We start from the raw sequence: 57,671 nt of genomic DNA, 5'->3' as shown, positions 1-57,671 counted from the left end.
GGACTTGAAAGATGGTGCGACAACTATAGGAGTGAAAGGGGCATATGAATCACTGACGGAATCGACTAATCCGTCAGGTTTCCTTTCTACTACCCAGCATATTAATGATGATCTCGGTGTTACTTTTGCCGTTGTAGCATCACAGGACAACTACCGTCGCGATACCACATTGGTAACTCGATATTCCCAGCTCAATGATGAGAGTGGCAATCCGGTTACAATGGCTGACGGCGGAAACGTTTATTATCCAGGTCAAGCTCGTCAAATCGTATCTAGTTATGACGGTAACAATCTTGGAGTTTCAACGGCCCTTCAATATAAATTGTCCGATAAAGTAGAAACTCAGCTTTCAATTTTGTATTCGAGCAGAGATATGGATCGTCCTTTTGACATATGGGTTGTATCAGATCAGGGAAGCACGACAAACGTAGAAGCGCTAAGCGATCCTGTTTTCGCTGGAAATAACGCAAGCGGAGATCCCGAGTATGTGGTAACTGATGTCCGCCTGACAAATGTTGATACAACGCAGGGCCCACGCCCTGGTTCGATGAAAGACGAAGTTTTGAACATCAACTGGGCTTGGAACTGGATGCTGGACAATTGGAATATTGATGCAGCCATTGCGCACTCCAGGGGGAAAAATGAAACCCGGACTATTCAATATGATTACCGTTATGGCGGCGAAAATGGACTTGTTGCAGATCTCTTTACAGGCGGCGCCGACTGGAAAGGGTTTTCCATGGATGTTACAGATGAAGCGGGAGTTGGCTTCGCAGATGTAGGGGATCTCGGTAATGTTCTAGGGGATTACGTTGCTTCACCTCCGCATGTACTGGAAGCACCTGCAGCTATTGGCGGATACAATCGAATTATCATTGCCGACACCGACAGTGATATAGAAACAGACATGAATGTACTTAGCGTGAATGCCAAACGTTACTTGGATTTCGGTGCGGTGAATGGACTGGAGATTGGCGCTTTATACACCGATGGAACAGAAGAAAGTATGCGTCAGCGACATACTGTTCTGGGCATAGATAACCTGTCGTCAGACTTTATCAATAACGATTTCGTCAATGATGTTCATTATCTTGGTGGCGCTTCTTTCATGGGAGGAGAACTCTCTACTCTGAATAACTGGACATCAATTGATCCGTCTGTCTTAGAAAGCCGCTTGCAACCGGTGACTGTGCCAGAAGGGTATGCGTTAGGCACCGCTGGCTGGGTTATAAATCCGTTCGATGGGGCTGTACTCAATGGCAACTATGAAGCGAAAACAAAATCCACAGATGTTTACGCTAAGTTATTATTCGATGGTGTATTTTCTGGCTTTGAATACCGAGGCAATATCGGCGCTCGTTATGTTGATTACACCACTGATCTACAGTCCTTGCGGAATAACAATGGTGTCATTGAGCAAATTTCGACTACCAATGATTACGATGACCTTCTGCCCTCGGCTAATGTTGCAATAAACCTAAATGAAGACCTTATTCTTCGTCTTGCCTATAGCAACACTATTGTGAGACCGCTGAACCGCGATAACTCGCCAGCTCAGACTGTTTCGGTATCAACAGACACGACAAATCCAAATCCAATTAGTGCTACTCTGGGTAACTCAAACCTTGAACCCTATAGCGCAAACTCCTACGACATGTCATTGGAATGGTACAACCGACCTGGCGGCGCGATTACCGTGGCGCTGTTCAAAAAAGAAATTGACGGCTTTATTACATCGGTGAATTTATGTCCAACAGATGGTGGTGGCCTTCCGTTCAGTTCTCTTACGGGCACAGGCGTATTAGATAGTGAGGGTGTATTCGACTGTTACACGCCAGATGGCACAGGCATTATTGTTTCACAACAGCAAAATACGGCTGACACTATTGATGTCACTGGTGCCGAGCTATCAATACAGCAGAATTTAGATTTCCTGGACGGATTTTGGAGTGGTTTCGGAGGTCTATTCAACTTTACTTTCATTGATGTTAATGGGCAAATCAACGGAACGGATGCCGTATTAGCAGGCGTATCTGAAAGAAACTACAACGCTGTTGTGTTTTACGAGGCTGATAGTTACGCCATTCGTTTTGCTTACAATTGGCGAGATGAGTACCAGATGGCTGCTGGCGGCACATTCTCGGGAGCTGCACGTTCTGTTGATGCCAGAGGACAGCTAGACGCCTCAGCATCCTATAACCTTACAGAAAATGCAGTGCTTACTTTTGAAGCATTTAATTTAACTGAAGAGCCGCTGGTAGAATTCGAGGGAAATATGAATCGCCCCAGAAGAACTGATTTTGACGGCAGAACATTTATCGTCGGGGCTCGATATGCGTTCTAAACAGCAAATTGATAATGGGCGACGCCACGTAATTAAAGCTGGATTAGCTATCGGTGGCGGTGCGCTGGTGTTACATCAAGTCGGCTGTGCGTCTAATTCTACTGCTAGTTCTATCGCTGAGCGTCCTGGCAAGCTGATGTTGGCACTAAGAGATGAAGCTCTCGGTGTCGACTCTGAGACTTTGCGCTTTAGTTGGCTTTTACCAGAATCACAAGCTATCCAGATAGCTAGCCAGGTGCAGATAGCTTCATCAGAAGAAGCGCTAGAGCTTGGTAACACGTTATGGGATAGCGGTAAAAGTATCTCGGCGCAATCATCCTCAGTCGAGTTTAGCCAAGATATCCTGTTGCAGCCTGATGCTGTCTATTTTTGGCGTGTACGTACATGGGATGAGGGAAATGTATCTCAGTGGTCGGCACCACATAAAATTATTACTGCCCCCCAAACTGGACAGTGGCCAGCAAAACCAATTTGGCTGCCAGCGACACATAAGCAAAATGACTGGGCATTCTTTCGTAAAACGTTCGCTATCTCCGATAGCGGCATAGCGCATGCCTGGCTAAAGTTGTCAGGAGGCAGTACTAAGCCCTCCAGGCAATACGTTTACAAATGCTGGCTCAATGGCGAAATTGTCGGGGTTGGACCTGTCCGACCAATGTCATCGGAACATCGATTCCATACCTATGATGTCACGGGTTTAATTGCAGAAGGCGACAATACGCTCGCTGCGCAGTGTTTCAGTATTGATGAGCAATTTTTCACTGCAGAGCTCATTGTTCAGTTCAAAAATGGTTTTCGCCTGCAAGTCTTATCTGATGAAAGCTGGATGGTGATGGGGGCTGAAAGATGGATGCCGGATGCTGGCACCTTTACAGATATGTATTACCACGGCCCTAATGAATTTATCGACGCACGATACGAACCAAAGAATTGGAAAAGTGCGGGCAAGCAAAGTGGAGAGTGGGATTCAGCGGCTATTACTGACGTTGCATTGTCAGATATGCGTCCGGCCAAGGTAGATTCTGCTCAGCTTACAAAGCGGCTACCAGCTTCTATCGAGAAGGTGGGAAAACACCACTGGATCCTTGATTTTGGTAAGGAGGTTGTTGGTGGAATAGCATTCTCAGGGCATGGAATAGCAGGACAACATGTTGAAATTCGTTTAGGTGAAGAGCTAAACCCTGACGGTACTGTCCGCTATAAGTTGCGGGCTTTCCCGATTTATCGAGATGTGTGGACTCTTCGAGATGGACAACAGTCACTCTCTCATTGGGGATACCGGGCCTTTCGTTGGGTAGAAGTTATCACAAACGCACCATTAGATATTTCATCATCAATCACCGCTGAAGTTCTAGAGATGCCTTGGGACGAAACGCAGTCGTCGTTCATTAGCAACCTGGCATCGCTGAATAAAGTCTGGGATCTCTGTCACTACTCAATAAAAGCCACTCGACAAGATTTATATCAGGATACACCAACCCGAGAACGCGGCCCTTATGAGGGTGATGCAATTATTAACCAGCTATCCGAATACTATACTCAGCGTTCATTTGGGTTGGCTAAATACTCCGTCTCTTATCTGATTCGTAATCCTACCTGGCCAACGGAATACCGTTTATTGACATCAACGCTAGCGTGGCAAGACTATCTTCATTCTGGTGATGGGCATCAACTCGCCGAAGATTATCCGTTGATGTTAGAGAATCAGTTATTAGAGAACATCAATCCAGTTGGACTCGTGCAAAAGCCGCCTGGGGAATCCAGCAAGGTTAATGGCGACCTGGTGGATTGGCCAGTGTCGAATCGTGACAACTTTGATTTTAAAGAAGTGAACACTGTTGTTAATTGTTGGCAGTATGCGTCTCTTATCGCAATTGCGAACATTGCTGGCGTGCTCGGTAAGACAGAAGATCAACGTCGGTTTAATCAGATTGCAGAGAGAATGCGACAGGCAATTAATCAATATCTATTCGATAACGCTGCCAGCCGATATCTTGACGGGCACTTATCTACACACGCTTCACAGCATGCCACTATCTTTGCGCTCGCGTTAGGTATCGCTGAAAAATCAAAACTACCTGCCATTGGCGAAGCGCTAACTAGAGATATTAAAAAGCGCGGCGTTCAAGTGAGTGCCTATGCAGCGCAGTTTCTTCTGGAGGGGCTGTATCTGACGGGGCAATATGAAACGGCTCTTAGCGTAATGACCAGCGATGCCACATTCAGTTGGCTAAATATGATCAATAAACACGATGCGACTATTGTCATGGAGGCCTGGGACCCGGACATTAAACCGAACACGACCTTCTCACATGCGTGGGGCTCGGCACCGGCCAATATCATACCCAGATTCCTTGCTGGTATTCGAGTGTTGTCCGCGGGAGCTGCCAGGATATCTGTATCTCCGGCACCAGCTTCTGTTTCCTCGTTTGACATAACAGTGCCGACGATTAGAGGGGTCGTCGAAATGAGTTACAACTCCGCCCGTGTTGCCTCGCCACTTATGTTTTCAGTTCCACCCAATGTCGTGGCAGAAGTTGATTTGAGTAAGTTGGGCTGGGCTAGCACAGCGACGATATCTATAGCCGAATCGAGCAAGGGGACTATTTTACCGAATCAGAAGGCTTCTGAAATTTTTGTGCTTAGCGGTGGTAAGTACGTAGTTTCGCCTCGCTAGCAACACAATGCTTATTAAAGGATGTAATCATGGAAAAAAGGCAATATAAAATTATGATGCGCTGGATTGTTATGGGAATAGCTGTTTTCAGCAGCACAAAAATACTGGCAGATGTAATTCCTGATCTTTACCTGCATGACAAACAAAGTCTGAACGGGAAATGGAAATATCATGTCGATCCTTACGAACTGGGGTTTTATGACTATCGCTGGCAGCAGCGAGATCAAAAAGAGAACCCTACTCGAGATGCATTCTTCCTGGATTCAAAGCCGCAAAATAAATCTGACCTTATAGAGTATAGTTTCGACAAAGCAGAAGAAATTACCGTTCCCAGTGACTGGAACACGCAAAGTGAGAAACTCTATTACTATGAAGGTACGCTGTGGTATCGCAAAATTTTCACCGCAGAAACGAATAGTGACCGCACTTTCCTCCGCTTTGGAGCGGCCAATTATCGTGCTGATGTTTATCTGAACGGGAAAAAACTAGGCATGCATGAAGGTGGCTTTACACCTTTTGCTTTTGAAGCTACAGAGCATCTTCGAAACGGCGAGAACTCCCTCATTGTGAGGGTTGATAATAAACGCTACAAAGAAGCAATTCCTACCCTGAACACAGATTGGTGGAATTACGGTGGTTTGACTCGTGATGTCGATCTCGTTTCTGTGCCTGATACTTTTATTTCAGGCCATCAGATAAAGCTAACAGATCATAAATCAGGCAGCATAAAGGGTGAGGTCCAGCTGTCAGGTAAGAAATTAAAGCAGGCTATTACGGTCTCTATTCCTGAGTTGAACAAGTCGGTTCAAGTGAAAACTAACAAGCAGGGTTTAGCTTCGTTTAGTATTTCGGCACCACAGCTTTCACTGTGGTCTCCTGAATCACCTAAGATTTATGAAGTTGAAATAATGAGTGAAACCGACAGTATCACCGACAAAATGGGTTTTAGATCCATTGAGACAAAAGGTAAGCAGATTTTACTTAATGGTGAGCCGGTGTTTCTAAAAGGAATAAGCCTGCACGAGGAGTTCGCTAAGAATGGCGGGGGACGAGTAAGCTCTCACGAGGACAGAAAAACGCAGCTAGATTGGGCAAAATCTTTGGGAGTGAACTTCATTCGGTTAGCTCACTATCCTCATAGCGAAGATATGGTGCGTTTGGCTGAAGAGCGCGGCATCATGGTGTGGTCTGAAATTCCGGTTTACTGGACAATAGCGTGGACTAACAAAGAGACGTATGAAAATGCGGAGACTCAACTGTCTGACATGATTATTCGCGACCGCAATCGCGCCAATGTTATCATCTGGTCTATTGCTAACGAGACGCCGGTTAAAGCTGAACGGACTAAATTCCTTACCGATTTGATTGATACCGCTCGTGAACTCGATGGTACTCGCCTGATTTCTGCAGCTATGGAGAACCATTGGGACAGTAAAGTTGAAAACCTGACAGTGGTTGAAGATCCGCTGGCGGAAGCAGTCGATATTGTTAGTTTCAATCAATATATTGGTTGGTATGGTGGTACACCTGAATTACTTACGAAAGTGTCGTGGCGTATTCCTTATGACAAACCCGTGTTTGTAAGCGAATTTGGTGCTGGCGCGAAATATGGTCTACATGGAGAGAAAGACGAGCGATGGACAGAAGAATATCAAGCAGATCTTTACGATAAAACTGTCACCATGTTGGATAAAATTGATGGGTTAAGTGGTATGTCCCCTTGGATTTTGACCGATTTTCGCTCTCCTCGTCGATTGCTTCCCGAAATACAAAACGACTTTAATCGCAAAGGCCTCATGTCTGAAAAAGGCGAGAAAAAACAGGCTTTCGACGTGCTTAAGCGATACTACGAGAAGAAGTAGGCGGACTCCTTTAATATTTCATGATATCAGAGCTGACTGCATCAATGAGATGACGAAAACTAAAAATAACAAAGGCAGCCGAAGCTGCCTTTTTCATTAGCGCTTAAACATCAGGATTAGAACGTCAGTCCTTCACGGCGCTTATACAGCGGGTTTTTGCTGTCGTCAGCGTAACCGGGCTTCTGTGCTTCTACGGCTTCATCAGAAGAAGGCAGTTCCAGCGGCAGGGTGCCGGTGGGTGATACCTTGCCAGTAAGCACATCAATCACGGCATCGTCTGCACTACCGAAGTTAGCCAGAATAGCGCCTGCGGTATTGTTCAGTTCACCCATGATCATGGGGCGTTCCAGGAAGACGGATAAGATAGTTGGCACTTGCTGGCTAACGGCCAACATTTGCTGATATTTCTCATCGTCTTCGCGGAATGACACGCGGCCTTCATTCTGGCGGCTGCCGAAGAAGTGATTCGGATGCAGCTTTTCACTTGGCGTCGAGAAGCGGAAAATCGCAAAGTCGGCTTGGGCCGGGTCGGTCACAACTTCAAAACCACGAGCGGTCAGTGCCTCTGCATTTAAGCCATCAACGAACACTTTCTTCATTGAGTCTGCCAGTGGCAGCAGCTTATCTGCATTTTTCAGTAGCACTTGGGATTTTGCCTGAACCTCACGAGCCAGTGCCCGCCATTCCGGTTTACCCACATTCGATGCTGCAGTCGCTTCATCCACGTAGGGGTTGTCGAATAAACCAAGCTCAAACTTCAGTGTAAGAATACGGGTGGCCGACTCATCGATACGCGCTTCTGTCAGTTTGCCTTCATGTACCGCGTTAACGATGATCTCAGGCTGGTCTTCACCACCGAACTGGTCAATACCTGCGGTAATACCTTTTACGAAACGTTCAGGAATAGACAGGTCTTCCACACCCCACGGCGTCGCAATTTCCCGCACGCCCTGTGGTTTAGTTGGTGCCTTACATTCTTCACTACAGTCCCGGGTTACCGCCCAGTCTGAAACTACAACGCCTTTAAAGCCGGCATCGCCGCGCAGCAGGTTTTGCAGTATTTGTTTGTTGAAGCCTGGGCTTACTGCTTCTACTGGTTCACCGTCTACAGTGATGCCGTGTAAGATAGGATAGGCAGGCATAATGCCGGTGGTTTTTGCTTCGAATGCACCGTCAAATGCGCGGATATGATCTTCAAAGCTGGTATCGTCCAGTTGTGCATTGCGGCCGTAGTAGTTATGGCCATCAAAACCTTCTACCGCTGCACCGTAACCCACCCAGTGTTTGGTCACGGTTGATACGCCTTCCGGCGTGATGCCACTAGAACTGCCTTGGAAACCACGAATGTACGCGCCCACCTGCTGACTCACTTCACCAGCATCGCTACCAAAGGTGGCAATGATACGAGGCCAGCGAGGCTCGGTGGCTAAATCAGCCTGCGGTGATAACGCCATGGTAAAACCGGTTGCGCGGTATTCCTGACGGGTAATGTCACCAAACTGTTCGGTCACTTCAGGATCGTTCAGCGCACCAAAACCAAGAGGTTCAGGCCACTGCGTGAAACCATCGGTAGACTCAGCAGCCCCTAACACGTATTGGAAGTGGTTGCGCGGATCGGTACTGATGATCGCCGGGATGCCTAGTCGGGTTGTTTCTGCCAGCGCCTGGACTTTATTGTTTTCAACGGCCAGATCTGCCGGCGACATATTCAGACGGCTGATGTAACTGCCGATGTGTTTGTCTTTGAACAGGGAAGTAGCGACATCGATGTCATAGCCGTCCTGAGAAAAACCAGCAAAGCCATTTTTACCCGGCAAGGTGCCATGTACCATTTCACCAGCTTTTTCTTCCAGCGTCATGCGGGCAACCAAGTCGGCCACACGTTCTTCAACGGGTAAACGCCAGTCTTCATACGGGGTAAGTTTGCCATCGGCATTCAAATCTCGGAACATTTGGCCGTCCTGTTCGATAACCGCTTTGCTGGTGGTTTTAACCGCCACCTGGCTTACAGGGGAGGCATCTTTCTTCGGTTGCTCAACCTGGGCGGGCGAGGGTTTCTCGCCACAACCAGTAAGCATAGCGGTAGTGATTAGGCAGGCACTACCCAATGTTGCTGTATGCTTTTTCATTAATCGTGTCCTTGACCGGATAATTATTCGTTAACGGCGCCTGTGATTTGGTAAGTACCAGAGCCGAGTGAAAAGGTGTTCATTTCATCGGTACGGGAAACGTTAGTTACGAACTTACTGGCATTCACATTCTCGCCGTCAATCTTCAATGCTTGCTGCGCACCGGGTAACGAAATTGTTGCTGTAGTGTTAGCAGGAATGGTTACCCGGTAGTCAAACTTACCATCTTTTACTTGCCAGTGGCTCGAAATTTTTCCGTAAGGTGAATCATATTCTGCTTTTACCCAGTCAATTTCGTTCTGCGGATCAAACTCTGGCTTCAACGCAAAGGTTTTAAAACCGGGGCTCAGTCGTTGAATACCGCCTGAGTGACTGATTAACCACTCACCAATAGCACCGAACGAATAGTGGTTAAAGGAGTTCATGCTGTTATTGCCACCGAATCCGTCTTCAACAGTGTAACCGTTCAGGCGTTCCCAAATTGTTGTTGCACCCTGGTCGATAGGATACAACCACGACGGATACTGGTCGTTGAGCAATAAGCGGTATGCATCATCGGTATAGCCATTCTCAGACAGCGCTTTGCTGATCCAGGCCGTGCCGATAAAGCCGGTCATCAAGGAGTAAGCAGGGCGGGTTTTCCCTGCATCGTCAACGTTTTGTGACGATACCGAGTGGGTAAGCTTCTCTGCCATCGCCGCTGCGTTGTCTTCGTTGAATGCGTTCATTGCCAGACCAACTGCAAACGAGGTTTGGGTGTCTGCAACTGCCCATTCTGCCGGTGGAGCCACCGGATTAAACATACTAGGGCCACCCACCAGACCAACGGTTTGCATTTCATCATTCACAAACTTATCGTTGAAGAAGGCTTTTCGCTCGTCATATTGCTCGCGGTATTCACGGGCCATGGCGTCATCATCAAGAATAATGGCAACCTGTTTCATAATATCCAGCGCATAAATGTGATAAGCCGTAGCCAGATAATCTGCGCCCAGTTGATTATTCTGCGGCCCTAACCAGTCGCCCAATCCTGAGTCTGTGCTTAATCCGGTTTCGCTGTCGATGGAGTCATGTAGGAATGTCATGTATTCATTCATTGACGAATAATGTTCTGCCAACAAGCCTTTATCACCATATTGCCAGTACGTTTCCCACGGTACGGTAATACCGGCTACGCCCCAAAGCACGCCACCGAAGCCGCCGCCAACCGGGGCGACATCAGCATAGCGACCGCTCTCAGCCTGGGTATCGCGCATGGCCTGTAAGTGCCGGCGCATAAACTGGGAGGCATCGCTAACATAGGTTGCGGTAGGCGCAAATACGTTGATGTCGCCAGACCAGCCCATACGTTCGTTACGCTGCGGGCAATCTGTAGGAACAGATAAGAAGTTGTCTACATTCGACCAGGTAAGGTTAGACCACAGCTGGTTTACCTTCTGATCAGAACTTTCGTAGCGCGCAGTAAGCGCCTGTACTGAACTGACAACCACACCGTTAACGGCTTCTAACGGTAATGGCTTGTCTACACCCGTTATCTCAATGTATTGGAATCCGTGCGAGGTGAAATGAGGCTCAAAGGTTTGCTCGCCGTCAGTCATGATGTAGATATCCTGGCTGAGGGCGGCACGATAATTTTCGGTCATGATCATGCCCACGTTCGGGCCTGATTCTGGTAAGTCCGGATAGAGCATTTCGGCAAACCGTACGGTAACGGCTTCACCGGCTTTACCATTCGCAAAATGTAGTCGAGGTACGCCAACGATGTTCTGTCCAAGGTCGTAGACAAATACACCAGGACGTACCTCTTCCACACTTTTTGCCTGAACAGTGGTAAATTCGCGGGCGGGTTCACCAATTTGCCCTACAAGCCTCATGTTGTCGTAAGACAGCGTTTGCGCCGGGCGCATCATGTTTGGTTGTACATTCTGCGCTTTGGTTGCCTCTAGTGAAATTTCTGCAGCCGGTTCCCATTCGCGCTCGAACGATGTGCTGGCCCAGCCTGCCTGTTCTTCAGCAATGCGGGCATCGTACACTTCGCCCATCGATAAGCTACCGTACACCACTGGTGAGGTGTCGCTGAACTGCCAGTTGCCTGGTTCAGTGATCACAACACTTTCCGAGCCGTCTTCGTAAGTAATGATTAGCTGCGCGAGCAACGACTGGCGATCACCAAACCCATTCCAGGTGTTACCGAAGCCGAGCATGCCGCTCCACCAACCTTCGCCTAGTTGGGCGCCCATGGCGTTTTCACCGTTCTGAACGGCATCAGTGACATCGTAAGACTGGTACAAGTGGGTTAAGTTGTATTGCGTTAAGCCAGGGTTGTAGTAATCGTTACTCACCTTTTCGCCGTTCACGTAGTATTCGTAAATGCCCCGGGCGGTAACGTACAAGCGCGCTTTGCTAACCACTTTGTCCGCGACATCGAATTCTGTACGCAGTTGGGGCATACCGTTACTTTGGGTATCAACAACCACGAGCTGACTGTCTTTAGAACCGGTGAATCTAATACCGGCCTTGGTATCGCTTACCTGGCTGGATTTCTCGGCAAATGCAGCGCCATGCTCAGCGCCACTAAACAGCACACTGTGCGGCGTATGCATGTTGCTCACTGTCAGGTTGCTTACCGTGACGGTTGAACCCGCATCCGCGGCTACACCGACATCGTTGAGCATGCCATAGGTGACGTAGTCGTGGTTGTGACCCAGAGGGTTGAGCTGAACCGTGGCCCCTTCAACCAGTGGCGGGAACATTAACTGAAAACCAGATTTCTCTTCCGATTCAGCACCGACCCAAAAAGCCGAATTACCATCTAACTGAACGGTAACATTGCCGAATTCATTGTTGATAAGCAGGTTGTGAGGCTTGTGGCGGTTATAAGCGTTTAGCAAAGACGGCTTAATAGCAAAGGATTTAACCGGCGTATCCGGGGTGTCGTTTTGCGTATAGCCTGCACGGTAAAAATTCAGCGTTGCCGGTTTACCGTCTTCAACACCCGCTACATCCAGTTCAATTTTAAAATAGCTCTCGTCTTCGCCGCTTTCTACCTGATAGATGTTTTTGAACTTGTCCATCATACGCGGATCATTCGCAGCAAATACAATACCGCCAGCCGTGCTTCCTTCTTCAATGGTTACGTCTGCGCTAATGCGGAACAGTGGCAAATAATCACCGTAAAGGGGAAGGGCATCATCATCGCCGCCTATCCAAGTTGCGCCGTTCCAGGCGTTCAAAGAGGGATCCAGTAAGCCGGTTTCAAAAGTGGACATGGCCTGACTTTCATCGCCATCGTTGTCCCACACTGTGAGGTGCCAAGTGTATTGGGTACGCGGGCGCAAAGGTGTGCCTTGATAGGTAATGTGAAGCGCTTGTGCGGAGTTTTGCTTGCCGGAATCCCATACCAGCGCGCCGTTTTCGTCGGTCACACGGATTTGATAAGCAGACTGGCTTAAGCCTTTCTCTTCTCCCTTTGCAGCCAACTGCCAGCTAAAGCGAGGCGCGGTGACGTCAATGCCAATGGGCTGGTTGCGGTACTCAGTTTTAAGCGCCGCTAAATCAAATGGTGCAGATGAACTGCCGGCACTGCCTGTGCCGCTACAGGCTGAAAGTATTGTTACAGGTGCTGCAACAGCAAGAGTGAGTATTAGTTTGCGCATGCAAATCTCCAGTACGTACCTGGTGGCAATCTGTTCAGTGAAACCTGCGAGTAGCGCGAGTTTTCTGAAATGTTATGATTGAAAGTGATTGGCATGTTGCCCTATCTGAATAGATGTTGTCAATGTGTTAACAGCTAAGTGACGAAGCTAGTACAAGATAATTGAGCCGAGATACTGGTCGGCGGGTGAAATATAGCGCATCGGGCAATGACATAAAGCATGCGAAGTGCGCTGCAAAGCTTATTTAATCTACTTTACATTCAATCCTATTCATTTCTGTTGGTTAACCATGGTTGTGTGTTTTTTATTCATTAAATTTATGGATAGCAGGTATTAATTATATTTGTTTGTGATTGTTATTGACTGTTTATGATTGTCGCTGTACTTTGTTGCTCCAATGTTAATTAAAATCGAGCAGTTTTAATAAAAATAACATGCTGCCAAAAAGTAAGTTAATCACTGACACACAACCACGCAAGGAGATGAAAATGGCTTCATTTTCAGGACTAACCGCTACACCAGCATTCCGTCGTTCCGCACTCGCGGCAATGATCACGGCTTCTTTTTCCCATTGCGCAATCGCTCAGGACGTTGAGTCTGCCCAATCCGAACCCGATCCTACTGTAGAAACCATTGAAGTACGTGGATCTGCAACCGGTACACTTATTCGCGGTGCAACGCCAGTCGGTACGAATGTGGTAGGTATTTCTGAAGAAGATGTGGCTGAAATTGGTGTACCTGACAGCAACGAACTCCTTGCGCAAATTCCGCAAATGACCAGCACCTTTAATAGCCGTCCAACAATGGCGACAGATATTGGTCAGGGCATGCCAATGCCTAAACTTCGCGATATTGGTACCGGCGGCGGTAGCACAACACTCGTACTGTTAAACGGTTTACGCTTACCAGGCTCAGGCATTATTCAAACGGTACCAAACGCGGCAGCCATTCCTCCTTCTGCATTAAGTACAGTAGAAGTGGTTATGGATGGTGGCTCTTCAATTTACGGTTCCGACGCCATTGCTGGGGTAGTTAACTTTATTACCCAACGCCCAAAAGATGGCGTAACGCTGAACCTGGAAGGTGGATTTGGTGACAGCTACACCGCAGGAACGCTCAACTTAACCGCCGGCACATCTTGGGATTCTGGTGCGGCGATGCTGTCGTTTTATCATGCGGAAAACGGCGATGTGATGGGTTCAGATCGTGATTTCATTACCGCCGACAATACTGCAAACGGCGGCGGTGACTATCGTACTCGCCAGTGTAGCCCTGGCAATATCACGGCAAACGGCACCAGCTACCGCATGGATACGCTCACCGAAGGCAGTAACTTATGTGATCCTAACGACGGTATTTCGTATGTACCTGAACAAAAGCAGGACACCATCTTCCTGGCCCTTGAGCAGGAATTTTCTGACAACGTTTTCCTTAATCTGAACACTTACTACAGCGACTGGGGCGTAGACATTACCGGCGACGCAACCAACGCACTTACGGATTTAGGTGCTTCGGGAACTATCACTTCCGATAACCCTTACTTTACTGCAATTGGCGATGAAACGTCGCAGACCGTAGACTTTAGCTTTTCCGATGTTGTAGGGCCCGGCGCGAAAAACAGCAGCGACTTTAAAGCATTCTCTTTCATGCCGGAACTCACGGTTGAGTTACCAAACTACTGGCGTTTGAAAGCGGCATACAGCTACGGCTGGGCTGAAACCCATGGTGAAGAAACCGGGGTAAATGCTACCGCCGTTGCCGCCGCGCTGGCAGGTACCGACGAGTCCACTGCACTGAATCCTTATAATGTAGCTGCAACAGATCCTGCGGTACTGAACAGTATCCTTTCTTACTACGGTACACTGGGTGATGCGAAGCAAACCCATCATCAGATCCGCCTTACACTGGACGGTGCCATTTACTCTTTACCGGCCGGTGATGTGATGCTGGCGGTGGGTACAGAGTACTTCAAGCAAAACTACGACGTTTCATTTGGCGGTGGCGCAGCAAACGCACTGCAAATGACAGAAACGTCTGCGTCTCGTAACGTTAAGTCCGTATTCAGTGAAGTGGTTGTGCCGGTGATGGATGATCTTGATGCCGGAACCATCGACTTTACTGCGTCCATTCGTTACGACAGTTACAACGATGTGGGCAGCACGACCAACCCGAAGATCGGCGTAGACTATTCTCCGACTGAAAATTTACGTTTGCGTGCGCAGTGGGGAACGTCATTTCAGGCGCCTAGTTTGGCGGATTCCGGTGCAGCCGTTGATACCCGCGCTATCACGTTAGGCGTGAGTCCTTTCATGGCACCAGACGCAGCTGATTCTGACTTCTTCCGCGGCACCATTATTTTGGCAGGCGGTAGCGATGGCTTGCAACCAGAAGAATCTGAATCTTACAGTGTAGGTTTCGACTGGACGCCAGAGTTCTCTGACGATCTGAAAGTGAGCATGACCTACTTTGACGTGGACTATTCCAGTGCAATCAGCCTGGCACCGTTCTACACGCCAAGTGTATTGTTTAGCACACCGGGCTATGCCGATTACTACACATTGAACCCAACACTGGATGAAGCGCTGGCAGCAGCAGATGGTATGCGTATCGACGGGCAATCAATTGAAAGCCTTTATGCTGACGGAAACTCTGCCTACGTACTGTTTGACGCACGTCGTAATAACATGACGGCCACCAAGTTATCGGGTATCGACTTTGACATCAGCAAAGTATGGCAAACCAGTTTTGGTAGCGTGAACGCCAGTGTGGCAGGTTCCTACACCTTAGACAGAACCTTCCAGCCTGTGCAGGGTGCGGCCTATCAAGACGAAAAGAGCACAGACGAGCGTGGCGACTATAACTTGTTAGCGCAGGTGGGTGCGACTTACGAAAACATGCTGGGTACCGTTCGCATTCTTCACACTGACGGTTGGGAAAATGCGGTTGCCTCTGCAGATTCGCTCACTACTGTAAACTTGTTCGGCAAGTACGATCTGGGTGAGTATGAGTTTGTCGAAGAAGCTTCAGTGACGGTGAATGTCGATAACTTGTTCGATGAAGACGCTGTCTACTATGATGACGCAAACGGCTTTATCAGTGGCTCAACACTGGGGCGCGTGATTTATCTGGGACTGAATCTGAAGATGTAATCAGTGTAAGTCTAAGAGCGGAGTCGGCAGACTCCGCTTTTTGTCGTTCAAGGCCTGAATGCAAAAACAGGTATCACTATTGGTAAGTCGTCGTTAAGGAAAATTATATGCAGGAGAAGAGCATGCTTAAAGCCGTATTGGATATTGGAAAAACCCACATCAAATTGCTTTTGGTGAAAAATGGTAAAGAATGTGCCAGCTTCAGCTGCAAAAACGCACCCATCGAAGGCATGTATCCGCAAGCCGACGTTGATGGCATTTGGAACTGGTTAACTGAAACCTTACGTTCGTGTTCATTAACGCCGCAGATCGAGGGATTTGTTGTCACCACCCATGGTGCCACTGCCGCGCTAATCAACGACGCGCAGCCACGAGAAGATGCGCTTGTACTACCCGTACTCGACTACGAATTCGCGGGTATTGAAGCATGTACAGACGACTATCAGAAAGTACGGCCCGATTTTGAAGACACCTTGTCTCCAGCACTGCCTGCGGGGCTGAACCTTGGGCGTCAGTTGTTTTGGCTGCAATCAAAATTTGCTGATCAGTTTTCCTTTGCAACGACAATTTTGATGTATCCCCAATATTGGGCATGGCGCTTAGGCGCGGACATGGCCACCGAAGTCACGTCGCTGGGTTGCCATACCGATATGTGGAACCCGCAAAAACAAGACTATTCAACGCTTATAAGCGCCTGTGGATGGCAAGAAAAGCTGCCAGAATTGCGCAATGCCTGGGACTGCCTAGGAAAAGTATCTGAGGATGTCGCTAAGCAAACCGGACTCTCAGAGGATTGCGAAATCTTTGCGGGAATTCACGACAGTAACGCCAGTTTGCTGCGCTATTTGTCGATGGCCCAAGATGGCGAAAGCTTCAACGTCATTTCTACAGGTACCTGGACCATTCTGATGCAGGTGAACGGCAGCACCGAAACGTTGGCACAGCATCGCGATACTTTGGCAAATGTGGATATTCATCGTAACCCGGTGAGCTGTGCCCGTTTCATGGGCGGCCGGGAATATGAAAAAATCTGTACTACCCTGGGGGGCAATATTCGTATGAGCGCCGAAGCGGCGGATATCCAAAAGGCGTTAGATGAGGGCTGGATGGTAACGCCAGATTTCAGTCAGGGTAACGGCCCGTTTGGCGGTCTGACACCACAACTATTGTGTCCGCCATCACCAGAAGCGCCACAGGCCATTGCCACACTCTACTGCGCACTTTTGATTGATCAGCGATTGAGCGACCTGAATTCAACGGGCACGATATATATAGAAGGGGCATTTTTGAAAAACCCTATGCTATGTCAGCTAGTGTCGCAGTTGCGCCCACAGCAAAAAGTGATGCTGTCTCGTGACAATACCGGCACGGTAATGGGCGCAGCAAGCCTGGTGCACTACAACAGTAATGAACAGTCAGCGTTGGATGTGATTACCTGCGAGCCTGCCGCATTTGAGGGTTTAGAAGCGTACCGAGCGAAATGGTTTTCATATATTAACTAAAAGTATCACTTTCAATCAAAATGCGCGTATTTGATTGATCGCATTTGCACAGGTGACTATATTATCTCCCACACATATAACAATTACACAGGTAATACCATGCTGGAGAAGCAACGTCACCAGCTCATTCTGGACATCCTTGATGAGAGTACTTTCATCAGTGTGCGCGACCTTTGCGCTCAGCTGAATTCGTCCGAAGCGACTATTCGCCGCGACCTTAACAAACTGGCAAGTGCAAAAAAGATTCGAAAAATTCGTGGTGGTGCGCAGGTACTCGATAACAAAACCGTCTCGAATATCCGTCTTTCAGGAAATGCTTTTCTGGTGGACCGGGAGCGCAATGCCAGTACTAAACAATTGATTGCTAAAGCCGCCACCGACATGTGCGAAGACGGCGAGTCTATTATTATCAACGGCGGTAGCTCTACCTTCATGATGTCTGAGTATCTGGTAGAGCGGAAAATGAATATTCTGACTAACTCGTTCGTGCTTGCCCACGAACTGCTTGAAAATAGCCAGAATCAAGTAACGCTACCTGGCGGCGAGGTTTACCGTAAGCAAAGCATTATTCTGAGTTCTTTCGAGAACGACACCACACAGAATTATCGCGGCAGCAAAATGTTCATGGGTTCGCCTGGTGTGAGTGAATTTGGCGTAATGGAAACCGATCCATTACTCATATTGGCTGAACAGAAGTTACGTAAACGCGCTGACAAGCTCATTGTACTGGCAGACAGCAGTAAGATAGGTATTCGCGGCAATCTTATTTTCTGTGGCCTGGACGAAGTCGATACGGTGATTACTGACAGCAAAGCAGACCCTGAAGCGCTCGACCGTATTCGCGAACACGGTGTGAATGTGATTGTGGTTGAAAACTGCGACTAAAGCTGCCCGGTTCTGATTAATCTCTAAGCGATAGTACGTTCTGTGCTATCGCTTCCTTTACGCTTGCCCAAATCCCTCTTTGAAGTTTCATATTTGGTACCAAACTGTTAACAACTGCGGTTTTTTACATCAATACTATCTGGTCTAAGGTATATTCTCTTTAAAATTAATGTAACAATTCTGTTATATTGTGATTGGAAATGATTGACAAAGATTGCAATGGATGTATATTGATTTGTATTCAATCAGCGGCTTTGCCATGAAGACCCGATTCACTAAATAACTTCACAGGATGCTCAGAAATGCCTTATCAGCCAGATGAATACAAACACGTCAAATATCTGTGGGAAGACGAGGTTGCCGACAAACTCGATCCCGTAGATAACCTGGTATACCGCTCCAACAAGTTGGGCGAAGACCAGCGCATTACCAATACCGGTGGTGGTAACACGTCAGCCAAACTGATGGAAAAAGATCCGCTTACCGGTAAAGATGTGGAAGTACTTTGGGTAAAAGGTTCTGGCGGCGACCTGCGTACGTCAAAGAAAGAAAACTTTTCATCACTGTACCAGGACAAACTGAATGCACTGGACAGTGTGTATCAGGATTACAGCGATAAGGGTTACAAGTCTGCCGGCGAAGACCGCATGGTTGGTATGTTCAAGCACTGTAACTTCTGCCTGAACCCACGTGCATCGTCTATCGATACGCCTCTGCACTCAATGATTGACGAAAAGCACGTTGATCACCTGCACCCGAATGCGGTGATTTCAGTGGCATCTTGTAAAGCACAGAAAGAGCTGACAGAAGTGATTTGGGGCGGCAAGCTGGCTTATGTACCGTGGATGCGTCCTGGTTGGGAAGCGGCGAAGCTGTGTGAAGACACCTATGCAGCGAACCCCGATATCTGGGGCATTTTGCTGGGCCAACACGGTCACACCAACTGGTCTTCTGAAAGTAAAAGCTGCTACGAAACTTCTCTGTGGGTAATTGAAACCGCAGCGCGCTACATCGAAGAGCATGACAAAGGCGAAATGACCTTTGGTGGTCAGAAGTACCAGTCGCTAGACGATGCGGCACGCACCGATTTGCTGAAGGACTTCTTACCTGTAGCGCGCGGCTTACTTTCAAACAAAGTGAAGTTTATCGGTACTGTTCAAACTGACGACGCCACGCTGCGATTTGTGAACAGTGTTGATGCGCCGCGTCTTGCTGAGTTAGGTACTTCTTGTCCTGACCACTTCCTGCGTACCAAAATTAAGCCTCTGTTTGTCGATTTCGACCCACAGAACGATGACTTCGATACCTTGATCACCAAGTTTAAAGCGGGCCTGGAAAAATACCGCGAAGATTACACTGCGTACTACGAAGCGTGTAAACGCGAAGACTCTCCAGCAATGCGTGACCCAAGCCCAACAGTGGTATTGATTCCGGGTGTAGGCATGATTTCCTGGGGTAAGAACAAGAGTGAATCTCGTGTAACTGCAGAATTCTATAACTGTGCCATTGAAGTAATGCGTGGCGCAGAAGCGATTTCTGAATATACCGCGCTGCCAGCTCAGGAAGCGTTTGATATCGAATACTGGGCGCTGGAAGAAGCAAAACTGCAGCGTATGCCGGCTGAAGCCCCTCTGGCTCGCGACGTGGTTGTGGTGATTGGTGCCGGTGACGGTATTGGTAAAGCGACAGCCCACCGCGTTGCTAAAGAAGGCGCGCACGTTGTTTGTGCCGACTTGAACCTGGAAAACGCGCAGCGTACCGCTGGCGAGCTTACAGATAAATATGGTCAGGGCATCGGCGTTGCCGGTACAGGCATTTCGTCATGTGGTCCTGCGGTTGCTATGCAGGTAGATATCACCAAGCGTGAAACCGTTGAAGCATTGTTTACCCAAGTACTTTTGGCCTACGGCGGTCTGGATAAAGTCATCGTTACTGCGGGTGTGTTCATTGCTGAAGGCAGCGACCTGGCGAAGAATGATTCCATCTTCGACATCAGCTTTGGCGTGAACGTGAAAGGCGGTTACGTGGTCGGTTCCACTGCACAGAAGATCTGGGAAGCACAAGGTCTGAAAGGTGCCATGGTGCTGACAACCAGTGTTAACGCTGCCGTTTCGAAGAAAGGTTCGCTGGCTTACGACACCAGTAAAGCGGCAGCAAACCACTTAGTGCGTGAACTGGCAGTGACCTTGTCTCCACTGGTAAACGTGAACGCATTGGCACCGGCTACGGTAGTGCAGGGCAGTAACATGTTCCCCCGAGACCGCGTGATTTCCTCGTTAACCAAGTACGACATTGCCCATGATGAAAGCGAAACCACTGAGTCACTGCGCAACAAGCTGGCGGAATTCTACGCCCAGCGCACCCTGACCAAACAACCTATTACACCGGATGACCAGGCCGAAGCGGCTTATCTTCTTGTATCCGGTCAACTAAGCAAAACAACCGGGCAGGTGATCAGTGTAGACGGTGGTCTGCATGAAGCCTTCCTGCGATAAGAGGTGAGTTATGTTACGAAGAATTGATGCATCCGTTATTAACGACGAAAACGAAAAGTTAAAGAGCCACCTGGACGCCGATTATGCTGCGCTGGCTGACAAACTTGCCCGCGACAATATTGATATTGAAACCATTACGGCAAAAGCCGGTGAGTTTCAGGTAGCCGTGCCTTCTTGGGGCACCGGCACCGGCGGTACGCGTTTTGCCCGCTTCCCGGGCACCGGTGAGCCACGTAATATCTGGGAAAAGCTGGAAGACTGCGCTGTTATCAATGAAATGTCTGGCTGTACCGACAGCGTTTCACCACACTTCCCATGGGACAAAGTGGACGATTTCTCTGAACTGAAAGAGAAAGCTGATGCATACGGACTAAAATGGGTATCGGTTAACTCTAATACCTTCCAGGATCAAAAAGGTCAGGAATACTCATACAAGTACGGCAGCCTGAGCAACACCAAGAAAGAATCCCGTGACCTGGCCATTCAGCACAATCTGGACGTTATTGAATACGGTAAACAGCTTGGCGCAAAAAGCCTGACAGTATGGGTTGGCGATGGCTCTAACCATCCGGGACAGTCGCACTTCCAGCGCGCTTTCGAGCGCTATCTTGCGAGCATGGAAGAAGTGTACAAAGGTCTGCCTGACGATTGGGAAATGCACATCGAACACAAAATGTTTGAGCCTGCATTTTACTCCACCATCATCCAAGACTGGGGTTCAAACCTGCTGGCTGCTATGCACTTAGGTCCCAAATGTAAGTCGCTGGTAGATCTGGGTCACCATGCACCGAATACCAACATTGAAATGATTGTGTCGCGCCTGATTCAGTTTAAAAAACTGGGCGGCTTCCACTTCAACGACAGTAAATATGGTGACGACGATCTGGATAGCGGTTCACTGCATCCGTATCAGCAGTTTCTGATTTTCAACGAACTGGTCGATGCCGAATACCGTGGTCAGGAAGGTTTTGGTCCAGCTTACATGCTTGATCAGTCGCACAACGTAACTGACCCGGCAGAAAGCTTGATCAACTCTGCTATTGAAGTGCAACGTTCTTATGTAAAAGCACTGCTGGTGAATCGTGAAGCGCTGTATGGTTATCAGGAAGACAACGACGCATTAATGGCATCGCTGGAACTGAAAAACGTATTTAATCTCGACGTTTCACCTATTCTGGCAATGGCCCGTTACCGTAAAGGTGCGCCAATCAATCCTCTGGGTGTATACCGCGCTGCAGGTTACCGCGAAGGTATGGCGAAACAACGTCCGCAGGATCCAAACGCCACCGGTTCTGGTATTGTCTGATCACGCCGTAATCAGTGTGTAAGTTAACAGCTCGCTCCGGCGGGCTGTTTTGTATGTTGTGCAGTGTTACCTGTTCAGGGAAATGGAAAAAGAGCAATGCGATTAAGCCAGTGTCATAACTTTCATGACTTTCGGAAGTTGGCGCAAAAGCGTCTTCCGGGGCCGATTTTTAACTACATCGACGGTGGAGCCGATGACGAAACCACGCTAAAACGCAACACTTCAGCGTTTCGCGAATGTGACCTCATTCCCCGGGTACTTACCGGTGTGAAAGACATCGATTTAAGTGTTGAAGTGATGGGGCAGAAGCTTGCGCTTCCGGTGTATATGTCACCAACGGCGTTACAGCGGTTATTCCATCATCAGGGCGAGCGTGCTGTTGCAGCAGTGGCTGAACAGTTCGGTACCATGTTTGGTGTCTCGTCTTTAGGCACAGTAAGCATGGAAGAAATCGCCAAACAGTACGATACGCCTCAGGTGTACCAATTCTACTTCCATAAAGATCGTGGACTTAATCGTGCCATGATGGAGCGGGCAAAAGAGTCTGGCATTGAGGTAATGATGTTAACGGTAGACTCTATCACTGGCGGTAACCGCGAGCGCGACTTGCGAACTGGTTTCTCCATTCCGTTTCGTCTGAACCTGGCAGGGTTGTGGCAGTTTGCCACCAAACCGATGTGGGGCATCAACTATGTCACCCACGAGAAGTTTTCTTTGCCGCAACTCGATGCGCACATCAACATGGGTGGCTCTAGCAGTTCTATTGGTGACTACTTTACTAATATGCTCGACCCTTCCATGAACTGGAAAGATGTGGAAGAGATGGTGAAGTTCTGGGATGGACAATTCTGCCTTAAGGGCATTATGAGTGCAGAAGATGCCCGTCGCGCTGTGGATATTGGTTGTACCGGTATTGTGATTTCCAATCACGGTGGACGACAGCTAGACGGTTCCCGAAGTTCATTCGATCACCTGGCAGAAATTGTTGATGCTGTTGGCGATGAAATTGATGTGATCTTCGACAGTGGCATTCAGCGCGGTACTCATGTGCTTAAAGCGCTGGCGCTGGGTGCAAAAGCGGTTGGTCTTGGCCGCTACTACCTGTTTGCACTGGCAGCTGCGGGCCAAAAAGGCGTAGAACGCGCAATGAAGCAAATGGTGGCTGAAATCGAGCGTGACATGCGTTTGATGGGGTGCAGCAAGATAAGCGAACTCAATCGCGACCACGTGCGTTTTCGCTAACATTTACCTTTCTTTTCAAAGGGCCATTAAGGCCCTTTTTTGTGCCTTTAATTTATCATTAACATCACGATTTTCCTCAACTTAGCAATCATGCTATGTAACTTAATACTCAATTGCAATCACGCTTAGCTTTCGTAATTGCAAAAATATGATTGAAACTGACTAAAAGTATGTGATCGGCGTTAAAAATTTGTGTATGCTGGCCCTTCAAGTGTTTCAATGATGTAAATCCGTTACTAAAAAATTACATGCGGGTGGTTGAGGGAGTTAGGTATGACGCCGAATCCAATGTTAGGTGTTTTGTTTCACTGGTTAGGGGGGCTGTTCTCCGCCAGTTTTTACGTTCCATATAAACGCATTCAGCGATGGTCCTGGGAAATTTTCTGGTTAGCGGGTGGTATATTCAGCTGGTTTCTTTGTCCGTGGTTTTTTGCCTGGATCCAAACAGAAGATCTGCTCGGCGTATTAGGCGCAACAGACGTGTCTACCTTGCAGCAGTGCTTCTTATGGGGGCTGGGCTGGGGCTTCGGTGGCCTTACGTTTGGTTTGGCTGTGCGCTACATGGGGATTTCTTCAGGTATGGCTATTGTACTCGGCCTTACCACGGTACTAGGTACGCTCGGTCCGCCAATCTTCGACGGTACTATTGGCGCGGTATTAGCCACAACAGCAGGACAGTTCGCCGTTGGCGGAACCTTAATGACCCTTGCGGGCGTGATTGTGGTGGCACGAGCAACTGCAGAGAAAAATCGGAGTTTGGGCACAACGTCTGATGCTGAAACCATCGATATGAAAAAGGGGCTGGCCATTGCCGCATTCTCTGGTGTGATGTCGGCTTGTTTTGCCTTCGGTATCGCTGCCGGAAAGCCTATTCGCGAACTCACCCTTGAAGCCGGTACAGACCATCTGTGGCAGGGATTACCTGTACTTTGCGTGGTTTTGCTTGGTGGTTTAACTACTAATGCCGTGTGGTGTATTTATTTGATCATAAAAAATGGAACTGCGCGTGAATTCCTCGGTCATACCAATACGAGCATTGAGAAGTTGCCTGGCAGCACGATGTTGAAAAACTATCTGCTGGCCGCCCTGGGTGGAGCATTCTGGTATTTCCAGTTTTTCTTCTACACCATGGGTGAAAGCAACATGGGCAAATACGAGTTTTCCAGCTGGACCATTCACATGGCCAGTATCATCATCTTCTCAACCCTTTGGGGTTTAGCGTTGATGGAATGGAAAGGCAGCAATAAGAAAAGCAGAATGTTATTGCTAGCAGGTATTTCGCTACTGGTTCTCGCCACGCTGGTTATCGGTGTGGGCAACTCGCTCCAATAATTTTACGGTCCCTAGCGCCTTCCTCGGTTTGGTTTCCAGTGGGTTGGCGCGCTCCCCCTCCTTCTTTTTTGCATTTCTTTACGCTTATCTGTTAGTGTGCACAAAATCTACAAACGCCTGAGTCACAAAGAAAAACATATAAGATCTCATACCTAAAGGTTCTTAATTTTATAAAAAGGTATTTTTTTTAGAACCTGCAAACCCAAACGAATGTGCTACGTTTTTAATCAGTCAACGTAGCGAACATTCAGGACGGATTATGAAAAAGTTAGTTAGTGCAGCAATGTTGGTGGCAGCCGCCGCATCTTCTCCGGTACAAGCAATCACAGAAGGTGATTACTATTATTTGCCCAGTAATTTGTGTGAAGCCGCCGAGACAGTAGCAAGCGAAAATAAGCTTCTTACTGTTATTGGTAACGACTTCCAGTCGCAGGTACAAATTAATCTGGCTTTGTTAACTGATTATCCGGCTACAGGTGTTGCTTACCTTGAGCGTGCACAGAATGTCGACCAAATCGCTATCGTTGAAAAAGCATCGAAAAACTGGACGCCTTTTAGTCAGGACAACATGTATATTCTGGGCAAAGAGAAGATCCCGTTCTCTGAAGCCGCAAAGTTGCCAACCATCCTCGCCAATTCGCCAGAACGCGCCCAGGCTTATCTCGCAAAAGTTGAAGCGTTTAAGAATAAATATCATATCTCCGACGATGAGATTGTGACTGTTCAAACCGGCGCACGGGTGCTTGTTCAAGACGAAAGCGAAGAAGTTTTTCTGAAAAATTTCTTCACCACCTTTGATGTTGGCCGTATTGAGAAACATATCTTATCCATCGATCATCACACACCAATGATGGAGTCGCTGGAAGTAGCTTACCTTGAAAAACGCAGCCACGGCGCTTGCGGTATCAAAGCTCAGGGAATCGCTAAACTTTAATACAATCTTTTAATTGTTGCTCCCAGGTAGTTAATACCTGGGAGCACTCGTTTCCAACATTCAGAATCTTCATAATCACTTCAGAGTAAATGCGTTAGTCAGGTACGCTAAACGCGTCATTTTCTGCCTGAATAGTAATGCTGTTCTTTTCCTTCATTCATTTGCTTAATATCAGCACAATACTCAGAAACTGGGCGGATAAGCAGTCGTTGGATACCAATTGGGTCACCGCTTTCAAGACAGTAACCGTAGCTCTGGTCCTCAATTTGCTTCAACGACTTGGCGATCTTCCCTAATAGAAGCCTTTCACGGTCTAAAATACGCAGCGCAAGACGAGACTCCTCTTCATACTGCGCCCTGTCCACATCATCACTGAATTCTGGCGGTGAACTTAATGTCGTCTTCACTTCTTCAATGTGATTCATGGTGGTTTGTTTTAAATCGAGCAAATACTGTTTAAAAAAAGCCAATTGCTCGTCGTTCATATAGTGATCTTCTGGCGCTGCCAGTAATTCATCTTTAGTCAGCATAACTATCCTGCATCTATTTCTCAGACCAATTTCTGTTGTACTGAGCATGACAGAGGTTGTGTTTGTAATTGTTACATTATAACATTGTGTAAATTGTTACAATATAACATTTCATTGGAGAGGCAATGTTCAGAGTAAGTCAGTTGGCGGTGGCAGTAGCTGCATTGCTGCCCGCTATTTCTGTTGCACAAGGACTGCAAGGCACTGTTAAGAATGCAGCGGGTGATGTGCTGTCAAATGCGTCCGTAGAAATTGAGTCATTGGGAATAAGTGTGAAGTCCGACAGTCAAGGGCTGTTCAAATTTCCTCAAGTCGCGAATGGCGACTACATTATTCATGTTTCTGCACCAGGCTTTGCACACCTGCATCAAAACATCACGGTTGCTGGTTCTCAGCCAACTGAAGTCAATTTATCGTTAGCATCTACCTCCATAGAGGTTATTGATGTAACGGCAACCCCCATGCACTTATCAAGCATGGAATCTGCGTCGCCCGTCAGCGTCCTTTCAGGCGAAACACTTCGACGTCAACAAGCTGCAACGTTAGGCGACACGCTGGAGAACCTACCGGGTGTCCAATCTAACTTTCATGGCAATGTGGCCAGTACGCCTATTATTCGTGGCTTGAGCGGCCCGCGAGTACTGATTGCGCAAAACGGTTTGGATGTGAGCGATGTATCTCGGGTTGGTCCGGATCACTCGGTTGCATCAGAAGCGTCTACCTCTCAACAAATTGAGGTGTTGCGTGGCCCGGCAACCCTGTTTTATGGCAGTGGCGCCATTGGTGGTGTTGTGAATGTGGTTGATGGCCGCGTTCCCACCGATAACGACACTCGCGGTGAGTGGTTGCTGGAAACCGATTCAGTCAATAATCAAAAACTGGGCTCGTTCAACGTGACCTCTGGTGCCGGAGATTTTGCGGTATATGCCGATGGCTATTGGCGTGAATCTGATGACTACGATACTCCCGTTGCACCAGATAATGACGAAGACGGCCAAAATGGCGAACACGTTGTTAAAAACAGTGCAGAAGAATCCAATGGTTTGACGCTGGGTGGCAGCTATCTCATGGATAACGGCTATGTAGGTGTCGCGGTTGAACGGTTTAACCGTGAATACGGCATTCCCGGGCATTCTCACGGTGGCGACGAAGAGGTTGCCGTGCTGGCAGATCTGGAGCAAACCAAAGTACAACTGCTGGGTGAATATAGCCTGAAAAATAACTGGCTTGATCGTGTAAGTTTCCGAGCCGGCCACACCGATTACGAACATGCTGAAATTGAGCTGGGCGCAGTGGGTACCACTTTCGAAAACAATACTGATGAGGTAAGAATTGACCTAATCCATAGTGTGTTTGGCGGGTGGAATGGCGGTCTTAGCCTGCACTATAAAAACAGTGAAGTGATGGCTGTAGGTGAAGAAGCCTTTACGCCGCCGTCCGAGGCAGAAATGATTGCCTTAGGGTTGATGGAAGAACGCCATTTCGGCGACTTTCTTGTGCAGCTTGGTGCTCGTGTTGAAAGGGTAACGCTGGATGCCGCTGAAGCACGACTGCCGCAGTTGGCTGCCCATGCACACGACGAAGAAGGCGAGGAAGAAGAGCACGACCATGAGCACGAGGAAGAGGGTACTTCGGTGACTCGCGTGTTTAATGTTGCGCAGGAATTTACGCCAGTCTCTCTGTCTGCCGGTGTGGTGTGGGATTTCACCCCGGGTTACAACATCGGTGTGTCGTTATCCCGTTCGCAGCGCGCGCCATCTGCGTCTGAATTATTGTCTTTTGGCCCACACATTGGTACGGGTACCTATGAAGTCGGTGCGCTGTTTGCGCTTACTGGCGACGAAGAAAGTGCATTTGGATTAACTCAGAATGCCCTCGACCTGGAAACGGCTAACAATATCGATGTGACGTTCCGTAAAACCGAAGGTGAAGTTGGGTTTATCTTAAACGCGTTTTACAACCAGATAGACAACTACTATTACCAAATCGAAACCGGATTGTACGCAGAAAGTGGTCACGACCACGATCACGGCGAGGAAGACGAAGAGACCCATGACCACAGTGACGAACTGCCGGTTTACCTGTTCCGGGCAGACGACGCAATTTTGCATGGCTTTGAGGCGCAGGTCGCCTGGCAGGTCACGCCTGAGTTTAAAGCTGAGGTATTTTCTGATTATGTTCGGGCTCGTCTGAAGGACGGTGGTGATTTACCTCGCACGCCGCCGCTGCGCTTTGGAACACACCTGAGTTACCAAACCGAAACGCTAACCGCAAACTTGGATGTGACACATTACGCTAAACAGGATCGCATCAGTGAATTTGAGACTGAAACCGACGGCTATACCCTGGTAGACGCCTTTGTTTCCTATGACATGCAACTGATGTCTCAAGATGTGTCGTTATACCTTAAAGGCACCAACCTCACGGACACTGAGGCTCGAGTGCACTCTTCATTCCTCAAAGATTTGGCTCCAAGACCGGGCAGAAGTATCGGTATTGGCCTGAGAGGGTATTTCTGATGTTCCCGCTAAATTCATCAATGGAATCGAAAATGAATACAACGAAAAAACTGACCTACCTGGCAACCCTGGTAAGCGCATTACTACTTACTGGATGTGGTGATGCTGAAACTGAAATCAACGAATTACCTTCAGTAGTGGAAGACAGTGATGATGCTCACGACCACGGTGAGGAAGAGCATGTAGAAAATGCGGGTCGTCTGTCGGTATTGGATGCCGCGTCTAACACGCTGGCCATTTATAACCTCGAAGACAACTCGCTGCTGGATACATTTACCACTACTTACGAAGGAAGTTCGCTAACCAGTTCTGCGGGCAGCCGCTTTGCTGTGATTACCAGTCGCAGCAATGACCTGGTGGAATTTGTCGATGGTGGTTTGTGGCAGGAAGACCATGGCGACCACCTTCATGCTTACGAAGAAGCACCAACAGCGTCAGCGTTTACACTCAGCGGCAGTCGACCAACGCACGTAGATAGCCACGACGGCCAGCTAGCCGTGTTTTTTGACGGTGATGCTGATTCAGGCTTGCCCGCGATGGTTCAAGTTGTGACCGACAGTAACATTGCCAATGAATCTGCCGAAATCGCTACCCTTGATTTCACGGTGAACATGCATGGTGTGGCAAAGCCAGTAGGCGATATGTTACTTGCTTCAGTAAGACGGGAAGACAGCGTTACCACATCGGCGAATGCGGTGCTGCCAGATAGCGTTGGTGTTTACCACTTGCATGATAGCGAGTATGAACAGGAGCAGCTGTTCGAAGGTGAATGTCCTGATTTGCATGGCGCTGCGGTAACGGACGACTTTGCCGTATTCGGCTGTAGCGACGGTGTGTTAGTGCTTGCTGCAGAAAACGAAGTGTATACCTCTTCAAAAATCGAAAACATCGATGCGGTAGGCGATCTTCGAGTTGGTTCGGTTTATACCCACCATGATGCCGCTTCTTTCATTGGTGTTGCGTCGGCCCACGGCGGCGGGGCGGCAGTGTTAGTCGCTATCGATACAGACCATGGTGAAATGGAAGAGATTGACTGGGAACCACAGACGGATGCCAGCCCCATCTCTTACGGATTCTCTTATGACGGGGCACATTTTTTGATTCTCGATAGCCAAGGCTATTTGTCAGTGATGGCCGCCCACACCCACGACGACCATGTACATTGGGAGCTAGAAAATCGTATCGATATCAGTGAGCAGGATATTGCATCTATGCCAGACGATGTGAATTTTTCGATGGCCGTGTCACAGAGCGCTAATGCGGTTTATGTGGCCGACCCAATCGCGTCTCATATTGTGATTATTGATATTGAAGCGGCTGAAATTACCAGTGAAGTGGAACTCGACTTTGTTCCTGTGTCATTGGGCTGGTTAGGGATTGCCGAAGCCCACTGATAGGCGCAGCTATAGGTAAGGACGGCATTCTCACGCTTTCTGGCCGTCCTTACGTCAAAATCCCAACATAGAGGAAAATACTATTAACGTTTTCACATCCCAACGGCTTTTCACCGTCATTGGCACTACCACGGCGATGGTGCTTTCACTGTCTGCATACGCTGCAGACAAACATGTGCACGGCCACGGCCAGCTTTTAGTTGCTCAGGACGACAGTCAATGGCAACTGCAATTTTCCATACCGGCAGCTAATTTATTGGGTTTCGAGCACGAACCAGAGGATCAGAAGCAAAGAGATAAAGTGCACGCTATGGAAACGGCCTTGAGTGAGTTCAGGAATGTCGCCAGCATTAGCGGAAGTTGCAAAGTAGCTCAGCAGGACATCCATATACCTCATGCTGAGCATCACGAAGATCATGAGAGTCACGCCGGGCATGCTGGCGATGATTTTCACGAAGCACATGAACAGCACCAGCATGAAGATATCAGCCTTACCTATCAGCTTTCCTGTAATGGTGATATCTCAGCGCTCACCATAAATATGTTTGGGCTGGCCCCCTCTTTAAGTTCGCTCGAAGTGCAGTGGGTGACGGATAGCGGTCAGGGCATGACAGATGTAACGCCCCAGGCAGCAACCATTAGCTGGTAAATGACTATGCAACCATCATCTGTTTCTCCCGGAGATCCCATGCCACGAATTCAGGCTATCGGTGACAAAATTGCCATAGCGCTTTCTTCTCTTTGTGTGGTGCACTGCATTATCACGCCAATTCTTCTTATCGCGTTACCTGCGCTGGGCGGCGTCGCATTTCTCGATCACGAGGTCTTTCATCAAATTCTTCTTTTCTTTGTGCTTCCTATTGGGGTCCTTGCACTTACCGCGGGCTATCGACATCACAAAAGCGCGGCCATTATGGGCAGTGGTCTGCTCGGGCTCCTGCTGCTTACCCTGGCGGGTACCGTCGCTCACGATGTAGTTGGCGAGATAGGAGAAACCGTACTCACTATCGTCGCTTCTCTATTTATTGTTTATGCGCATATCCAGAATTACCGGCAACGTCGCCACCGTTGCTAAAACGTAAACCCTGACTTAACAAAAAACAGGCATCACCACCATGAAACAGAATCGACTACCCGTTACTGTGCTGTCCGGATTTCTCGGCGCCGGTAAAACCACGTTGCTAACGCACATTCTGAATAATCGCGATGGCTTGCGAGTCGCCGTGATCGTGAATGACATGAGCGAAATCAACATTGATGCATCATTGTTGAAAAATGATGTTTCACTGAACCACAGCGAAGAAAAGTTAGTGGAAATGAGCAACGGGTGTATTTGCTGCACCTTGCGAGAAGATCTCCTGATTGAGGTACGCAAGCTTTCTGAGAGCGGCAAATACGACTATCTGGTGATCGAATCTACAGGAATTTCAGAGCCTTTACCGGTAGCCGAAACATTCACCTTTGCCGACGAGGATGGCGTGTCTTTGTCTGACGTTGCAAAACTCGACACCATGGTCACGGTGGTTGATGCAGTTAATTTCCTACGTGATTTTGATGAAGCCAAATACTTGCAGGAAGCCGGCGAGTCACTGGGCGAGGAAGATGAGCGAAGTGTGTCAGACCTGCTGATCGATCAGGTGGAATTTGCTGACATCATTCTCATGAGTAAAACCGACCTGGTGGATACTGAGACCGTCGATAAACTCACCGCTATTTTGAAAACGTTAAATACCTCGGCGAAAATAATTCCCATTGCCAATGGCAGTATCGACATTCGCAAAGTATTAGGTACCGGCTTGTTCAATTTTGAAAAAGCCCAGCTCGCGCCGGGATGGCTCAAGGAACTGCGTGGCGAACACGTGCCTGAAACGGAAGAATACGGTATCAGCAGTTTCACTTACAAAGCGCGTCGCCCTTTTTATCCTGATAGGTTTCACGCGTTTCTTCACGGTAGCGAAAATTTCGGCAAGTTACTGCGTTCAAAAGGCTATTTCTGGCTGGCATCACGGCCTGAATTTGCGGGCACATGGAGTCAGGCCGGCGGCATTGCACGTTATGGTTTTGGCGGCATGTTCTGGAAAGCTATTGACAAAACCCAGTGGCCAGATGACGAAGACTACCTGAAAAGTATTGCAGAGCAATGGGTAGAACCATTTGGTGATATGCGACAGGAACTGGTGTTTATTGGTCAGAACTTAGATGAGCAGGGGATTACTGCTGCGTTGGATGCCTGCCTGCTGGAAGATGAGATACTTATTCAGGGCAAAGCCGTTTGGCAAACCCTCGATGATCCATTTCCGTCCTGGGAGGCAGCATAATGGGGGCTGCGATAAAACTGAACAAACCCCGTCGAAGCGCTTGTGGTGATATCCCGGAAATTCTGGCCGACATCTATCAGGACGACGTGAATCTGGCAATCTGGCAGCGTGACAATGTCGACTCGCTTAGTCTGTTTGTGGCAGAGCAATTGGCAAAAGAAGAAACGCTTAACGTTACCGAAGAGGTATCTGCTACTGATCCGCTGGAAGCGCTAAAGAAAAATACGGCACTTCAATCCTGGGGCGAAGCGCTGACCAAAGACATCGCCCAAATGATTGAAATGTTCAGTTATCTTTTCGAGATTGAGAATGTAGGACTACGCATTCGTACGCTGGACAAAGCAATGTGCCCCCGCTTTCATATCGACAGGGTGCCATGCCGGTTTATTACCACTTATGCGGGGCAGGCAACTCAGTGGCTGGAAGACAGCCAGGTAAACCGGAGTAAGCTTGGGCATGGCAGCAATGGGTTACCCGATGACAAATCTGGACTGTTGTTATCACCAGATAACATTCAACAGATGCGGCCCGGCGATATCGCATTGCTGAAAGGCTCAGCCTGGGCTGGCAATGAAGACGGTGCTATCGTGCATCGCTCACCCATGATTCAACCGGGTGAGAAACGCCTGCTGATGACACTGGACTTCATGTGAATATAGAATAGGTGTGACATCAATGGAGAAATTGTCTTGAATACGCACCTGTCTATAATCTCGCTCGCTACCGCATTCTTTTCTTGCGTAAGTTGTTCTTCTAATCCTGATAAGACGGATTTAGTACCAGATACTGGCATTCCCACGGCCAGCGGCCTAAAAGTGGCGACCTGGAACATGGAACATTTTGCCGCTGAAAGCGCACAGGGCTGCCGGCTTCGCTCTTCTGCGGAATACGCTGCTTTAAAACTATACGCCGAAACTGTGAATGCTGATGTATTTGCGATTCAGGAAGTGGCATCTGTAAAAGCGCTGCGCGCAGTATTTCCAGAGCCACAATGGAATATTCACTTTTCTTCACGGGCAGACAGTAAAAGCTATGAATGCCGGGAAAACGGAAGAACCTCAACCCAGCAGAAAGTGGCGGTGATTACCCGAAAATCACTGAGTGTGACGGAAACTGAGCAGTTTGCAGCACTAGGACTGAATGAAAATGGTTTACGCTATGGCGTGGAAGTGGATGTAGCTATTGCAAACGGCGCACTTTCGATACTGGCTGTTCATTTGAAAAGCGGATGCTTTGTTGAAGATTATCGGCAAAAAGATAGCCGGTCCTGCAATCTGCTTGCGCGGCAGATCCCCGAACTAAAGCGCTGGATCAAACAGCACGAGCAGGCAGGGCTGCCTTACCTGATTCTTGGCGACTTTAATCATCGCCTTGCAGAAGCCGGGAATGTTTTTGCCAGTGAAATAAAAGCCAGTGTAACTGCGCAATCTCAGCTCACTCTAGCCACCGAAAATTCAGTTGGTTGTCACCCCTGGTATCCGGCTCCCATCGACCACATTTGGGCTGGTGGATTTAATACTGCCGGTATTCAGCAGCAAATAAGCGTGTGGCCTTATGAGAACATGGCACCCGACGCTATGTTAAGTGACCATTGTGCGGTGAGTGTTTCGTTACCTTTAACTGGAAGCTAAACATGTTTAGTTTTTCCTTTATCCTCAAGAACCGGCAAGCTTAACTTCAGTAAGTTTGCAGTTCATGATCTCGCACATCATCTGGCTTGCCTGAAAACGGTTTAATATTCACAGCATCCATCAGGTAAGCCGAAGTACCCATAGGGTCTTCAAACATTGCCACCTGAAGCAGCCCTGTTACCGTGTAGGCATTGCTACTACCATCAAGGGTGAACCCTTCTGGTGTACGTACATAAACCATCTGGTTTGGTGCGGGAGGGGGAAAATGAATGCAAGCGCCGAAATAGGGCACCAGGAAAAACGACAGAATTTCTCGACTGTCGTTCACATCTACCGGCACAATAAAACCGTTCATTGCGACAGTTTTGTTATCCAGCCCCTGCACCGTATTCACCGAAGTCTGCATTGACTGGTATTGGCTATCAAAGGATGCCTGAAGCGACTGAAACACCTGTTCCGATAAGGGCCTGGACTTGTCGGGCTGGTATTTTTCCATCAATGCTGCCTCGTCTTGTGGCATTAGTGCTTTCCAGCCAAGCTGTAACACTGACGAAGATTGTACATGCTGGATTAGAGCATTGTCGTTTGATGAATAGAGGCTACCTGCCTCAGTGTTATCGGGGGACCAGGGCCAGATAGTGCTATTGAAACCACCGTTTTCAATCAGCAGTAGGCCGATGCCAATACCGGTGACCAGAGCCAGCGTCACAATAAGACTGACTTTACTCCAGCCAGGCAAAGAACACATCATACGGATTGGATTTTCACCGTTTTCTCAATTTCTACCGGCACCGAGCCACGCTTTGCTTTCACCTTAACGGTAATTGCGTGCTCACCCTTTTCAAGGGTGCGGAAAACCATGGTGTTCTTTTTGATTAGGCCGGTGACATCAAAAGACTGTTCAGACAGCAGTTCCACGTGTTCACTGCCCGCAAGGCTTACACTTACATCGTAATATGACGTGGGTACAAACAAAGAGAGCTTGCTGTTGGTTTCTTTAGCGGTTTGGGTGCTGACAATCTGATCGACTTTCAGACTGATGTATTCCATCTGTGTGTCGGCCATGTGTCGCTGCATCATCGGGTGGTAAGCCGCAAACCCTGCCATACTATCGCCGTGGTAAGCACAGGCCAGCGTACTTGAAGACAAGGCGAGAGCGGCGACGCACAGCACGCCGTTAAGTGTTTTATTCTTCATAGAGTTCATAGTTGTTCACATTCAGTGTGTAAGCGGCGGTACCAAGTTCATGATGACGAGTCTGAATATCGACTTCACCTTCAAACCAGAAAGGTTGCTGCAAATCTTCAAGTTCCAGACCTTCCTTCAAACTGATATAAATAATCTGATTAGGCGGTGGTGGCGGCATGTGTAAACAAGCGCCGAAGTAGGGAACCAGAAAAAATTCGGTGACTTGCTTCTCGTCATTCTGTTGTAATGGCACGATAAAGCCTGGAATACGAATAGCGCGACCATCATATTCAGGAATGACCTGTGTAGAATTCAGTGCTTGTTGAAAGCGCTGCGCTTTCTCATCACTGAATTGCTGTTGCGAAAACGCATCCACCGAGTCTTGCTGTGAGCCGTCAGCCACGTTGTTAAGATAGTCTGGTGGGTCCATCAGTGCAGCCAGATCCGATTCAGGCATCAGGTCAATCCATTCGGTTTGCTGATATTCAGTGGCGGAAAGCGAAGCGCTACAAAGCAGCGTTGCTGCGCAGATGACAGATGCAAATTGTCTCAGGATTTGTCTCATTAAAAGTGTCGCTATTGGTTAGTGAAATTCGTAAATGTTATAACATCACGTAATTATTATAGTAACGATAAGAGTCCTCTTTGAATAGTCAGCAAAACAGAAATTCATCCCTTTCAGTGGCGATACGTCTCAAAGACGTGCAGCATCGGTATCCGAAGAGTCAGGTTACCCTGTCTATTCCGCACTGGGAGGTGCAGACCGGCGATAAGGTATTCCTGCATGGTCCCTCGGGCACAGGAAAAACCACGCTACTTAACCTGCTTGCCGGTGTATTGCAGCCTGAGAGCGGTGAGATTGCTTTGCTCGACCAGCCCTTTTCCTCGCTGCCCACCCGTAAGCGCGATAAATTTCGCGCTAAACATATTGGTGTGGTGTTTCAGCAGTTTAATCTGGTACCGCATTTCAGCGTGCTGAAAAACATTCGTTTGGCCGCCTACTTTGCTGACAACAAAGCCAGTGTTGATAGTAAAGCTGCCGCAATGATTGAAGCGCTGCGCCTGCCTCCGGAAGTGCTTCATCAGTCTGCTGCTAGTCTGAGTGTGGGGCAGCAACAACGAGTGGCAATAGCCAGGGCACTGATTAATGAGCCTGAAATTCTGCTGGTGGATGAACCTACATCGGCGCTGGATACTGATGCCCGCGATGCTTTCATGAATATGCTAACCGCGCTGTGTGAAACGCAAAACACCACGTTAATTTTTGTGAGCCATGATAAAAGTTTGGAGAAATACCTGTCTTCATCGGTATCGCTAAGTACGCTGTGTACACTGAAGGAGGCTGAATAATGTTGCTATCCTTTGCCGTAAGCAGCCTGAAAAGCCGTGCAAAATCGGTGGTGTTAACGTTCTTGTCGTTGTTGATAAGTATTAGTGTGTTGCTTAGTGTTGAGCATGTGCGAATGCAGGCTGAAAGCAGCTTCAGTCGTACTGTGTCTGATGTTGACCTTATTGTTGGTGCGCCCAGTGGTCAGTTGAATTTAATGCTTTACAGCATTTTTCGTATGGGCAGTCCCACCAATAATATCAGCTATGATAGCGTGGAGATGCTCAAAACGCATAGTCAGGTAGAGTGGGTTATTCCGATTTCGCTGGGCGACTCTCATCGCGGGTTCCGAGTACTGGGTACTAACCAGGACTATTTCGAACACTATAAATACGGCGATAAACAGCCTCTGGCATTTGCTTCCGGGCAGCCATTTTCTGGTGTGTTTGGTGCAGTCATTGGCGCGGATGTAGCAAAAAAACTCGGCTATCAGGTAGGCGATAAAATTGTCGTCGCCCACGGTACCGGCATGGTGAGTTTTACTAATCATGATCAGTCGCCGTTCACCATCACCGGCATTCTGGCAGCCACCGGCACACCGGTAGATAAAACCGTGCATGTGAGTCTGGAAGGCATAGAAGCCATGCATTTATCGCCGTCTAAGCTCAAACCGATTGTTGAGAATCCTGATGACACCAGTAACCCGCTTATTCAACCCGATGATGTAACGGCGGTGATGTTAGGACTGAAATCAAAATTCGCGACCTTTACTTTGCAGCGAGAACTGAACAACTATCAGGACGACAGGTTGATGGCCATTTTGCCGGGCGTGGCCATGGCTGAGTTGTGGAAGATGATGGGCACGGTGGAGAATTTGCTGAGGATAATCAGTGTGCTTGTGCTGGTGTCTTCGCTGTTTGGCTTGTCCACTATGCTGTTGGCTTCCATGCAGCAGCGGGAAAAAGAAATTGCTGTGTTGCGTATTCTCGGTGCAGGTGGCGGCACCATTTTCATGTTGTTGCTTACCGAAGCGCTGCTAATTGCTATTGCCGCGAGTGTGGTGTCTACCAGTCTGCTCACGGTGCTCTTCTCGGTATCAAAAGGCTGGCTGGCCAGTGAGTACGGCTTGTTTATGTCAGCCAATTTCTTCAGCGTACACAATGCAATAGTGATTGGTGCAGTACTGGCAGCAACCATCGTGACAACCCTGCTACCAGCTATCGACGCCTATCGCAAAGCCATACATTCCCGCCTTTAAATGACTTAAGAGTCAAAGCTTAGCGCTGCAACTGGCGCTCAGCTTTGCTTTCTGCAAGCCGCTGTTGATACCACAGCAGTGGCGCGCATACACAGAACAGTCCTAATGCATAAAGCATTTTTGTGCCCAGTCCCACAGCGATGGTGGCGCAGAACAAACTGCTCAGCATTACCAGAGGCCGGTGCTTTGCCGATAACAGGCGAGTGGCAGCAAGCATGCTGGCCAGATAAATGAGTACAAATACCCCATTTACCCAGCCTATCAGATCTTCCAGGTTGTAGGCACTGTAATGGGTGATAACCAGAGTGAGTGTCATCACCGCCAGAACACATAGAAGCGCCCGTTGCGGCACATTGTAGCGGTTCAGGCTCTGGAAATAGCCTGGCAAAACCTTATCGTTGCTCAGGCTCCAGGTTAACCGGGCCAGACTGGCTGTGTATACATTTGTGGTTGCCAGACCGCCTGCCACACCGAGTGCACCGATAACCGCCGCGCCACCACCGGAGAATATCTGGTCAAATACGATGACCATGCTCAGAGCATCTGACACTGGCGTGTCGATAAGCAGCCAGGTACAACCCAGGTAAATTAATCCCACCAGCAATGTGCCAGTCATGATAGCGGGCACTAAATCCCGCCCGGGGTTTTTAAAATCGTCGGCCAGATGGGAAATGGCTTCTATGCCGAGAAAACTCCAGAACGCGATGCCCATGGCGGCCAGCATAGGATTCATATCAAAGGGCGTAGACGTTGCCTCAGGGATCAGTTCTCCCGACGCCACAGGCTGACCTGCCAACATAGCGATGACCACTAAGGTAATCACCAGGGTAAGGATAAGCTGCAAGGTGGAAGAAAACTGAATACCCCGATAATTAAGCGCAAATAGCAGCGCGATAATACCCAGCTGAACAGGTAGCGCCCAGTCTGGTGAGAGACCAAACAGCGTTTCGATAAACCAGTACGTCATAATGATGGCAGCAGGCGCGCCAATTGGTACCACAAACAAGAACAGCATACCGATAGTTCTGCCAGCAGATTTACCAAACGCCTTTTCTACAAAATAGGCCGGGCCGCCAGCATGAGGGTAGCGGGAAGAGAGTTTAGCAAACACCATGGCAACGGGTAGTATTGCCACTGTTAGCACAAGCCAACTGATCATTGCCCAGTGGCCAGCGGTGTTAATGGTCATCTGCGGTAGAATAAATACGCTGGTACCCAGCAAAGTGGTGGTTAGCAGCCCAGCGCCCTGCCAGCGTCCAATTTTGTTATTTGCATCGTGCATGGTGATAAACAAACCCAATCGTACTGCGTTAATTTCAATTGCGTAATATACTGCGTTTTTGCGCTTCATAACGTGTTACTTTGCGTGCATTCAGCGCGTTATTGCCGTCATTTTGACGGCAGAAAGACTTTTTACCTGCAAAATGACGGAATCACGATGGACAAATTCGATCAGGCTATTCTTGCTCAGCTCCGGCAAAATGCCCGGGCCAGTATTTCAGCGATTGCCGATGAAGTGGGCCTGTCTCGTTCCGCCGTCACAGAACGGATAAAAAAGCTGGAATCCACCAATGTGATCCGCGGCTATCAGGTAATGTTGTCAGAATCGCAAAAAGAGGGCGTTGCCGCCTATCTGGAAATTCAGCATAAGCGGGCGCGGTGTGCAGACGTGGTGCCCTATTTTCGCGCCATTCCAGAGGTGGTGTCGTGCTATGGTGTTACCGGCGAGTGCGATCTTATCGTGCTGATAAAAGCAGACACCATGCGCCGGCTTCATGAAATCCGTGAGCATATCGATACCATCGACGACATTATCAAAATCAAAACCCACGTGGTGCTGAATCAGTGGTTAGGGTAGCTTTGGTTTGAAAAGCTTGGGTTTTAGTGTTGTTGGTTTTAGATATAGCGGGCGCGCAGCATCCAGCGCCAGATTCCCAGTACAAAAAGCGCCAGTGTCAGCACGCCGGTGAGTAACCACAAAATCCGGCCTGCCAGGGTGAAGTAGGAGCCGTCATGTAACGGATGCAGCCAGTTCATGATGGTATTCGTCGCACCTTGTTGCTGATAGTCAAACACCTCCAGTACTTCTCCGGACACGCCATCGATATAAACATAACTGTGAGGGAAGCGGCGGGAAGGGTCGCCTGATACTTGCAAACGAATGCGGTAGTGCGCGCGGGGGCCTTCGGCATCCGGTGTTTCAATCCAGGCGCCTTTACTGTCAGGCAAAGCCCGTTTTGCGATACCCAGTGCCTGGGCTGGAGAAATAACGGGTGGTGCAGACGTGGCATTTTCGGGGGCAAATTTTGCGAACTGCGATTGGCCAAAAACAGGTTCTAGCACAAAGCGGGATTCTGTAGGTAGTGCCAGCATGATGCCAGTCACACAGAGTAGTAGAAGCGGGATAGCACTGAATAAACCTAGGGTTTTGTGCCAGTCGTATAGCAGCCCGATATTATTCGTCTTGCGCTTAAAACGCAGTTGCCTCGCCCATTGTCCCTGTTTGGGCCACCATGCAATCAAGCCACTTATCAGCAAGTACGTGCACGCAAGCCCCAGGTATCCCACTATGATGCCGCCGGTTTTACCCAGCAATAAACGAAAGTGCAGATTGTAAATCCAGGTAACAAAATACTGCCCCCAGAAGTCACGACGTAGAACGGTGGTGCCATCGGCGGTTAGCCACACCATCATAGGTGCAAAGTCTTCTCCTGCCGTCTCTTTTGGATTGTAATAGCGGGCCGGAATAACACCAGCGTCGTTTGTGACTTCAAAGCGCCATGAACGGGTTTTATCAGGGTAGGCCGTACGCAGTGTTTTAAGTGCGGTGTCATAGTCTGGCGAGACTGCAGCTTGTTGTGGCTGCGTAGCGGGTAAATTTAGGGCGCTATCGAGTTCGTTATAAAAAACAAGAATCGCGCCGGAAAGCGCGATGACGGTAAATAGTATTCCTACAGACAAACCCAACCACAGGTGGATTCGTCTGTGAACCTTTCGCCAGTTGATGCCCATATCGTCAGAACTTCAGCATGACTGACGCTGCGACGGCGCGCCCTTCACCCGGACTATGCAGACTCTGGCTACCATCCCACCAAACATATTCATAATACTCATCAGTTACGTTCTTCAACTCCAGTATCACATCGGTGTTCTCTGATACGCGGTATCGGGCCAGCAGATTCAGCAGAGTAAAGTCACCGAACGTTCCGGCGTTATTGGCAGAGTTCAGTTCGTAATCTGTCTGGCCACGCAATACCGCTGACAGCATGATTTCTTCATTCAGATAATAATCGGCACCGGCAGAGTAAACCCACTCAGGAACATGATCAATATCGTTGCCCGCCAGTTCGGGTTGATCCGGAGCGGGCGTTTCAATTTCGGCTTGCTGCCAGGCTAGCGTTGCCCACAAAGAAAAATCTTTCGATGGCGACCACGAACCCTGCAAATCAATACCTTGCCGTTCAGTGGCCCCCAGGTTTTCAAAATCACCATTTGGATCGTTCAGTCGACGTTTCAGTTCGCCGCTAGCTGTTTGATTCCAAAGCGTAAGGCGGGCACTCGTGCTGGCATCTGATTTGTAGGCGATACCCGCCTCCCAGCCACGGTTTACTGAAGGTTCCAGGTTGGTCTGGCGAGGCGGAATAAGATAAGCGCCTGAGCCCACACCAATTTGAAAGGTTTCACCCCAGTTAGCAAATAGGGTAATGGCATCTGTAGGTAACACCGCCACAGACAGTTTGGGCTGACTAATCGTACCGTAGTCATTTACTGGTGCCGTCACATTATTTAACCGGTCCTCAAAATCACCGGTTACTTTATCTACCCGCCATGCAGGAGTTATACGCAACCAGTCTACCGGCGCTATTTCACTTTGAATGTACGCGCCTTTAACACGAAGTCTGAAATGCTGATCTCTGGTTTGGGTGTCGGCAATACGGTTGGTACTCAGGTAGCGGGCGGAAATATTGTCTTGTCCCTCTATGCTGGCACCGGCTTCAAAAAACAGACCACTCAGGCCCGAATTGTGAACAGTATAAGTTGCCGAAGCCTGCACACCGTAATGCTCTTCTTCGGTGTAACGGTTCTGTTGGCTGACTCCAGCCGAAAAAGTCACGTAGCGGTCGTCTTCAAGCTTGTTCAACCAACTGGTGACTTTGTAAGTAATATTATTCGCTGGTTCGCCGTGCAGTCCCAGGCTGTATTGCTGCATTTCCCGGGTCCCCATATCTGACGCGTTATAGTCATTAGTGGCACGGGGATTTGAATAGGCTATTTCGCGGGTGAGGTAGCCGGCTTCCTGCGCATCGCTGTCGTAATAACGCGCGCTGGCATTTGCAGACAACGTAGAGGAAATGGCATAACCCCATTTGCCCGCAAGACTGGTGCGGTCAAACTCGCCATGATCCCGGTATCCGTCACCCTCTCGATAGCCAATGGCGTAATTCTGGCTGAAATCACCCGATTCGTTTCCAAGTGCTGCCTGTACATCATACTTGCCAAAGCTACCTGCAGACAGTCTTGCGTCGGTGTAATCGCCCCCGGTGCGGGTAATGAAGTTCACATTGCCTGCAATGTTGTGCAGACCGTAGCGTGGGTCAGTCGTGCCCCGCACCAGCTCCAGGGTGGAAATCTCTATGGGTAGGATCATATCGAGATAGGGCATGTTGCCACTGTTTGCGTTTGACGGAATATCATCGATTAATAGTTTGGCCGCATTCACTTCGCCCTCGCCGTTAAATCCACGAAATGAAAGTTTTCCGCTGGTTGTACCCTGGTTAAATTCGGTCAGTACCACACCGGGCATTCTGCCCGCCAACTGCCAGGCGTAATCAATATCTGGTTGGCGAACCGCATCACCGGATAAACGGTCTACAGAGGTAAGCATTCGGCTGGCGTCTGCGGATGCTTTCGCTGTCACCTCAATTCGTTCACCAACAGAAAAGCTTATGTCGCCTTTGCGGTTATTGTCTGCATTTGTCGCATCCGTTTCCTGAGCGTTCAGCGATAACGCGATAAACAAAGTGGAAAGCGGAAAAAGCAAAACGGGAGAAACAGGAAGAAACCGGGCGTTTTTGGAAGGCATAAAATCTCTGACTGAAAGTTTAAAAATCAGCGCGGATTATTCCTTCTCACAGGGTCTGCTACAATGCGACATAATGTCGCACCAGAGCCCGTCATCATGCTCAGAAATACCAACCTCAACTTGCTTCGCACGTTACATGTATTGTTGCAGGAAGCCCATGTGAGTAAAACAGCGCAACGTCTTCATATCACCCAGTCAGCGGTGAGCAGGCAACTGGCGCAGCTTCGGGATATCTGGCAGGACGAGTTGCTGGTACGCAATGGTAATGTGCTTGTCATGACGCCAAAAGCTGAAATGCTGAAAGCGAAGCTCGATACCCTGATGGACGATTTTGATTTGCTATTGGCAGAAACCGTGTTCGACCCTGAAAATTGGTTTGGTGAGCTGGTGCTGTCGTCGAGTGATTATGTCGCCCAGTATGTCATGCCGGACGTATGCAAGCGGCTCAGTATGCAGGCGCCAAACCTGACGGTGAGCTTGCGATTGTGGGAGCCCGAATACATTCACCGGCTCCACGAACTCAATATCGATATCGCTTCCACCATGTTGCCGCATAAACCGGACGGCATTTCTGGTATCCGCATTGGCGCGGACCATTCGGTGCTGGTGATGCACCAGTCACATCCACTGGCTTCAAAAAAGCATGTCACCGTGAATGAACTGATTGCTTATCCGCATATTAAAATTACCGGTGGGGCAGATAAAGATACCTTTGTTGATGACATTCTGCGACAGCAAGACTTACAGCGCCGGGTTCATTTGCGGGTGCCCTTCTTCAATGCGGCATTAAGCCATTTGCAAGTATTCGACGGGCTAATGGTGATGCCAGAGCACATTGCTGAGAGTTTGGGAGATAGCTGGAATATTGTGTATAAGCCATTGCCTTTCGACGTTGACGAAAACCAGTACTGGCTCATCTGGCATCCAAAATATGATAACGATATCAGACATAAATGGGCGCGGGAGCAGGTAAAAGACGCTATTGCCCATTGCGAAAGCTCAATCCAACTTTGACCGTTTTTCGGTATTACTTTAAATCATAACTGTAATGATATCTTATGATTTCCAGTTATGATTGTGATGCTTCTACAATGCAGGAAATTGGAGGGGCATCATGACCATCGTTGTATTTTTCACTTTATTTTCTGTTTGTTTGTTGGGAGCCATGTCTCCTGGTCCGAGTCTGGCGGTTGTGACTAAACATGCGCTGTCCGGCGGGCGCTTTAACGGGCTTTGTACTGCATGGGCTCATGCGTCGGGCGTTTTCTTCTATGCGTTATTAACCAGTTCAGGGTTGGCCGTGTTACTGCAACATTCACCGGCCTTGTTTAAAGCACTCACCTGGCTGGGAGCCGGGTATCTGGCCTATCTTGGCGTAAAATCGCTGATGTCGAAAGGTGGCATTCAGGCGCAATTACAGTCTGGCAAAAAAGTCTCTGCGCTGGCGGCAGCAGGGGATGGCCTGGCAATATCATTGTTCAACCCTAAGATCGCACTCTTTTTTATTGCCCTGTTCAGTCAGTTTATCGGCGTGGCCGACAACATGGCGGAAACCGCGGTTATCGTTGCAACCCCTGCATTAATTGATGGGCTGTGGTACACGCTGATTGCCGTGGTGATGTCCAGTCAGGCGGTAGTGCAAAGGATTCAGGCCAAAGCAGGGATCATTGATAAGGTAACAGGCGGCGTGTTGATTTTATTGGCAGTGAAAGCCGTTTCACTATAAAAACGTGCGAAGACGGCTGTCTGGGAACACTTTCCTTGCAAACGGCAGTATATTCATCTTTGGCAGTAAGATCTGCAAGTCGGCAAAGAGCACGAACATTCAAAAACAAGTCCTTTCAGTGGCGTTCATCATCCAGAATGCTGCCACCGTAACTTGCGGGGTGCTGAAATTTCAGTAAGAGCACTGGCAAGTGATAATCTGACTTTTTACTGGGACGCAGCCTTGCTGGATTCAACTTTCGATGAATTTGCACAGGCATCCTGTACACCAGACTCAACAGAGTGTGGCCCTGATGATGCTTTCGTTGATGCATCCGGGTATTCCACACCACTGGCAGCAGATTTCACATCCACGCTGAAGGCACAGTACGAGCAGGAAATTACGGCAACGGTTTACGGATTCCTTAATGCCAGTGTTTATTACCGGTCTGATATTAATTACGGTATTGCATCGCCTTCAACTGAGCTCGATGCCATCACTACGTTTAACATCAGTGCCGGTTTTGAAACCGATGAAGGCTTACTGGTGTGGATATTCTGTAATAACTGTATCGATGAGAAGTACCCCGTCTCTACGGGCTTTGATCCCGGTGAAAATAACCGCGGCTTCGCCTCAATCCACCAAACCTGGGGGCTCAGCTCAGTGCGCTCACTTGGTCTGGCTGCCTCCTGGGCATTTTAATCTCATCCAAAGCCAACTCACCGGGAGTTGGCTTTTTCTTTATCGAGATTATCTGTTGCGCGGGTTGTGCCTGGTGGGTGCAGTTTACTTCATCTTCAGAAGCAAATTCAGTTAAACAAAAAACAGCTTTGATGTTGTTAACATACAAAGCTGCTTTAGGAAAAATGGGTCGTTAGGAGGAGGATGACTCAGAAATTTCAGGGGCTTCCTCTTGTTCATCTTTTTCAATAACTTCTGGATTGCACATCGTTAAAAAATCACAAAGAAAATACATCATTTGGATCGTCTCCCGTCTGTAAGTTGTATCGAATATAACGCCTCTTCAATTAATTTACAATAAATTAACTTTGCGCTCACGCACCTTTCTTTTCCAGTCCTGGATTGCCGAGATAACAACCAGAAATTGCTTCATCATCATAAAGTTCAAAAGCATTGAATGAAAAATAGCCGTTTATGGTAACAGCGTGTCGTGATACTGGAATGACCACCGATGTCATTTGTTAAGATTCTTAACAAAATGCTTGCTTAGTAACCAGTGTTTAATATATAACCTAGTTGTTACAATTGATTAACTCAATAGGGGGTTAAATGTAACAATCGCTGCGATTAAGGGAAATTTCAGCGTGAAGCGGAATGTGTGATGGGTATAGCGGCCAATGATCAAATATTGATGACATCGGTGTCAAAGGGCGCTTAATAAGGGACACATATTTCAACTGTGTTAGTTAATTCTTTTTGGAAACCAAGATATGTTTAAAAAAACAAAACTTGCATATGCAGTAGCGGGCACACTGGGCGTTGCCGTTGCTTCTCAAGCGTATGCACAGCAAGCACCAGAAGAAATGGAACAAATCGAAGTAAGGGGCGTGCGCGGTTCCTTATCACAGTCAATGAATGTTAAGCGTCAGTCATCAGGTGTTGTCGATGCTATCTCGGCAGAAGACATGGGTAAGTTCCCAGATACAAACCTGGCAGAATCACTGCAACGTATTACTGGTGTATCTATTAACCGTGTTAACGGTGAGGGTTCTGAAGTAACCGTACGTGGTTTCGGTGGTAACTTTAACCTGATCACGTTAAATGGCCGTCAGATGCCTGCGGCAAACGTTGCATCTATCACCGGTAACTCCGACGACCAGGGTGCTTCCGGTTCTACCCGTTCATTCGACTTTTCTAACCTTGCCTCTGAAGGCGTAAGTGGTATTGAAGTATACAAAACGGGTCGTGCAGCCGTACCGTCAGGCGGTATCGGTGCAACTATCAACATTAACACCATCAAACCATTGTCCCAGGGCGAAAACCGCATGTCCTTTGGCGCGAAAGCGATGAAAGACGAAAGTGGTGAAGGCGTAACGCCGGAACTGAGCGGTATGGGGAATTGGTCTAACGACGACAATACTTTTGGTGTTGCTGTATTCGGTTCTTATCAGGAACGTGATTCCGGTAGCCGGGTGATGAACGTGTCTCAGTATCAGCTGTTTAACTGGGATTCCACTTCACCGGGTACCTTTGGTCTGGTAGACGGTGCTACTGTTACCAATCCGCCCGAAGAAGGTCAGCTGGTGGCGATGCCGCCTAACGTAGGTTATGGCGTAAACGAAGACAGCCGTGAACGTTTGAACGGTATGATCACGTTGCAGTACGCGCCTTCTGAAACATTAACACTTACTGCAGATGCAACTTACGCTAGTAACACCATGGAATCTACGTCAATTACCGACGGTGTGTGGTTTGCTCGTCAGTTCACTGACATGGAATTTGACGGTAACCCTATTGTTGCCACACCTATTCGTTTCAGCGAAGACATCGACGGCGGTAAAGACTTCTTCTTCCAAAACCTGGCCCTGGCAGCGAAAGATGAGATGCACTCATTTGGCTTCAATGCTGATTGGTGGGTATCTGACGAACTGAACCTGCGTTTCGACGTTGCTTCATCAGAAGCGAAAAGTGGTGGTGATGGCCCTTCTGGCAAAAACGTTGTTCGTATGAACGTGGCCGGTGCGACCGCAGGTTGGCAGACGGTTGACCTGTCTTCAGGCTTCCCACAAGTTAGCATTGTGGTTGACGATTCTATTAAAGGTAACAACAACGGTATCTTTGATATGCCGGACGTAGGTCCTCAGGTTGCTCGTGCTATCGAATCTAACCAGAAACAAACTGTTGATCAGTTCCGCTTTGATGGTACCTGGGACCAGGGCGCAGACGTGAAAATTGATTTCGGTATGGGATACATTTCTACTGAAATGAACCAAAACCGTTACGAGTCTGAAGCGCAACTGGGTGGCTGGGGTGTAGCTGATGTTGGCAACATTCCTGAAGGTCTGTTGGAAGTGACTTGTACCGCTTGTGCGTTTGAAGATACTGCAATTACCGGTGTGCCGGGCGCAGATTCGATTGCCGTTCCTGCGGGTTCAACAACCATTCCATTAGGTAGTGTCTCTTTCAAAGGTAATGCCGTTGAATTGGTTGATGTTATTGCACCAATGTACGGTTACACGCTGGATACCTTCAACGCGATTTCTTCTGCCGACAACACTGTAAAAGAAGATATCTTGTCTCTGTACGCAATGGCGTCAATGGACGGTGAACTGGGTGGTTTTGAAACCAACTTAGTTGTAGGTGCGCGTTATGAAAAAACAGATGTAGAGTCTATTTCTTTACAAACTGTACCGCTGCAAATCAACTGGGTATCAGATAACGATTTCCGCATGGTACTGGGTGACGAAACAGAAGCGCTTTCACAGAAACATTCTTATGAAGCATTCCTGCCGAATATCGACTTCTCAATTAACCTGACTGACGACTTGAAAGCCCGTGCTTCTTACAGCATGACACTGGCGCGTCCAGCCTACAATCAGATGTACACCGCTACTACAGTGGGTGCACCTGGTCGTCCTACCTACCTGGGCGGACAAGGTTCTGGTAGCCGCGGTAACGCTGCTCTTGATCCGCTGGAGTCAAATAACTTCGACCTGTCGTTAGAGTATTACTACGGTGATGCGTCTATGGTATCTATCGGTTACTACCGTAAAGACGTAGACAACTTCGTGGGTACACAACAGGTTTCTCAAGGTCTATTCGGGTTACTTGATGCAACTTCAGGTGCACCAGGTACCGTATCTGCTGAAGCGATTGCTGAACTCGAAGCTCGTGGTGTGGAAGTAACAGAGCGTAACTTCTTCACAATGACAGCACTGCTGACTAATCCAGAAAACTTCCCTGGCGGTGCGAGTGAGTTTGAAGAAGGTCAGGCGTTTGCTGATGCGGTATTTGCGTCAAACAACGTTGAGCCACAAGCCGGCGACCCAGAAATGCAGTTTGAGGTTACTCAACCTGTGAACAACCAGAGTGCCCGTATTTCTGGTTACGAATTCGCATGGCAGCACTTCTTTGGTGACAGTGGTTTCGGTTACCAGGCTAACTTCACAATCGTAGACGGTGATATCGGTTACGATGTGGGCGCAAGCCCGGCTATCGAGCAGTTCGCATTGGAAGGCTTGAGTGACAGTGCTAACCTCGTATTAATTTACGAGAAGAATGGTCTGTCTACGCGTGTTGCTTACAACTGGCGTGATGCGTTCCTTGCGGAAGTTAACCGCTCTGTATCATCACAGCGTAACCCGCTGTTCATTGATGAATACAAGCAGTTAGACTTAAACGTGAGCTATGACTTCACTGAAGACTTCACCATGAGCCTTGATGTCATCAACTTACTGGAAGAAGGTCAGCGTCAGTATGGACGTACACAAAACAACACGTTCTTTGTTCAGGAACTGGACAGACGTTTTGTACTGAGTGCCCGTTATAGCTTCTAATTGAATCAGTAACAAAAGTGAAGCCGCACCTGATAGTTGAGCAGGTGCGGTTTTTTTATGCGTTTTTAAATTCGCTAACTAACAACCTATTATTGACATTCTAATAGTTCACCTATGTTATTAGCCCATTGTTATCTGAATCTTTGCAGCTTCCGCGTCCCAGATGGGCATTCGTTAAATAGCAAAGCATTATCCATGGAAATCCACTATGCATTACCAGGGCGAGCAGTTTGAGGGAAAACATTTTGATGAAGACCTCGAAGCCGTAAAATTCGAGAATTGCCGGTTTATCGATTGTGACTTTACCCGTGCAAAACTATCAGGCGCAGAGTTTTCCGGTTGTGCCTTTACCACCTCCGACGGCGACAAAGGTTGCAGCTTTTCATTTGCTGATATTCGCGATACCAGCTTCCGAAATTGTCGTTTGGCACTGGCCAGTTTCCGTGGCGCCGACGGATTCGGCGCTGAATTCAGAGACTGTGATTTAAAAGGCGCTGATTTTAGGCAGGCGTCTTTTGCTAACTTCATTACCACAAAATCTTACTTCTGCTCAGTATTCATTACCGGCTGTAACTTAAGTTATGTTGACTTCGAGGGGCAGCTTTTCGAAAAATGCGAACTCTCAGAAAACATTTGGCGCGGCGCGAATCTCAGCGGCGTGAGTATGGATGGTGCAGACCTCAGTCGTGGAGATTTTTCTTCAGACAGCTGGGGCACATTCAGCCTGAAAAACTGTGACCTCCGCCATGTGGATTTACATGGCCTCGACATTCGCAGAATGGATTTAACCGGCGTGAAAATTTGCGACTGGCAACAGGAATCCCTGCTCAGTCCTCTTGGGTTGGTGGTGAGCTAGAGATAGAAACAACGCATAACGAGAGCAGTAGCTGACGCAGAACGTATATCACCGCCTTCAGAAGCAAAGCATGTATGGAATATGAGCGTCAGATTGGCTTCACACATTCACACAACGATAGGGTGAATTGGGAAACGCATCGGGGGCGTTACGGAAACAGGGAACCAGTGGCTTTTCTTTCGTGATCTGCCAAATCAAAACTCAGTTGCCAGCGTCCTCTTTAACTCATTACTGAACCATTGCACCACGGGCCCGTGCTGGCGTCCCCGTGGCGTGATGATGTCTACCGGCACGCTCCAGGTTTTATGATCAAAAACCATGTCCATTTGCGTAAGTTTGCCGGTTTTCAGCGCATCTTTTGCCATAAACGCTGGCAAATACGCCCAGCCAATTCCCTGCAGAAGTAGTGACAGTGCGTGCTGGTAGCCTGAACACCACCACACGTTAGATGCCATGCTGATTAAGAATTGAGATTCACGTTTTGCGCTGCCGCGAACGGCTATCTGTTTGTGCTGTAGCAGTGACGTTGAAGATATCTTGCAGGCATCTGCGAGGGGGTGTGACGGGTGACACACCGCGATAAAAGGTACATTGGCAACGAAGAAGAAGTCTGTGGTTTTCATGGATTCAATTTCCGAAAACATGAGACCCAAGTCAATATCACCGTTTTCAACGGCGAGAGCGATATCATGAGAAGGAAGGGTAGCGAAGTCTAATTCCAGTGTAGAAAACCGGCTTTCTAGTCTGGCTATTAACGCATAAATGGCAGGTGTCAGCATGCCGTCGTCGATGGCGATACTCAGCCGCGTTTCCTGAGACTGACTGATTGCCGCGGCTGTTTTCGACAGCTCATCAGCTTGCACTAACAGACCCTGGGCCATTTTCAGTAAGCGTGTTCCTGCTTCCGTGAGTATAGGTTGTCTGGATGTGCGGTCGAACAATGTCACGCCTAAGTCAATTTCAAGGTTATTGATTGCCTGACTTACCGCCGACTGCACTTTCCCTGACTTGCGGGCACAGGCAGAAAACGAGCCTTGTTCTGCGGTGATAACGAACATGCGGATATACTCAAGATTTAACATATCAGTAAAAGTGATGGTTGCTAACTGGTCTTCATTATAAATAAAGATAGTATGCCGCCCAATAGTTCATCATTTAATGAGGAAAACGATGAGTTGGATTTATCTGGTGCTGGCAGGATTAACCGAAATTGGCTGGCCTCTAGGCCTGAAGTTATCTCAAAGCGGTCAGTATAAATGGGGTGGCATCGCCATGGCGATTGCATTTATGGGTGTCAGCGGTTTCTTACTGTATCTGGCACAACGGGATATTCCTCTGGGCACCGCGTATGCCGTATGGACCGGCATAGGCGCTGCCGGTACGTTTCTGGTGGGCGTTTTTGCCTTTGGCGACCCAACATCACTGCTGCGCTACATCGGCGTATTTTTGATTATATCGGGTGTGGTGCTGCTGAAAGTAGGATGAAAAATGTGAGGTGAATATCACCTCACGGTCAAATGCTATGATGGCAGTCTGAGTACTTAATCGCCCGTGGTAGCCACTAAGCCAAGAGTAACGCCAGTAAAGCCACCGGCTGAGGCTGTACTGAGATAAGACGTTTCGCCATGCCAGGGAAGTGTGTGTAACATTATCGCTGTTTATGTTGCTGCCTGATACCCAGGTAAGCAGGTAATCCTTTTTCACTGAGTTTACTCGAGGTGGCGGTTATCGTGGTCCGGTTGTCGGGACCAACGGCGTTGTGTTTGTAGTCGTTTGAGAAGAAACAGCAAAGGGAACTGCGTTTTTAGCGAATCAATTTTCTCTTTGGGTGAGAGCGGTTTTTCCGATATTTCGACCCGTGTAGCCGGTGTTAACCTGGCGCTTAACGAAAACTGGGCAGTGCAAACCAGTTATCTGGATTTGAATATCGGTACCCTGAATAAACAGCAGATTGAGGTGGCTTCTATCCGCGCAGCGTATTCCATTAATAACAACTGGCAAATTGGGACGGGGGGTACAGCACAAACGGGTTGCGAGTTGGGGAAGTGATGACACGCCGATTTTTTGGGAAGTGAGTGATATTGTCTCTACCACTAACGAAACCGCACCGCTGATCTTCACCCGCTATATCCTGCCCGGCAGCGCGCCAGGTGAACAATGGCAAATGGGCATGTCGTATGTCCGCGGAAACAGAGAAAGAACTATGGAAAGTAGCGTGGTTTATCAGCCTCACCCCGGTTGGCTGGTGGGGGCGAACTACAAAAATGTGGATAACCTGATTGATAATGCTTCGTCAGATATCATCAAATTTACCGTGGGCCATAACTTTACTGACAACGCCAGTATGCAGCTGATTTTTGAATCTGACCTTACCAATGGTGGTACGCCTACCGCGAATATCTTTGGTGTGTGGGTGTTTTGATAACAAGAGGTGCGCTTAAATCAGCGCACCTTTATCACTGCAGATAAGTATTCGCTTATCAGAACTCGTAACTTAAATTTGCGAATACCATTCTTGGTCTGGCGTAGGCGGCTTCAGCATAGCCACTGCCTGAACCTAATGATGAGTTACCAGATACGCGGTAAATCTCATCGGTGGCGTTATTAATGCCCAACGCTACCTTCCAGTCCATATCCGGCGACTCGATAACTACCGAAATATCAACCAGCGTATAGGCATCGTTTTGCGCAATGGCTTCGGTGTTTGCCGCATCAAAATATACCGGGTCGCTGTAGGAAATATCAATGCGAGGCTGAATACCGTAGCCGTCAATTTCGCCGTAGTAACCAATACCGATATTCCCTTGTAATTCAGGCGCGAAAGGTAACTGATTGCCTTCTGCGGGCCCTGCACTTACCGGGCGGCCGGGTACTTCTATTTGAACCGCTTCATCAATAGACGTATCGAGGTAGCCTAAGCCGCCTTCGATAATCCAGTTATCGTGAGGGATCCAGGTGAATTCCAGTTCGGCACCATCAATGGAAGCCTTTCCTGCATTGAACAGCCACGGCGCAATGAATACCCGGTAACTGAATTGTAGGTTCGAATAGTCAGAGCTGAAAACCGCACCGTTTAAGCGGAATTCGCTGGTAATGTCAGATTTAAAGCCTAATTCATAGGTTTTCACTTCTTCCTGATCGAACAGGTGTCCGGCGTCAAGGTCAGACTGCTCAAGGGCGAAGTTAAAGGTTGAATTCCAACCGCCGCCTTTAAAGCCTTCGGAATAGCTGGTGTACACCATGGTGTCTTTGGATACCGTATAGCTTAAGTTCGCCGCCACTGTGGTGGCCGAGAAGTCATGTTCATACAGCTTCTTTTCCAGGTATTTGGTGTCCGGGTCGGCGTAATCGAACTGATCAGGAATTGAGCCTTTGGTTTCTGAGGTATAACGAATACCGAACGTACCGGCCAGCTTGTCGGTGAGGTCATAAGTGGCCTGAGCAAAATAAGCCATGGCTTCGTTATCGGTGATATTGTTGTCGCTGTCGAGGTGGCAACGGTTTGTGCCTTCCCCACAGGTAAAGCCGTCACCTCGGTCGCCTACCTGTACTGTCAGAATGTCCGTCACTTTTTCAGTGTAGTAAAACGCCCCGACAATGGCCGACAGGTCATCACCGGTGTAAGTCAGTTGCAGTTCCTGACTGAACTGGTCGCCTGAGGAATCAAAATCGGTGTGCAGGATAGTAAATGGCGTGTTGTCAGCATCCCGTTTGCCGGTCCAGGCTAAGTCGCGGTATGCCGTAACAGATTTAAGCTGCAAGTCGCTGTTTATGGCATATTCGAGGTGTAGAGATGTCCCCCAGTTTTTCAGTTCACTGCCAACTTCTGCGGTGCCATTGCTGGTAAACGGGCCGCTGTTCCACTGATTGTTCGCACAGGCCGAATCGGTATTCTCACCCACGTAACCACGGGGACCACCGCCCACCGTCACAAGACCTGAAACGTCCAGCGCCGAGCCTTCAGCGGTCGTGACCGGGCGGCCAGGAGGACCAGGCAGTGCAACCCAGGCGTCGCTGCAACCTGCCGCTACACTCTGGTTTGCTGCAAACCAGCCGGGGTTGGCCGCCGCGCCAGTTTCATTCACGTCGTTATTGTTGTTGTAACCGGCAAACACCAGCGGAGAGCCGTTTTCATCGGCTTCGGTGTAGTCAAAATTTAGCTTAGCGGTAAAGTTACCGGCGGGTTCGTATAAAAATTTAGCCGTTGCAGTGGTGTTATTGGTGTCACCTAAATCCAGACCGTCGTAGGCGCGGGTAACATAGCCATCCTGCTTTTTCGTACCAAGGGTGAAGCGGCTGAACAAGTCATCTGCTAAGGGTATATCCACTGCACCGGAGAGTTCCATTAAGCTGTCACTGCCGATGCCGGCTTTGACTTTGCCCCCAAATTCATCGCCGGGTTGCTGCGTATTAATGATAACCGCGCCACCAATAGTGTTGCGACCAAACAGGGTACCTTGCGGGCCGCGTAGTACCTGAACACTTTCGATATCTCGCATTTCCATGGTGCCGCCGACGGATTGTCCCATGTACACATCGTCAATGTACAACCCGACGCCCGGATCCGTATTGGCCCTTGAGCTGATTTGTCCTACGCCACGAATAAACACAACCGAAGAATTATTGTTACCTGCTAAAGGCGCATTATTAGTAAATTGCAGGTTAGGGGTAATTTTGCCGATGTCGTCAGTACCGGAGATTTGGCGGCGTTCCAGAGCATCGCCGTTGAATGATGTCACTGAAATAGGCACTTCCTGCAAGTTTTCAGTCACTTTACGGGCAGTTACCTCTATGGTTTCCAGTTTATATTTGCCCTGATTTTGGTTGTCATCAGTTTGTGCCGACGCACCGAGGCTTGTCAGTCCGCCATGCAAAGCAATGGTCACGGCCACAGCCAGACCTTTGCGGGAAAATAATACCGCACCGGGAGAGCGCGCTTTCTTCGTTTGGGTAGGATTCATGGTTACACCTGCTCATGGTTTTATGTATTTTTGTTTTTGTCTGGTTAGGCAGCAGAAACTGCGATCTCCAGACTTGTCTGAAATGTTAAAACCGTTAACTTGGTGTAACAATTGGCCGTATTGAAACAGTTTGTTCGCCGATGGGAAACAATGGCGGGGATAATATGCGGTGATAAAAAAGCCTCGAATCTCTGGGAGATGACGAGGCTTAATTCACTGTCAGATTGTTGCTGGTGCAAACAACAGCACAGCAGGGAAGCAAATTTAGTGTGCGGCTTTTTCGCAGCGAAATGAACCTTCAATCACGCTGCAGTTCAGTTGGCTATCGGGCTTGAAAAAGCGATTGCCTGCCCAGTCATAATAGGGCATAGATGGCTCCGTAACCGGTTTGTAATTTGCCGCTACGCGCCAGTCGCCTTCGCCAGTGTACGCTGCAACTGTTGGGTAGGGGTAAACGGGCCAGCTTCGTTTCACATAGTTAACGTCTACCACCGTCGCGGCTTTTCCGTCAGGTGAACCCATTATCGCTGGGGCTTTTGGCTTATCGTCTTTTCGGGGCGGGCCGGCATGCTGTTTACCTGCGGTGCCGTCATGACTGGCAATAATCACCTCTGGCTTTATGCCCTGTTCTACCCACGCCATCATTGGGGTGAGTAAATCGAAATCATGTGGACCCGTGCCGCCATCGCAATGATACATGCCCGGAAATAAATAGAGCTGCATAAAATCACCAACGTCCTTGCCGCCGGAAGATACCTTTTTTGCCGCTTCATAATAGGTAACCGTATTTACCGGAGAAATATGCGGGTCCTGCATTCCGTGCCAGATGATCAGCTTACCGCCGCGCTCACGGAAGGCATTGATATTAGGGTTTGTGCCGCTGTACAAACCGTTCAGAGGCCTTATTTTATTGAAGTTTTCTTCGGTGAACTGAAAATCATCGAGGGTGTATTCTGAAGGTGGATTATGTTGATAAATCAGGTTTTTAATCGCACCATCAGCAATCATTGTACTGAATATCTGCTCGCTGCCTGCCCGCGGCACTTATACGCCAACCCAGGACAGTTCAGAGCCGGGTTGTGGGCCGCCCAACGTTAATGCCTTTCCGGTGGCGGGATCTTTCGGGCCGTCGTACAGTTTTTTCGCGGCATCTATTTTTTCCTGTGTCAGGCAGTTCTCGCTGTCACCTTCCTTGCATAGGGTAACCTGCGGATCAAAGTCACACTGGAAAGGCTGTGCAATAATGCCGTCTTTAAGTCCGTCTTGTTTGTCACAAGCCGCGACGGCTGCGTTATAAAGTACCGGCATATCTGCTGCGTGTAAGATGGCGTTTCCGTCGGCACCGGTATTCGAGCGTGCCTGCCAGCCGTGGAAGAAGCTGTTCTGCACAGAAAAGTTCATTGCCGGCGCACCGGCGATGATGCCGTCAAAGTCATCCGGATAACGCTGTGCTTCAACCAGCGCTTCCCGACCACCATCAGAGCAGCCGTTGAAGTAGGCGTACTTTGCGGGCTGGCCGTAGTATTCTTCTATCAGTGCTTTCGACGCCAACGCGGTAATATGCACACCGCGATAGGCAAAATCGATGCGCTTCTGCGGGTCCTGGCCAAAATCGCCGCCCATACCCGAGTGCCCCATGTCTGTACTGGCTAACACAAACTCATCAGATTTCACGGCAGTACAGCCGTCGGCAGCACCAATATTCATGTTTATCATACCGCATAGACCACCGCAGCCCAGTTGCATAAAGCGCTGCGTCCAGGCATCTTTTGGCAGCGTCACTTTGAACCCCACTGCAGGCGCCATGGTGCCTTCAACCACGCAGCTTGTTTTGCCGTTGGCGGTTTGCTCTGACGCCGATGTGATCTTGCTACCTTCACCTCCGATTTCAGTTAAATCGAACGTCAGCAGACTTTCACAGCTCGCTACTGGTGTAACGATGTTCAATGATGGTGGAGAGTTCAGTGATGATGTGGAATCCGCAGCGGGTAGTTCGCTTTTAGCTTCTGATTTCTTATCAGTTGCCTGCTGACCGCAGGCGCTGAGAAAGGCACTGAAAATAGCAATACAAGCGACGACCAGTGAGGTTTTGTGTCGATAAAACATAAGCGTTCCTTATTTGTTTTTGCCCGATACCGAATAGGTCATCGCGACTTTCCGAGTTTCCAAAAACGCTTCCAGTGTTTTTCCACTCATTTGTGCGTACACATCCAGGTTGGTCATACCCAGTACTGCCGCCATCTTTTCCAGACTGAAGAAAATCACGCCATAGTGAATAAGGCCAATCCAGTCCCGCTGATTAAGCAGTTCACACTCCTGCTCTGATAAGTCGAATTCTTCAAATAATGCTTGTGGCTCAGCAACAAAACGCTGGCGATGCGCCGGTTCAATCAGGCGATGCAGGAAATCATTGAGGCGATACGCACGATGAGAGACTTCCAGCGTAAACGGGTGCGTGCCCTCAATCTGCTCAACGTTTTTCAGCTGATGGCCAACGTGAATACGATGTGCTTCTCTGGTGGCTTCACTGGTGTGGCTTTGATTTTCAAAAATAATGGTGGCCATATTGGTCATCGACGGGCAGTGGGTGGTTTTATGCACGCACGTAACATTAGAGGATAACGCGCCGCGCATAATTAACCACATAATAACTTCCGCGCCTTCCATCCCACCAAGTTCTGCGTACTGCGCATGCGTGATGTGGGTCAGCGCTTCGGGATCGTGTTCCAGTAAGGTCAGAAATTTCTCATCCCAGGCTTCATTATTAAAACCACAGCGCTCACCGTGCACCTGATGCGACAGACCGCCGGTTGCCACAATCGCCACATCAAGATCTTCAGGGTAACTTTCAATGGCTTTACGCAAAGCTTT

General features: G+C 48.6%; 42 protein-coding genes and 1 pseudogene (2 of these 43 running past the window's edge). 29 read left to right on the top strand and 14 right to left on the bottom strand.

Annotated elements, in window-relative coordinates; genetic code table 11:
* The 3 genes in view from ACXAFQ_RS14795 to ACXAFQ_RS14785 are tightly spaced (at most 29 nt apart) and all read left to right on the top strand, a layout consistent with a single transcriptional unit that may run on beyond the window.
* Positions 1-2,344 carry the 3' portion of a TonB-dependent receptor gene (locus tag ACXAFQ_RS14795; RefSeq protein WP_474823950.1) on the top strand. 539 nt of this gene lie to the left of the window's left edge, so the window shows 2,344 of its 2,883 coding nt (coding positions 540-2,883); its start codon lies off the left edge, out of view; it ends in the stop codon at positions 2,342-2,344.
* On the top strand, positions 2,301-5,021 hold the full coding sequence (locus tag ACXAFQ_RS14790; RefSeq protein WP_474823948.1) for a family 78 glycoside hydrolase catalytic domain: 2,721 nt from the start codon (positions 2,301-2,303) through the stop codon (positions 5,019-5,021). Before ACXAFQ_RS14795 ends, ACXAFQ_RS14790 begins: the two co-directional genes overlap by 44 nt.
* Positions 5,022-5,050: 29 nt before the next feature.
* A complete protein-coding gene (locus tag ACXAFQ_RS14785) occupies positions 5,051-6,883 on the top strand; it encodes a glycoside hydrolase family 2 protein (RefSeq protein WP_474823945.1) in 1,833 nt (610 codons plus the stop codon).
* Between the two features lie 116 nt (positions 6,884-6,999).
* Here ACXAFQ_RS14785 and ACXAFQ_RS14780 read toward each other — a convergent pair whose 3' ends face one another.
* A complete protein-coding gene (locus tag ACXAFQ_RS14780) occupies positions 7,000-9,012 on the bottom strand; it encodes a glycoside hydrolase family 3 protein (protein WP_474823943.1) in 2,013 nt (670 codons plus the stop codon).
* 23 nt (positions 9,013-9,035) lie between these two features.
* The gene (locus ACXAFQ_RS14775; RefSeq protein ID WP_474823941.1) at positions 9,036-12,668 is read right to left on the bottom strand and encodes a family 78 glycoside hydrolase catalytic domain; all 3,633 of its coding nucleotides are present in this window, start codon (positions 12,666-12,668) and stop codon (positions 9,036-9,038) included.
* Between the two features lie 488 nt (positions 12,669-13,156).
* On the opposite strand from ACXAFQ_RS14775, the gene ACXAFQ_RS14770 reads away from it, so the two are divergent.
* From ACXAFQ_RS14770 to ACXAFQ_RS14735, 8 genes are all read left to right on the top strand, one after another.
* Complete coding sequence (locus ACXAFQ_RS14770; RefSeq protein ID WP_474823939.1) at positions 13,157-15,817, top strand: TonB-dependent receptor plug domain-containing protein; 2,661 nt, start codon at positions 13,157-13,159, stop codon at positions 15,815-15,817.
* 122 nt (positions 15,818-15,939) lie between these two features.
* On the top strand, positions 15,940-17,319 hold the full coding sequence (locus tag ACXAFQ_RS14765) for an FGGY-family carbohydrate kinase (protein ID WP_474823936.1): 1,380 nt from the start codon (positions 15,940-15,942) through the stop codon (positions 17,317-17,319).
* 99 nt (positions 17,320-17,418) lie between these two features.
* Complete coding sequence (locus ACXAFQ_RS14760) at positions 17,419-18,204, top strand: DeoR/GlpR family DNA-binding transcription regulator (RefSeq protein ID WP_474823934.1); 786 nt, start codon at positions 17,419-17,421, stop codon at positions 18,202-18,204.
* A 302-nt stretch (positions 18,205-18,506) separates the two neighbouring features.
* On the top strand, positions 18,507-20,699 hold the full coding sequence (locus ACXAFQ_RS14755) for a bifunctional rhamnulose-1-phosphate aldolase/short-chain dehydrogenase (RefSeq protein ID WP_474823932.1): 2,193 nt from the start codon (positions 18,507-18,509) through the stop codon (positions 20,697-20,699).
* Between the two features lie 10 nt (positions 20,700-20,709).
* The gene (gene rhaI / locus ACXAFQ_RS14750; RefSeq protein ID WP_474823930.1) at positions 20,710-22,005 is read left to right on the top strand and encodes an L-rhamnose catabolism isomerase; all 1,296 of its coding nucleotides are present in this window, start codon (positions 20,710-20,712) and stop codon (positions 22,003-22,005) included.
* Between the two features lie 96 nt (positions 22,006-22,101).
* The gene (locus tag ACXAFQ_RS14745; RefSeq protein ID WP_474823928.1) at positions 22,102-23,247 is read left to right on the top strand and encodes an alpha-hydroxy acid oxidase; all 1,146 of its coding nucleotides are present in this window, start codon (positions 22,102-22,104) and stop codon (positions 23,245-23,247) included.
* 273 nt (positions 23,248-23,520) lie between these two features.
* Positions 23,521-24,579 carry an L-rhamnose/proton symporter RhaT gene (gene rhaT, locus ACXAFQ_RS14740; RefSeq protein ID WP_474823926.1) on the top strand — a complete coding sequence of 353 codons (1,059 nt, stop codon included), beginning with the start codon at positions 23,521-23,523 and terminating at the stop codon, positions 24,577-24,579.
* A gap of 259 nt (positions 24,580-24,838) precedes the next feature.
* A complete protein-coding gene (locus ACXAFQ_RS14735) occupies positions 24,839-25,513 on the top strand; it encodes a hypothetical protein (protein WP_474823924.1) in 675 nt (224 codons plus the stop codon).
* A gap of 116 nt (positions 25,514-25,629) precedes the next feature.
* Here ACXAFQ_RS14735 and ACXAFQ_RS14730 read toward each other — a convergent pair whose 3' ends face one another.
* Entirely contained in the window at positions 25,630-26,043 is a 414-nt protein-coding gene (locus tag ACXAFQ_RS14730; protein WP_474823922.1) for a TraR/DksA C4-type zinc finger protein, read from the bottom strand.
* Positions 26,044-26,168: 125 nt separating this feature from the next.
* Here ACXAFQ_RS14730 and ACXAFQ_RS14725 point away from each other — a divergent pair, with 125 nt between their 5' ends.
* The 7 genes from ACXAFQ_RS14725 to ACXAFQ_RS14695 all read left to right on the top strand — a co-directional run bounded on the left by ACXAFQ_RS14725 (position 26,169) and on the right by ACXAFQ_RS14695 (position 33,905).
* Positions 26,169-28,562, top strand: coding sequence for a TonB-dependent receptor (locus ACXAFQ_RS14725; protein ID WP_474823919.1), 2,394 nt, complete (start codon positions 26,169-26,171; stop codon positions 28,560-28,562).
* Positions 28,563-28,594: 32 nt separating this feature from the next.
* The gene (locus tag ACXAFQ_RS14720) at positions 28,595-29,956 is read left to right on the top strand and encodes a 5-methyltetrahydrofolate--homocysteine methyltransferase (protein ID WP_474823917.1); all 1,362 of its coding nucleotides are present in this window, start codon (positions 28,595-28,597) and stop codon (positions 29,954-29,956) included.
* A gap of 136 nt (positions 29,957-30,092) precedes the next feature.
* Positions 30,093-30,605, top strand: a complete 513-nt coding sequence (locus tag ACXAFQ_RS14715) for a ZrgA family zinc uptake protein (RefSeq protein ID WP_474823915.1) — start codon at positions 30,093-30,095, stop codon at positions 30,603-30,605.
* Positions 30,606-30,644: 39 nt separating this feature from the next.
* Positions 30,645-31,031 carry a MerC domain-containing protein gene (locus tag ACXAFQ_RS14710; RefSeq protein ID WP_474823913.1) on the top strand — a complete coding sequence of 129 codons (387 nt, stop codon included), beginning with the start codon at positions 30,645-30,647 and terminating at the stop codon, positions 31,029-31,031.
* Positions 31,032-31,071: 40 nt separating this feature from the next.
* Complete coding sequence (gene zigA / locus ACXAFQ_RS14705) at positions 31,072-32,274, top strand: zinc metallochaperone GTPase ZigA (protein ID WP_474823911.1); 1,203 nt, start codon at positions 31,072-31,074, stop codon at positions 32,272-32,274.
* Positions 32,274-32,927, top strand: coding sequence for a DUF1826 domain-containing protein (locus ACXAFQ_RS14700; protein WP_474823909.1), 654 nt, complete (start codon positions 32,274-32,276; stop codon positions 32,925-32,927). Before zigA ends, ACXAFQ_RS14700 begins: the two co-directional genes overlap by 1 nt.
* A gap of 36 nt (positions 32,928-32,963) precedes the next feature.
* Positions 32,964-33,905, top strand: a complete 942-nt coding sequence (locus ACXAFQ_RS14695) for an endonuclease/exonuclease/phosphatase family protein (RefSeq protein ID WP_474823907.1) — start codon at positions 32,964-32,966, stop codon at positions 33,903-33,905.
* 46 nt (positions 33,906-33,951) lie between these two features.
* On the opposite strand, the gene ACXAFQ_RS14690 is transcribed toward ACXAFQ_RS14695, so the two are convergent.
* From ACXAFQ_RS14690 to ACXAFQ_RS14680, 3 genes are read right to left on the bottom strand one after another with little or no spacing between them, the layout of a single operon-like run.
* Positions 33,952-34,656 (bottom strand): DUF3299 domain-containing protein, encoded by a 705-nt coding sequence (locus tag ACXAFQ_RS14690; RefSeq protein ID WP_474823905.1) that lies wholly within the window; start codon positions 34,654-34,656, stop codon positions 33,952-33,954.
* Positions 34,653-35,102, bottom strand: coding sequence for a hypothetical protein (locus ACXAFQ_RS14685; RefSeq protein WP_474823903.1), 450 nt, complete (start codon positions 35,100-35,102; stop codon positions 34,653-34,655). The genes ACXAFQ_RS14690 and ACXAFQ_RS14685 overlap by 4 nt, the downstream gene beginning before the upstream one ends.
* Positions 35,092-35,658, bottom strand: coding sequence for a DUF3299 domain-containing protein (locus ACXAFQ_RS14680; RefSeq protein ID WP_474823900.1), 567 nt, complete (start codon positions 35,656-35,658; stop codon positions 35,092-35,094). The genes ACXAFQ_RS14685 and ACXAFQ_RS14680 overlap by 11 nt, the downstream gene beginning before the upstream one ends.
* 80 nt (positions 35,659-35,738) lie before the next feature.
* Here ACXAFQ_RS14680 and ACXAFQ_RS14675 point away from each other — a divergent pair, with 80 nt between their 5' ends.
* Both ACXAFQ_RS14675 and ACXAFQ_RS14670 read left to right on the top strand, forming a co-directional pair.
* Positions 35,739-36,443, top strand: a complete 705-nt coding sequence (locus ACXAFQ_RS14675) for an ABC transporter ATP-binding protein (RefSeq protein WP_474823898.1) — start codon at positions 35,739-35,741, stop codon at positions 36,441-36,443.
* On the top strand, positions 36,443-37,678 hold the full coding sequence (locus tag ACXAFQ_RS14670) for an ABC transporter permease (protein ID WP_474823896.1): 1,236 nt from the start codon (positions 36,443-36,445) through the stop codon (positions 37,676-37,678). The genes ACXAFQ_RS14675 and ACXAFQ_RS14670 overlap by 1 nt, the downstream gene beginning before the upstream one ends.
* Positions 37,679-37,697: 19 nt before the next feature.
* On the opposite strand, the gene yjeH is transcribed toward ACXAFQ_RS14670, so the two are convergent.
* Positions 37,698-38,960, bottom strand: a complete 1,263-nt coding sequence (yjeH, locus tag ACXAFQ_RS14665) for an L-methionine/branched-chain amino acid transporter (RefSeq protein WP_474824176.1) — start codon at positions 38,958-38,960, stop codon at positions 37,698-37,700.
* 156 nt (positions 38,961-39,116) lie between these two features.
* Here yjeH and ACXAFQ_RS14660 point away from each other — a divergent pair, with 156 nt between their 5' ends.
* Positions 39,117-39,536, top strand: a complete 420-nt coding sequence (locus ACXAFQ_RS14660) for an Lrp/AsnC family transcriptional regulator (protein ID WP_070125979.1) — start codon at positions 39,117-39,119, stop codon at positions 39,534-39,536.
* A gap of 38 nt (positions 39,537-39,574) precedes the next feature.
* Here the strand turns inward: ACXAFQ_RS14660 and ACXAFQ_RS14655 are convergent, their stop codons facing one another.
* Positions 39,575-40,690 (bottom strand): PepSY-associated TM helix domain-containing protein, encoded by a 1,116-nt coding sequence (locus ACXAFQ_RS14655; RefSeq protein WP_474823893.1) that lies wholly within the window; start codon positions 40,688-40,690, stop codon positions 39,575-39,577.
* 4 nt (positions 40,691-40,694) lie between these two features.
* A complete protein-coding gene (locus ACXAFQ_RS14650) occupies positions 40,695-42,761 on the bottom strand; it encodes a TonB-dependent receptor (protein WP_474823891.1) in 2,067 nt (688 codons plus the stop codon).
* A 63-nt stretch (positions 42,762-42,824) separates the two neighbouring features.
* On the opposite strand from ACXAFQ_RS14650, the gene ACXAFQ_RS14645 reads away from it, so the two are divergent.
* From ACXAFQ_RS14645 to ACXAFQ_RS14635, 3 genes are all read left to right on the top strand, one after another.
* Positions 42,825-43,775: a LysR family transcriptional regulator gene (locus ACXAFQ_RS14645; RefSeq protein WP_474823889.1), complete on the top strand. Its 951-nt coding sequence runs from the start codon at positions 42,825-42,827 to the stop codon at positions 43,773-43,775.
* Positions 43,776-43,875: 100 nt separating this feature from the next.
* Positions 43,876-44,487 carry a LysE family translocator gene (locus ACXAFQ_RS14640; protein WP_474823887.1) on the top strand — a complete coding sequence of 204 codons (612 nt, stop codon included), beginning with the start codon at positions 43,876-43,878 and terminating at the stop codon, positions 44,485-44,487.
* A gap of 222 nt (positions 44,488-44,709) precedes the next feature.
* Positions 44,710-45,168: a hypothetical protein gene (locus tag ACXAFQ_RS14635; protein WP_474823885.1), complete on the top strand. Its 459-nt coding sequence runs from the start codon at positions 44,710-44,712 to the stop codon at positions 45,166-45,168.
* A 353-nt stretch (positions 45,169-45,521) separates the two neighbouring features.
* Here the strand turns inward: ACXAFQ_RS14635 and ACXAFQ_RS14630 are convergent, their stop codons facing one another.
* On the bottom strand, positions 45,522-45,665 hold the full coding sequence (locus ACXAFQ_RS14630) for a hypothetical protein (RefSeq protein ID WP_474823883.1): 144 nt from the start codon (positions 45,663-45,665) through the stop codon (positions 45,522-45,524).
* Between the two features lie 252 nt (positions 45,666-45,917).
* Between ACXAFQ_RS14630 and ACXAFQ_RS14625 the strand changes: the two genes are divergently transcribed.
* A complete protein-coding gene (locus tag ACXAFQ_RS14625) occupies positions 45,918-48,983 on the top strand; it encodes a TonB-dependent receptor (protein WP_474823881.1) in 3,066 nt (1,021 codons plus the stop codon).
* A 208-nt stretch (positions 48,984-49,191) separates the two neighbouring features.
* On the top strand, positions 49,192-49,839 hold the full coding sequence (locus tag ACXAFQ_RS14620) for a Qnr family pentapeptide repeat protein (RefSeq protein ID WP_070125973.1): 648 nt from the start codon (positions 49,192-49,194) through the stop codon (positions 49,837-49,839).
* Between the two features lie 194 nt (positions 49,840-50,033).
* Here the strand turns inward: ACXAFQ_RS14620 and ACXAFQ_RS14615 are convergent, their stop codons facing one another.
* Positions 50,034-50,897 (bottom strand): LysR family transcriptional regulator, encoded by an 864-nt coding sequence (locus ACXAFQ_RS14615; protein WP_474823878.1) that lies wholly within the window; start codon positions 50,895-50,897, stop codon positions 50,034-50,036.
* A gap of 112 nt (positions 50,898-51,009) precedes the next feature.
* On the opposite strand from ACXAFQ_RS14615, the gene ACXAFQ_RS14610 reads away from it, so the two are divergent.
* From ACXAFQ_RS14610 to ACXAFQ_RS14600, 3 genes are all read left to right on the top strand, one after another.
* Entirely contained in the window at positions 51,010-51,324 is a 315-nt protein-coding gene (locus tag ACXAFQ_RS14610) for a DMT family transporter (RefSeq protein WP_474823876.1), read from the top strand.
* A gap of 339 nt (positions 51,325-51,663) precedes the next feature.
* Positions 51,664-51,888 carry a hypothetical protein gene (locus tag ACXAFQ_RS14605; protein ID WP_474823874.1) on the top strand — a complete coding sequence of 75 codons (225 nt, stop codon included), beginning with the start codon at positions 51,664-51,666 and terminating at the stop codon, positions 51,886-51,888.
* A 22-nt stretch (positions 51,889-51,910) separates the two neighbouring features.
* Positions 51,911-52,261 (top strand): hypothetical protein, encoded by a 351-nt coding sequence (locus ACXAFQ_RS14600; protein ID WP_474823872.1) that lies wholly within the window; start codon positions 51,911-51,913, stop codon positions 52,259-52,261.
* Between the two features lie 58 nt (positions 52,262-52,319).
* Here the strand turns inward: ACXAFQ_RS14600 and ACXAFQ_RS14595 are convergent, their stop codons facing one another.
* The 3 genes and pseudogenes from ACXAFQ_RS14595 to ACXAFQ_RS14585 all read right to left on the bottom strand — a co-directional run.
* On the bottom strand, positions 52,320-54,800 hold the full coding sequence (locus tag ACXAFQ_RS14595; protein WP_474823870.1) for a TonB-dependent receptor: 2,481 nt from the start codon (positions 54,798-54,800) through the stop codon (positions 52,320-52,322).
* Between the two features lie 264 nt (positions 54,801-55,064).
* Positions 55,065-56,906: pseudogene (locus ACXAFQ_RS14590) on the bottom strand (tannase/feruloyl esterase family alpha/beta hydrolase).
* Positions 56,907-56,915: 9 nt separating this feature from the next.
* A protein-coding gene (locus ACXAFQ_RS14585; protein WP_474823868.1) for a gallate dioxygenase crosses the window boundary here: on the bottom strand, positions 56,916-57,671 show its 3' portion. Its footprint extends 501 nt past the window's final position; 756 of the gene's 1,257 nt are visible here — the last part of the coding sequence; its start codon lies off the right edge, out of view — the gene reads right to left on this strand; it ends in the stop codon at positions 56,916-56,918.

The organism is Alteromonas sp. ABH2_165 (assembly GCF_056159945.1).
The sequence above is the reverse complement of the archived record's forward strand: the minus strand, read 5'-3'. Positions and strand labels throughout refer to the sequence as shown.

Bases quoted from the DNA above. Each gene is read 5' to 3' on its own strand.
- ACXAFQ_RS14595 (WP_474823870.1), bottom strand. From the start codon at position 54,800: ATGAATCCTACCCAAACGAAGAAAGCGCGCTCTCCCGGTGCGGTATTA.
- ACXAFQ_RS14760 (WP_474823934.1), top strand. From the start codon at position 17,419: ATGCTGGAGAAGCAACGTCACCAGCTCATTCTGGACATCCTTGATGAG.
- ACXAFQ_RS14700 (WP_474823909.1), top strand. From the start codon at position 32,274: ATGGGGGCTGCGATAAAACTGAACAAACCCCGTCGAAGCGCTTGTGGT.
- ACXAFQ_RS14765 (WP_474823936.1), top strand. From the start codon at position 15,940: ATGCTTAAAGCCGTATTGGATATTGGAAAAACCCACATCAAATTGCTT.
- ACXAFQ_RS14745 (WP_474823928.1), top strand. From the start codon at position 22,102: ATGCGATTAAGCCAGTGTCATAACTTTCATGACTTTCGGAAGTTGGCG.
- ACXAFQ_RS14755 (WP_474823932.1), top strand. From the start codon at position 18,507: ATGCCTTATCAGCCAGATGAATACAAACACGTCAAATATCTGTGGGAA.
- ACXAFQ_RS14650 (WP_474823891.1), bottom strand. From the start codon at position 42,761: ATGCCTTCCAAAAACGCCCGGTTTCTTCCTGTTTCTCCCGTTTTGCTT.
- ACXAFQ_RS14780 (WP_474823943.1), bottom strand. From the start codon at position 9,012: ATGAAAAAGCATACAGCAACATTGGGTAGTGCCTGCCTAATCACTACC.
- ACXAFQ_RS14785 (WP_474823945.1), top strand. From the start codon at position 5,051: ATGGAAAAAAGGCAATATAAAATTATGATGCGCTGGATTGTTATGGGA.
- ACXAFQ_RS14660 (WP_070125979.1), top strand. From the start codon at position 39,117: ATGGACAAATTCGATCAGGCTATTCTTGCTCAGCTCCGGCAAAATGCC.
- ACXAFQ_RS14725 (WP_474823919.1), top strand. From the start codon at position 26,169: ATGTTCAGAGTAAGTCAGTTGGCGGTGGCAGTAGCTGCATTGCTGCCC.
- ACXAFQ_RS14610 (WP_474823876.1), top strand. From the start codon at position 51,010: ATGAGTTGGATTTATCTGGTGCTGGCAGGATTAACCGAAATTGGCTGG.
- ACXAFQ_RS14690 (WP_474823905.1), bottom strand. From the start codon at position 34,656: ATGATGTGTTCTTTGCCTGGCTGGAGTAAAGTCAGTCTTATTGTGACG.
- zigA (WP_474823911.1), top strand. From the start codon at position 31,072: ATGAAACAGAATCGACTACCCGTTACTGTGCTGTCCGGATTTCTCGGC.
- ACXAFQ_RS14645 (WP_474823889.1), top strand. From the start codon at position 42,825: ATGCGACATAATGTCGCACCAGAGCCCGTCATCATGCTCAGAAATACC.
- ACXAFQ_RS14640 (WP_474823887.1), top strand. From the start codon at position 43,876: ATGACCATCGTTGTATTTTTCACTTTATTTTCTGTTTGTTTGTTGGGA.
- ACXAFQ_RS14625 (WP_474823881.1), top strand. From the start codon at position 45,918: ATGTTTAAAAAAACAAAACTTGCATATGCAGTAGCGGGCACACTGGGC.
- ACXAFQ_RS14670 (WP_474823896.1), top strand. From the start codon at position 36,443: ATGTTGCTATCCTTTGCCGTAAGCAGCCTGAAAAGCCGTGCAAAATCG.
- ACXAFQ_RS14685 (WP_474823903.1), bottom strand. From the start codon at position 35,102: ATGAAGAATAAAACACTTAACGGCGTGCTGTGCGTCGCCGCTCTCGCC.
- ACXAFQ_RS14715 (WP_474823915.1), top strand. From the start codon at position 30,093: ATGGTGCTTTCACTGTCTGCATACGCTGCAGACAAACATGTGCACGGC.
- ACXAFQ_RS14655 (WP_474823893.1), bottom strand. From the start codon at position 40,690: ATGGGCATCAACTGGCGAAAGGTTCACAGACGAATCCACCTGTGGTTG.
- rhaT (WP_474823926.1), top strand. From the start codon at position 23,521: ATGACGCCGAATCCAATGTTAGGTGTTTTGTTTCACTGGTTAGGGGGG.
- ACXAFQ_RS14620 (WP_070125973.1), top strand. From the start codon at position 49,192: ATGCATTACCAGGGCGAGCAGTTTGAGGGAAAACATTTTGATGAAGAC.
- ACXAFQ_RS14680 (WP_474823900.1), bottom strand. From the start codon at position 35,658: ATGAGACAAATCCTGAGACAATTTGCATCTGTCATCTGCGCAGCAACG.
- ACXAFQ_RS14730 (WP_474823922.1), bottom strand. From the start codon at position 26,043: ATGCTGACTAAAGATGAATTACTGGCAGCGCCAGAAGATCACTATATG.
- ACXAFQ_RS14775 (WP_474823941.1), bottom strand. From the start codon at position 12,668: ATGCGCAAACTAATACTCACTCTTGCTGTTGCAGCACCTGTAACAATA.
- ACXAFQ_RS14615 (WP_474823878.1), bottom strand. From the start codon at position 50,897: ATGTTCGTTATCACCGCAGAACAAGGCTCGTTTTCTGCCTGTGCCCGC.
- rhaI (WP_474823930.1), top strand. From the start codon at position 20,710: ATGTTACGAAGAATTGATGCATCCGTTATTAACGACGAAAACGAAAAG.
- ACXAFQ_RS14770 (WP_474823939.1), top strand. From the start codon at position 13,157: ATGGCTTCATTTTCAGGACTAACCGCTACACCAGCATTCCGTCGTTCC.
- ACXAFQ_RS14710 (WP_474823913.1), top strand. From the start codon at position 30,645: ATGCCACGAATTCAGGCTATCGGTGACAAAATTGCCATAGCGCTTTCT.
- ACXAFQ_RS14720 (WP_474823917.1), top strand. From the start codon at position 28,595: ATGAATACAACGAAAAAACTGACCTACCTGGCAACCCTGGTAAGCGCA.
- ACXAFQ_RS14630 (WP_474823883.1), bottom strand. From the start codon at position 45,665: ATGACATCGGTGGTCATTCCAGTATCACGACACGCTGTTACCATAAAC.
- ACXAFQ_RS14735 (WP_474823924.1), top strand. From the start codon at position 24,839: ATGAAAAAGTTAGTTAGTGCAGCAATGTTGGTGGCAGCCGCCGCATCT.
- yjeH (WP_474824176.1), bottom strand. From the start codon at position 38,960: ATGCACGATGCAAATAACAAAATTGGACGCTGGCAGGGCGCTGGGCTG.